Genomic DNA, 55,140 nt, shown 5'->3' with positions numbered 1-55,140 from the left:
CCAGGACCTCCCCCATCCGCTGCAGCCGTTCCGGATCGCTGTACCCGAGAGCGTCGTCGATGACGACCGGAACCCCCTGGGAGGGCTCCACCAACCGGGAGACGGCCAGACGTGCGAGGATCCCGAGCTGCTCCTTCGCGCCGCCGGAGAGCTCCTCGAAGGGCACGGTGGAACCGTGCAGGCTGCGGGCACGCAGCGAGAGCTCCTCGTCCACCGTGACGGCGAACGTCGTTCCGTAGACCCGCCGTCCAAGCCGCTCCAGCGCCTCGGTGAAGGGGCGCACATAGGCCCGGTGGGCCGCGTCCCGGTGGGCGTGCAGCGTCCCGCGCAGGTGCCGGACGGCTCGGGCGCGCCGGTCCAGGCCCGCCAACCGCCGCTCCGCCTCGTCCAGGGCCGCCTCGGCCAGCTCGTAGAGCTCCTGGCGCCCCTCGCTCGCGGCGAGCTCGACCTGGCCGGTCAGCGTGTGCAGCACCTCCCGGGCCCGTTCGGCCTCCCGGTGGAGGAGGGTCACCTGCCGTTCGGCCTCCGTGGCGCGCGCAGCGACCCCGCCGACGTCCGCCGCAGCCTCTGCCGCCGTGGCCCGTTCCAGCTCCCCCGCCGTGGCCGTCTCGTCCACCCGGGCCTGGTCCGCAGTTGCCACGAGGGCGTCGTCCTGGATGTCGGCCCGCGCCGCTCCCACGGACGCCTCCAGCTCGGCCAGGCGCGACCGGTCTCCCTCGAGCCGGTAGGCCAGGCGGTCGACCGCTGCACCGATGTCGTCGGCCTGCCGTCGGCACCGGTCCACGGTCGTCGTCGCCGCGTCCAGACGTCGCCGACAGGTACGCAGGCCCTCGGCGGCGGCGCGCTCAGCCTCCCTCGCCGCCTCCACGTCCTCGGGCACCGACAGGCCGTCCTGCTGCTGCGTCGCGCGCCGGGAGGCATCCTCCTGGAGGCGGGCACCCAGGGTGTCCAGCTCGTGCTGGAGCGGGGCGGGCAGGCCCCCACCGACGACCAGGTCGACGGTGCCCCCGCCGACCATCTCCTGCGCGGCAAGGAGGTCCTGCAGCTCCCGAGCCAGTGAGCGGGCCGCGGTACCGCTCTCCCGGGTCCTCGTCGCGACCTCCCGCGCCTCGTCGACGTCGGCGCAGCCGAGCCGGTCCAGCGCCGACAGCAGCGCAAGGCGCGCGGCCCCGATGTCCGCCTGCCGCCGCTGGGCGTCAGGACCCGTGCCCACCCGTACACGCACCGCTCCGGGAACCGTCACCTCGAGGTCGCGGGTGACCCTGAAGGTGCTCGTCGTGGCCGGGCCCAGCTGCTGCCGGTCGCCCTCACCCTCGCCCGTGCCGTCGACGAGCCCCACCTCGACGTCGATGTCGGCGCCGAGCGACTCGACGACGACGCTGGCACTGGCCTGCTCGTGCCGTGCGGTGAGCACGGCGAGGCGCTGCTCGTGACCTTCCAGCGCACGCAGCTCATCGGTGGACACGGGGGTCCGCGGCACCTCGCGGCGAGCCCGGGCGAGCGCGGACCCCAGGCGCAGCAGACGGTCGGCGAGGGCCTGACGTTCACCCAGCCGGGCCTGGTCGTGGCAGTGCTCCAGGTCGGCGCGCGAGGCCAGCAGGGCCTCCTCCGCCACGCCGGCGGCCTGCTCCGCGGCACCACGGAGATGCTCGGCCTCCGACAGGGCGGGGACGAGGAGACCCGCCCGGGCCTGCAGGCCCGCCAGGTCCTTCTCGTCCTCCTGCACCCGCGCGGTCAGGGCCTCCAGGTCGCCGACCAGCCGCCTTCTGGCACCCAGCTCACGGCGTGCCGCCCGGGGGCCGTTCCTGCGCGAGCCGGTGGGCCTCCGCCGCGCTGCGCCGGGCGGCTCGGACGCCCTCGAGCTCGGCGACGCGCTGCTGCGCGGCGGCCGCGTGCTCCTGAGCCTCCGCGAGCCCCTCCTGCGCACGGTCCACCTCGGTCCTGGCCGCCTGCTGCCGGTCCAGGAGAAGGGTGGCCTCCTGGAGGAGCCGGTGCGCCTCGGCCACCTCCTGCTGGGCAGTGTGATAGGCCTCGATGGCCGCCCGGTAGTCCCCGGTGGGGCGGCCCGCCCGGGCGGTGAAGTAGCGCTGGTACTCCGACTCGACCTTGTCCAGGAGCTGCTCGCCGTTCCCGTCGTGGGCGTAGGCCTCGGCGGCGGTGTCGAGGGCCTGCCTCAGCGCGCCGCTGCCGACGAGCGGTTCGACCGACCCGTCGCCCGACTGCGAGAGCCGCAGGGCCTGCCACAACGTCCGGTCCAGGGCACCGTCCAGCAGCTGGTCCAGCCGGGCCTGGGCGGCCGAGCCGGTCAGGTGCTCCGGGACGGGGGCCAGGACGTCGAGCTCGGTCATCGGTGAGCGGAGCCAGCGCTTGGCCAGCCGGACCCGGCGACCGGCCACCGTGAACTCGGCCTCGACGTAGGGGCCGACGTCGCGCCCCACCGGCTGCAGCGCGCGGACGCGGGCGCTCGTCGAGGTGCACCGCAGGTCCAGGAGCCGGTCGAAGGCCTCCAGCAGCGTGCTCTTGCCCACCTCGTTGGGGCCTTCGACGACCACCACGCCGCAGGAGGGCACCTCCACCGTGCGCTCGCCCACCCCCTTGACGTTCCGCAGGGTGATCCGGTGCAGTCTCATGCAGCCCCCCCGGTCAGCCGGTACAGCAGCGCCAACGCGTCCCGCGCGCTCTCCCCGTCGTCCGGACGGCCGGCGACGAAGGCGGAAGGCGTGGTGCCGTCGGCACCCGTCGCGCCCGGTGCCGCCGCTCCGGTGGCGACACCGGAGCCGGCGACGACCTGGATCTCGGCGGCGGCCGCGGCGACGAACCCACCGACGGCCAGACCGGCCCACGTCTCGTCCCCCTCGCCCACGACGACCACGTCCTGGTGGTGGTCCCGCTCGACCAGGGCTCCCAGCTGGTCACGGTGCCGTTCCCGCAGACCGTCGAGGCGGGCCAGCTGGGGCACCGTCAGGGTGCCCGCCAACGCCAGGTGCACGACGGTGCGGTCCTTGTCCGGCAGGTCGTGCAGCTCCTGCTCCAGCACCTCCAGGTCGGCGTCCCCGTCGACCCGGCGCTCGAGCACCCGGAAGGTCCACGTGGCCACGCGGTGGGGCGTCACGCGCGGCGGCGACCCGTGCGCGGGGTCCAGGTCCACCACGAGGACGTCGCCGGGCGCGACCTCGGTCTCCCGGGTCGGTTCCGGGGCTCCGGAGTACCAGATGTCGGGACGTCCGGCGACGGCCGTGCGCGAGTGCCGGTCCCCCAGCGCCACGTAGTGCACCCGTCCCTCCTGCAGCGCGGTCACGAGGGGAGCGGTACGGATCGAGCTGTCGCTGCGCCGGTCGGGGTCCAGCTCGTCGACCGCACCGTGGCCGACGACCACGCGGACCAGACCGTCGGGCGCAGGCCCCTCGGGGACGTGGGCCAGGGCGTCGGCGAGGAGGTCGCGGCCCGGGTGCTTGCTCTCCCACGGGGCGGCGACCAGCTCCAGACCGGGCGCCACCTCGTGGATCCCCGGACGGTCCAGCACGTGGACGTGGCCGGGAACCTCGGTGCGGAACAGCTCGCTGCGGTAGATCGAGGCGGCGTCCAGGGGGTCGTGGTTGCCGGGAAGCAGGTAGACGGGCACGGGCACGGCCCGGAGCGCGTCGAGCGCGCGGCGGACGGTCTGGGGGGTCAGGTGGTTGCTCTCGAAGACGTCTCCGCAGACGACGACGAGGTCGCACCCCTGGTCGCGGGCGACCCCACCCAGACGTCGCACGGCGTCGGCGCGCGCCGCGGTGAACCGCGCCTGCGCCTCGGGCTCCAGGAAGCGCCGGGTCATCCCGATCTGCCAGTCGGCGGTGTGCAGCAACCGGACCACCACCCTCACCTCCTTCGCTCGATCCTCGGTGCCCGTCCGGCGGTCGCCACCGACGCCCACCGTCACGACCACCGTAGGAGGTGCCACCGACAGACCCCCGCAGGACGGGTGCCGTGTCGGCCCCGGCCCTCACCCGCCCTGCCCGCCCGGCCGCCCCGTCCGGCGCGGCCGGCGCGCACGGGTCACCGCCTCAGGGACCACCAGGTCAGCAGGACGGCGGCCAGACCACCGCCCAGCGATCCCCCCAGCACCGCGAGCACGGCGCGCCACCGGCCCTGCACCGCGGCCCACCACACCTGTGCGACCAGGGTGCTCCAGGAGGTGAGCGCCCCGCACACCCCGGTCGCCAGGAGGAGCAGGAGGGCGGGCGGCCACGACCCGGCGCGCAGCACCAGCGCGGTCAGCGCGGCGGACCCGAGCACGTTCGCCAGAACGAGACCCCCTCCCTCCCCCAGCCACCGCGCCAGGACCCAGCGGGCGACCGCGCCGGCCGCGCCGCCGGCGGCGACCGCCAGGACCCCCACCCACGGCGTCATCGGGCCCCGCCGTGGGGTGGACGCACGGGTATGCCGAGCACGTGCCCCGTGAGCAGCGCACCGCAGGCCAGCGCGAGGAGGCAGAGCACGGGGGTCAGGCCCAGGTGCAGGGCAGCGTCCGCCCGGGCGGGGGACGGGAGCAGGCGGGCCCACACCGCATACCCCGAGAAGGTGGTGAAGCCCCCGAGGACCCCGGTGCCGAGCAGGGGCGGGGCCCAGGCGGGGACCGACGGCAGACGCCGCCAGGTGAGCAGCACCCCCATGAGCAGACAGCCCAGCACGTTGACGGCGAGGGTCCCCCAAGGGCTGCCCCCACCGGCGTCCACCCACCCCTCCAGGGCCCAGCGCAGCAGGGACCCGGCCGCCCCACCGAGGGCGACGAGGAGCACCACCGCACGGACGGGCACGCCGAGAACCCTAGTGCCCGCCGTACACTGGCGGGATGAACGACGCGTCATCCACCGACCACCCCGCTAGTACCGGGCCGGGCTCGCCCCGGCTGCACACCCCGGGGCAGGGGACCCCGTGCTGATCGCGACCGGAGTGGCGGTCGTGGTCGTCCTCACCTTCATGACCGGCTACTTCGTGGCCCAGGAGTTCGCCTACGTCAGCGTCGACCGCGGCCGGCTCCGTCAGCTCGCGGACGAGGGGGACGCCCCCGCCCAGCGGGCGCTGAAGGTCGCCTCCCGGTTGTCCTTCACCCTCTCAGGCGCCCAGTTCGGCATCACCGTCACCGCCCTGCTCGTCGGCTACCTCGGTGAGGAGCTGCTGGTCCGCGGCCTGTCGGACACCTTCGGCGACGCGGGGCCGCTGACCCGGGCGGCGATGATCTCGGCGTTCTCGGTCGGCGTCCTCGTGTTCTCGACCATCCTGCAGATGGTCATCGGCGAGCTCGGCCCCAAGAACTGGGCCATCGCGCGACCGGTTCCGCTGGCCCGCGCGCTGTCCCGGTCGACCCTGCTCTACCTCACGGTCCTGGGCCCGGTGATCCGGCTCTTCGACTCGGCCTCCAACGCCCTGCTGCGGTCCGTGGGCATCGAACCGGTCGAGGAGCTCCCGCAGGGCGCCACCCCTGAGGACCTGACACGCATCATCGCGGAGTCCCAGAGCGGCGGGACCCTCGACGAGGCGCTGTCCACCCTGCTCGAGCGCGGACTGGCCTTCCGCGACCGCGTGGCCGGCGAGGTCATGACCCCCCGACCCTCGGTGCTGACCATCCAGGCCGACGAGACCGTCTCCGTGGTCCTCGAGGCGCTGGAGTCGGGCCACGCCCGCTTCCCCGTCGTGGGGCGGGACATCGACGACGTCGTGGGGGTGATCGGGCTGCACGACCTGCTGGAGGTGGACCCCCGGGCGCGCGCCGGCACGTCGGTGCGCGACCTGGCGGACGAGGCCCTCATCGTGCCCGAGTCCCTCCCGCTGCCCCGGGTCCTGGAGGAGCTGCGCTCGGCCCACCAGCAGCTGGCGGTCGTGGTCGACGACGAGTACGGCGGCTTCGCCGGCGTGGTGACCTTCGAGGACGTCGCCGAGGAGGTCGTGGGCGAGATCTGGGACGAGGACGACGTGGAGGAGTCCACCAGCCAGGCCCGCGCCGACGGCATCTGGGACCTGTCCGCCCGCCTGCGGATCGACGAGGTGGCCCAGGTCACGGGCGTGGAGCTCCCGGAGGACGAGAACTACGACACGATCTCCGGCCTGGTCCTGGACCGGCTCGGCCGCACCGCCGAGGAGGGGGACAGCGTCCTCGTCCGGTGGACCGGTCGCAACGGCGACGGGGACGACGACGTGCACCAGACCCGCATCGACGTGGTCACCGTCCACCGCTACGTCCCCGACACCGTCGCCCTGCACCCCGTCGTCACGCGCAGCGTCGCCGACTGGTCCCGGCTGAGCGAGGATGAGAGGGGCGCGCGCTGTCCTCGGACACCTCGATCCTGATCGCCACCGACGAGACCGTCGACGAGAGCCTGGAGGTGGCCCGGTGAGCACCACCACCGCCATGCTCGTCAGCGTCCTGCTGCTGGTGGCCAACGCCTTCTTCGTCGCCGCCGAGTTCGCCATCGTGGCGGCCAAGCGGCACCGCCTGGAGGAGCGCGCCGAGGCCGGCAGCCGCGCGGCCAGGGCCGCCGTCGACGCCTCCCGCGAGCTCTCCCTCATGCTGGCCGGGGCGCAGCTGGGGATCACCCTGTGCACCCTCGCCCTCGGTGCCATCGCCAAGCCCGCGCTGGCCTACGCCCTGGACCCGCTCATCGCCTGGCTCGGCGTCCCCGAGGTCATGGTGCACGTGATCGCGGTCGTGATCGCCGTCTCGGTCGTGGTCTTCCTGCACATGGTCGTGGGCGAGATGGCCCCCAAGTCCTGGGCGATCTCCCACCCGGAGAGCTCGGCCGTGCTGCTGGCCCTGCCCTCCGGACCTTCACCTGGGTCATGCGACCCGTGCTGTGGGTCATGAACGAGCTGGCCAACCTCGTCCTGCGGGTCGTGGGGGTCGACCCGGTCGACGCGCTGGGCAACGCGCAGACGCCTGCCGACCTGCAGCTGCTGCTCGCGCAGTCCTACGAGCACGGGGTGCTGGAGGACGCCGACCACCAGATCCTCACCGGGGCGCTGCGGCTGGAGCAGGAGACGGTGGCCGCGGTGATGTTCCCGGCGGCGGCGGCCGTGACCGTCCCGCGCACCGCGACGGCCGCGGACGTGGAGCGGATCAGCAGGCAGAGCGGCCGCTCCCGCCTCTTCGTGGTCGAGCCGACCGGTCGGGCCGGCACGCGGCGCATCCGCGGCCTCGTCCACGTCCGCGACGCGATCCTGGCCACGGCCCGGGACCGGGCGGACCGCCCCCTGGGCGACTTCCTGCAGCCGGTGGCCTCCATCCAGGCCACGATGCCGCTGATCGACGCGGTCGCCGCCCTGCGCCAGCAGCGCGCCCAGCTGGCGCTGGTCCGGGACGAGCAGGGGCGGGTCGTGGGGATGACCTCGATGGAGGACATCCTCGAGCAGATCCTCGGCGAGTTCGACGACGAGTCGGACGAGGCGGGCGCGGAGGCGGCCACCCGGTGACCTCGATCTCTCGCTGAGCGCCCGCACGAGGGCCCCCGTCCGGATCGGACGGGGGCCCTCGTGCGGGCAGGGTGCCGGTCGGGTCAGCCGGTGGTGACGCGACCGAAGCCGGAGACTCCGTCGAACATCGGGCGGAGCGAGGAGAACTTCCCCGGCCGCGGCGAGTCGTACATCATCCCGTTCCCCGCGTAGATCCCCATGTGGTAGGCGGGGTAGCCGTAGAACACCAGGTCGCCGGCCCGCGGGTCGCTCACCGGGGTGGCGTAGGCCTGCTGCTGGGCCGCCGTGCGCGGCAGGGAGATGCCGACCTGGGCGAAGACGTACTGGGTGTAGCCCGAGCAGTCGAACCCCGGCCGGGGTGGTGCCGCCCCAGACGTAGGGGATGCCGGTGTAGGCGGCGGCGACGGAGAGGACCCCTCCTGTCGCGGCCGGAGCGGGCGCCGGCTCGGGGGCGGGTGCCGGCTCGGGGGCCGCGGCCGGCTGTGGAGCCGCGGTCGTCTGCGCCGGCGCGGCCTGCTGGGTGGCGACCTGCTCCTGGACCGGCGCGGCCTCGGCCGAGGACCCGGAGACCGGCGTCGCGGTGTCCTGGGCGACCGGCGCGGCCGGACGCTGACCGCTCCGGCTGGCGGCGCCGCGCTCGCGCTCGGCGACGGGCGGCGCGGCCTGGTCCGCGGTGGGGGTGGCGGCCACGACCCGGGCGGCGGAGAAGCCCGCCGTCCCGAAGGACGTCGCGGCCTCCACGACCTGCGGCGCCTTGGCGGCGACCGCCGGGCGCTCGGTGGCGGCGACGTGGTCGACGACGCGCAGCACCGCGTCCGCGGCGGCGACCCCGGTCGAGCGGTCCTGCGGAGTGGCCCCGGCGGTGACGGCGGCACCGGCGAGCAGACCGGTGGAGGTGGCGGCGACGGCGGCCGAGCGGGTGAGGGTGGCTCCGGCGACGGTCAGCCGGGTGGGCCGACGGTGGCGGCCGGGCATGGATCGGTGCATCACGGGTGTCCTCCAGTGCCTGCGGGGTGAGCTGTCGGGCTGGGGGTGGAAGTCCCCTGGTCCGGTGGGCGCCGGACCGTTCGCCCCGAGGGGCATCGCTGCCCCGGATGGGTGGGTCCCCCGCTCCTGTCGCGCGGTGCTCGTGCTGACCCCGGACACGCTGACAGGACTCGGCGGTGCGCGTCGGGTTCTCCTCCAGGGGAGAGGAGCGCAGCCGAGGCTACACAGCCCCCGGAGCCTATGTCACGTTTCGGTCACGACCCTGTGGACGAGGGGCCACCCCTCCGGGTGAGGGGGATCCGCTGACCTGCGGTGACCCCGGCCGACGTGACCGGACTCCCAGCCTGGGGGTGACCGATGTCACACCGCGGCGACGGAGCCGGGGACCGCGGGACCGACCTGCCGGCCGGACACGTGCGCCGGACCGGCTACCGGCAGAACACGTGCGCGGCCACGTCCGCCGGGAGCGAGACCGCCTCGCCGTCGAGCGCCTCCACGATCGTCCTCTCGTCCTCGACCCACACCCGCACGGGGGCACCCGGACGGATGCCGGAGTCCAGCAGCAGCCCGAGCACCTCCGGGTCGACCTGGACCGGCTCGCCGATCCGGGTGACCACGGCCTCCACCGGCTCGCCGGCGTCCCGTCCCCGGGCGATCTCCACGCTCGGACGTCCCTGTGCGGCGGGCGCCTCGGCCCGGCCCAGCTCGGCCAGCCCGGGCACCGGGTTGCCGTAGGGCGAGGTGGTGCCGTCCTCCAGCAGCGCGAGGATCCGCTGCTCGACCTGCTCGCTCATCACGTGCTCCCAGCGGCACGCCTCCTCGTGCACGAACGCCGGGTCGAGCCCGATGACGTCCACGAGCAGCCGCTCGGCCAGCCGGTGCTTGCGCATGACCCGGACCGCGGCGAGACGGCCCTCCTCGGTCAGCTCCAGCCGCCGGTCGGGCGCGAGGTGGAGCAGGCCGTCCCGCTCCATCCGGGCGACCGTCTGGGAGACGGTCGGGCCGGACTGCGCCAGCCGCTCGGCGATCCGGGCCCGCATCGGCACCACGCCGTCCTCCTCCAGCTCGAGGACGGTCTTGAGGTACATCTCGGTGGTGTCGATCAGCTCGCTCACGTCGCCATCCTACGAGCCGTCGCGACGCCGCTCAGGGCTGCAGCCGCAGGCGGTGCCACGCAGCGGGCTCGTCCAGGCCACCGGCCCCGACCCGCTCCCACACGATCCGGTCGTGCAGGCGGCTGCGCCGGCCCGCCCACAGCTCCACCCGGTCGGCCACGAGCCGGTAGCCGCCCCACCCCTCGGGCAGCGGGACGTCGTCGGCGGAGCCGGTGTCCGGGAAGCGCTCCGCGCTCTGCTGGTATGCCGCCTCCAGCGCCGCGCGGTCGGGCACCGGACTCGACTGGGCCGAGGCGTGCGCACCCACCCGGGCGCCCCACGGCCGGCTGCGGAAGTAGTTCTGGACCTGCTCGCGGGGCAGCGCCTCGGCATACCCGCGCATCCGCACGGCCCGGAACATCGCAGGCCAGGTCAGGGCGACCGCCATCCCCGGGTTGGCCGCGAGCTGCTCGCCCTTGGCCGATGAGGTGCAGGTGTAGAACGCCGGGCCCCGCCGGTCGAGGTCGCGCAGGAGCACGGTGCGCACGTCCGGGAGGCCGTCCGGGTCGCTGGTGGCCACCGACATGGCCAGCGGTTCGGGTACGTCTCCCCGCTCGCTCTGGCGGGCGACCGCCTCGGCGATCCAGTCCTGGACGATGGACCACGGGGCCCGGGGGCAGACCTCCTCGGAGAGCCCCTCCCCCTCGTAGTCCACGCGCACCGCCGAGAACGGCCCGGTGCTCACGGCTGCCGCCGGGTCCGGCGCGGCGACCGGGGCAGGGACACGGTCCGCCGCAGCTCCCCGGGACGGCGGCGCTTGGCCGGGTCGGTGTTGAGCAGGAGGGTCTCGTAGGGCAGGTTCGTGTGCGGGTGCACGCCGACCGGTTCGTTGCGCGAGAAGACGACCCAGTAGGCCTCGCCCGCGTGGAAGACCTGCTGCACCGTGCCGTCCACGACGCTGTCGGCGTGGGCCAGCGCGTGCCTCCGCGCTCCCGTGCCCAGCCGCTGACGCTGCTCGTCGACGAACTGCCGCGCGGGAGCGTCCCTGCGCAGGATCTGCTCGGCCACCTGGGGGCCGTAGCGCTGGGCGAGCGTGTAGACGACGGGGCCGTACTTCATGGCCAGCTTGGCGAGGTTCACGGGGGTGGGCACTGGTCCTCCTGCTCGGGTGGGGCGAGCCCCACGGTAGGTGATCTGCGGGGTCAACGCCCCACGGCATACCCCTGCATCCCCCGGGGGTTGGCGGCGGCGGACAGGATCCCGGTCCCCGGGTCGCGGGCCACGGCGCACAGCCGGCCCAGCGACCAGGGACCCGCGTCGACCACCTCGTGGCCGCGGGTCCGCAGGCCGGCGAGCAGCTGCGGGCCGAGGCGGGACTCGGCGACCACGACCCCGGGCTCGGTGGCGCGCGGGACGAAGCTGCCCGGGAAGCTGGTCGTGTGCAGCTGCGGCGCGTCGATCGCCTCCTGCAGGGACAGCCCGCCGACCAGGTGGCGCAGCAGGAAGACGCTCTGCCACTGGTCCTGCTGGTCGCCGCCGGGACTGCCGCAGGCCAGGACGGGTATGCCGTCGCGCAGCACGAGCGTGGGCGTGAGCGTCGTCCGGGGTCGGCGGCCGGGCACGAGCGAGCTGGGCAGTCCCTGCTCCAGCCAGGTCATCTGCAGGCGGCTGCCGAGCGCGAACCCGAGCTCGGGGATCGTCGGGGAGGACTGCAGCCAGCCGCCGCTGGGGGTCGCCGAGACGAGCATCCCCCACCGGTCGACGACGTCGACGTGGCAGGTGTCGCCACGGGTGGTGCCGTCGGCGTCCACGTCCGGGTCGCTGCTGCGGGCGCCAGGGACGGTGGGCTCACCGACCGTGGCGTCCGTGGCGCCGGCGCCCTCGACCGTGAGCGCCTGGGCGGCCAGGCGCGGGGTGCGGCCGCCCGGCGAGCCGGGCCGCACCGTCCGGTCGGCCGTCGTCCCGACGAGCGCGGCGCGGTCGGCGAGGTAGGCCTGCGAGAGCAGGTCCTCCAGCGGCACCTCGGTGCTGTCGCCGAGCCAGGCCTCGCGGTCGGCCATGGCCAGCTTCCAGGTCTCCACGAGCGCGTGCAGCCCCTCGACGGTGTCCAGGTCGGTGGCGGCGGGGTCCCCGGCGCCGAGGTGGTCCAGCATCCCCAGCACCTGCAGGAGGGCCGGACCCTGCCCCCAGGGGCCGGTCTTGGCGATCGTGTGGCCGTGCCACTCCGCGGTGACGGCGTCCTCCCAGGTGGCCTCGAAGTCGGCCATGTCCGCGCGCGGTGAGCACGCCGGGCAGCACGGGACCGCCGGGGTGACGGAAGGCGCGGCGGGCGAAGGCGTCCACGGCCTGCGCTACGAAGCCCTGCGACCAGGCGCGGCGCACGGCGTCGATCCCCTGCTCGCGGGTCCCGGTGGACGAGCGCTCCTCCGCGAGCAGCCGCTCGAGGGTGTCTGCCCAGGCGGGGTTGGCGAACAGCGTCCCCGGCCCGGGTGGCGCGCCACCGACGAGCCAGGTGTCGGCCGAGGTCGTCCAGTCCTCCTCGAAGAGGCCCTGCACCGAGGCGACGGTGGCGCTGACCCGCTCCAGGACCGGGTGGCCGTGCCGGGCGTAGTGCAGGGCCGGGGCCGCCACCTCGGCCAGGCTCATGGTGCCCAGGTCGCGCAGCAGGACGAGCCAGGCCTCGGTGGCGCCGGGCACCGCGGTGGCCAGCGGACCGGCTCCCGGCACGCGGTCCAGCCCCACGGCGGCGAAGTGCTCGGCGGTGGCGGCGGCAGGGGCCGGCCCCTGCCCGCAGAGCACCCGCGGGACCGGGTCGGCGGCGGAGGCGACGAGGAGCGGCAGGTCGCCACCGGGCCCGTTGAGGTGCGGCTCGACGACCTGGAGCACCAGTCCGGCGGCGACGGCGCCGTCGGCGGCGTTGCCGTCGAGCTCGAGCATCCGCATGGCGGCCTGGGACGCCAGCCAGTGGGTGCTGGAGACCATCCCGTGGGTGCCGGTCAGGGTCGGTCGGGTGGTGAAGGTCGCCATCAGGCGAGGGTCGCCAGCACGGGCACCAGCAGCAGCGCGGCCAGGGCCAGCAGGACGACGAGGCGTCGGGCTCGGGCGTTCATCAGGTCACCTTCTCGGGGAGGGGTTCGGTCAGCGCCGCGCCGCGCTCGAGGACGAGCGGACGGAGCCAGCTGGGACGCAGCCGGAGGCGCAGGTTGTCATGGTGCATCACGTAGATGGTCGCAAGGACCGCGGTGGCTCCGCACGCGATGGTGGCGATGAGGATGGTCCAGCGCGCACCCCAGTGCTCGCCGATCCACCCGATGAGCGGGGACCCCAGCGGGGTGCCGCCGAAGAAGACGGTCATGTAGAGGGCCATGACCCGGCCCCGGACGGCGGGGTCCACCGACAGCTGCACCATGGCGTTGGCGCTCACCATGACCGTCAGCGCGGTCAGCCCGGTGGGGATCAGCAGGACCGTGTAGACGAGGAAGGTGGGGGCGAGCGCGGCGAGGAAGGTGAACACGGCGAAGGCTGCGAGCGACCCCAGCAGGAGCCGCCAGCGCGGACGGTCGCGCCGGGCGGCCAGCAGCGCCCCCGCCAACGACCCGATCGCCATGACCGAGCCGGTGACGCCGTACTCCTGCACCCCCTTGCCGTAGATCTCGGTGGCCATGAGGGCGTTGGTGATCTGGAAGTTCATCCCGAAGGTGCCGTGCATGAACGCGATCACCATGATGAGGATGATGTCCGGGCGCCCCCGGACGTAGGCCACCCCCTCGCGCACCTTGGCCCGCCCCTTGCCGGTCCTGTCCGGGGGCGGGGTCAGCAGCGCGGGGTCGAGGAGGAGCAGCGCCAGGATGACCGCGGCGAAGGTGGCCGCGTTGACGAGCAGCGTGGGGCCGGTGCCGAGCCAGGCGATGAGGACGCCGGCCGTGGCCGGGCCCAGCAGCCGGCCGGAGTGGAAGGAGGCGCTGTTCAGACCTACCGCGTTGGTCAGCCGCTCCGGGGGCACCATCTCCGAGACGAAGGCCTGCCGGGCGGGGGCGTCGAAGGCCGCGGCCGCGCCGCTGAGGAAGGCCATGACGTACATGTGCCACAGCTCCATCTGGCCCGACAGCACCCACAGCCCCATGATCACGGCGAACAACCCCATGAGGGACTGGCTGATCATCATCACGCGGCGTTTGGGGAAGGCGTCGCTGACGGACCCCGCGATCGGGCTGAGCAGCACGATCGGCAGGAACTGCAGCCCGGTGACGATGCCCAGGGCCGAGGCGGAGTTCTCGGTGAGCTCGGTGAGCACGACCCAGTCCTGGGCGACGCGGCCCATCCAGGTGCCGGTGTTGGAGACGAGGGCGCCGGCGGCGTAGACGCGGTAGTTGCGCACCGACAGGGCGGCGAACATGGTGCTCACCGGTCCACCACCTCCCCGAGCAGGTCGGTGGCCTCGCGCAGCACCCGGCGCTGCTCCCCGGTGAGGCCCTCGAGCCGCTCGGTCATCCAGGCGTCGCGGTGGGCACGTTCCCGGCGCACGGTCTCCTCGCCCTCGCTGGACAGCGTGAGGCGCACCAGCCGGCCGTCGTGCTCGTCGGCCGACCGGGAGGCCCACCCCGCCTCGCAGACCTGCGCGACCGCCCGGCTCATGCTGGGGGCGCTGACCTGCTCGATCGCGGCCAGCTCACCGACGGTGCGGGGCTGCTCGGCCAGGCGGACCAGGACGCTGAACAGGTGCGGCGGGATCGTGTTGTCGGCGTCGTAGCGCACCCGGCGCGCGACCCGCATGCACGCGATGCGCAGGTCGTGCGCCAGCGCGGAGGTGTCGGGGTCGGGCGAAGGCACGATCCTTAGTCTAGGTCATTACCCGACCTAACGACTCTGCGCGCAGCCCGCCCCGGGAGCACGGCCGGTCGCGGGGCGGTCGCGGGCAGATCTGGGGGGGTCGGTCGGCGGACCTCAGACGCCGAGCCAGCCCTGGATGGGGTCGATCCCGAAGTAGACCAGGAAGAGCACCGCGACGATCCACATGAGCACGTGCACGCTGCCCGCCTTGCCGCGGACCACCTTCAGCAGCACGTAGGCCACGAAACCCGCGCCGATGCCCGCGGTGATCGAGTAGGTGAACGGCATGAGCACGATGGTGAGGAAGGCCGGCAGGGCGATCTCCAGGTCGTCCCAGTCGATGCCGGTCACCTGCTGCATCATGAGGAAGCCGACGATGACCAGGGCCGGGGTGGCGGCCTCGTGCGGCACGACCGCCACGAGCGGGGAGAGGAAGGTGGCCAGCAGGAAGAGGACCCCCGTGACGATGGAGGCCAGACCCGTGCGCGCCCCCTCGCCGACGCCGGCGGTGGACTCGATGTAGGAGGTGTTGCTGCTGACGCCGGCGGCACCGCCGGCGGCGGCCGCCAGGGAGTCGACGACGAGGATGCGGCGGGTGTTGGGCGGGTTGCCCTCCTCGTCGAGCAGGTCGGCCTCGGCGCCGACCGCGACCATGGTGCCCATCGTGTCGAAGAAGTCCGCGAGCATGAGCGTGAAGACGAGCAGCAGGACGGCCGTCGCCCCGATGGCCGAGAACGACCCGAGCAGGCTGAACTCGCCGAGCAGGCTGAAGTCGGGCGTGCGCACCAGCGACTCCGGCAGCGCCGGGACGTTCAGGCCCCAGCCCGTCGGGTTGCTCCCGTCCGGGGCCTGCGCACCGACCTGGACGACCGCCTCCACGACGATCGCCAGCACGGTGGCGGTGATGATGCCGTAGAGGATGGCGCCCTGGACCCGCAGGGTGAGCAGGGCCGCGATGAGGAAGAGCCCGACGAGGAAGACGAGGGTGGGCCAGCCGGCGAGGAACCCGCCCACGCCCAGCTCCACGGGGACGGGGCCTCCGACGGGCTTGCGGACCACCCCGGCGTCCACCAGGCCGATGATCGTGATGAACAGGCCGATGCCCACGCTGATCGCGACCTTCAGCTGGGCCGGGATGGCCCGGAAGACCGCCTCCCGGAAGCCGGTGAGGACCAAAACCAGGATGATGAGGCCCTCCAGGACCACCAGACCCATCGCGTCCGCCCAGGTCATCCCCTCCAGGCTGGCCACCCCGTAGGCGACGAACGCGTTCAGGCCCAGACCCGTCGCGAGGGCGAGCGGATAGTTGGCGACGGCGCCCATGAGGATGGTCATCACGCCGGCCACGAGCGCGGTCACCGCGGCGATGACCGCCAGGTCGCCGCCGGCGAGGAACTCACCGGTCCCGTCGGGAACGGTCCCGATGATGAGCGGGGTTGAGCACGATGATGTAGGCCATCGTGAAGAAGGTGGCCAGACCGCCGCGGATCTCGCGGGCCACCGTCGAGCCCCGCTCCGTGATATGGAAGTAGCGGTCGAGGGTCGATCCGGACTGGGCGGATCCGGGCACGCGGGTGCCGGCGGAGGTGTCGGGCATGCGCGCTAGCGTAGTGCCGTGGACCAGGCCCCCCGAACTCCGTCACCGGACGACATCACGGTCCCGCAGAGCCGGGTGCGCACCGTCGTGCTGGTCCGCTGGGGCCTGCTCCTCTGGGCCGTCGCCCTGCTGCTCCTGCTCCTCGTCCCCGCCCTGCGGTCCGACGGCCGGGAGTGGTGGGTGTGGATCCCGGTCGCGGGCCTGGTCGGTGGAGCGCTGGGGCACGTCTACCTGACGCGCGGACGCGGCAACGCCGAGATGGCCTGACGGGCCGGGTCAGCGCTCGAGGAACTCGATCTCGGACTCGTCGTCCAGCACCGGCGGGTCCACGCGCTCCGGAGGGCGCCGCTCGACGTCCACCTCGCTGTGCGCCCCGCACCCGAAGGTCAGCGCCACCACGGACCCGTCGGCGGGCGACCACTCGTTGGCGCACACGCCGAAGACCGAGCGCAGGGCGCCCGCCATCGGGACGAAGTAGCCGCAGGTGGAGCAGGGGGCCGGAGCCTTGCGCGCGGTGTCGCTCGTCGGTCCGTGCTCGCCCTCCCACCAGCGGGTGGCGGCGGCGTCCCTGCCCTCGGCGGAGAGCACCCGGGGTCGTCCCAGACCCAGCTCCCAGGTGGCGACCTGGTCCACGTCCTCCTCCCCGGTGGCCTCCCACCCGGGCTCCAACCGCGGGTCCTCCTCGACGTAGGGCGTGCGGTCCTGCGGCCCGATGTCCCCGGGGGCCAGGCGCTCGGCGTAGGGCACCCACTCCGGGGAGAGCAGCGCCCCCTCGCCGGGGAGCAGGTGGACCTCGGAGACCGTGGCCCGGCGGGCCCGCGAGGCGCGGGCGAGGGTGACTGCCCAGCGCCAGCCCGGGTAGGCCCGGGCGGTGCAGGCGAAGGAGTGGGTCGCGACCCGGTCGCTCTCCATGGCGACGCCGAGGTGCTCCCCCACCGTGCCGGGCTCGGCGATCTCCTCGGCGGCCAGCCGGGCGACCTCCACGGCGGAGGTGAGGACGGCGTCGGCCTTGGGGGCGGCCACCGGCGTCAGCTCCCGGCCTCGAACTGGTCGGCGACGGCCCGCAGGGCCTTGGCCAGCGTGGCACCGTGGGCGCGGTCGGGGTAGTGGCCCTTGCGCAGCGACGTCGAGGTCTGGTCCAGCAGGGTGATGAGGTCCTCGACGACGACCACCATCTCCTCGGCGGGCTTGCGGTCGCGCAGCGTCAGCCCGCGGGAGACCGAGGGCGGCGGGTCGAGCAGCCGCACGTGCAGCGCCTGGTCGCCCTTCCTACCGGCGACGATGTCGAACTCCACCCGGGTGCCGCGGGTGAGCGTCTCCGTGCCGGCGGGCAGCGCCGTGCGGGGGGGACGAAGACGTCGTCGCCCTCGTCGCTGGCGAGGAAGCCGAAGCCCTTGTCCTCGTCGTAGAACCTGACCTTGCCGGTGGGCACGGGACACCTCACGAAGTGGTTGGGGGGAAATGGTGCGTCCGCCGAGGATATCGCCCCGCGGCGGGCCTGGCGAACACCTTTCCCCGCCCACGCCCCCTCAGGCCGCCAGGCCCACGCGCCCGACCTGCGCGACCGGAGCTCCGTCCGGGGCGGGGCGAGCGCCGACCGTCCCGGCGGCGACGAGCGCGGCATACGCACCCTGTCGCCCGAGCAGCTCGGCGTGGGTTCCCTGCTCGACCACCCGGCCGGCGTCCAGGACGACGACGAGGTCGGCCTCGCGCACGGTGGAGAGCCGGTGGGCGATGGTCACCACCGTGCGCCCCCGGCCCACCCGGTCCAGGGCCGCCTGAACGGCCGCCTCGGTGCGGGTGTCCAGGGCGCTGGTGGCCTCGTCGAGGACCAGCACCTGGGGGTCGCGGAGCAGGGTGCGGGCCAGCGCGAGCCGCTGCTGCTCCCCGCCGGAGAAGCGGTGGCCGCGGGCCCCCACGACCGTGTCGTAGCCGTCGGGCAAGCCGGCCACGTGGTCGTGGATCTGGGCGTCCCGGGCCGCCTGCACGAGCTGCTCGTCGGTGGCCTCCGGCCGGGCCAGGCGCAGGTTCTCCCTGACGGAGGCGTGGATCAGGTAGGTCTCCTGGGACACGACCCCGACCACGGCGGCGCGCTCGGCCGAGGGCAGGTCCCGCAGGTCGATCCCGTCGAGGAGCACCCGCCCGCGGGTGGGGTCGTCCAGACGGGTCAGCAGGGAGGCGAGCGTGCTCTTGCCCGAGCCGGTCGCACCGACCAGGGCCACGGTGGCACCGGCCGGGACGACGAGGTCCACGTCGGCGAGCGCGTCGCGGACGGCGCCGGGGTGGCGGTAGGTGACCCCCTCCAGCCGCAGCTCGCCGCGCGCGTGCGTCGGGTCGAGGGTCCGGGCCGACGCCGGGTCGGGCTCGGCGACCTCGACCGGCAGGTCGAGGTACTCGAAGATCCGGCTGAAGAGCGCCATCGAGGCGGTCACCTGCACGCCGACCGAGAGCAGCCCCATCACCGGACGGAAGATCCCGGCCTGCAGGGCGGTGAACGCCACGAGCGTGCCGATGGAGATGCCGGCGCCGGTCACGGGAAGGCCGGCGACGAGGTAGAGCGCGGCCGGCACCACGGCGAAGACGATGCCCATCGTGGCGGTCCGCCACCGGCCGGCGATCTGTGCGGCGACCTCCAGGTCCAGCAGGCCGGCGCTGTGGTCGGAGAACCGGCGGGCGAGCCGCTCCCCCGCCCCCAGGGTCTTGCTGAGGCGGGCCCCGCTGACCGACAGCGACTCCTCGACCTGGGCGTGCAGCCCGGCGAGCGCCTTCTGCCGGCGGTCGGTGGCGTCGCGCCGCAGCCGGGCGACGGACCGGGTGACCAGGACCGCGGGCGGGATGACGACGAGGGACAGCAGCGCCAGCGCCGGGCTCAGGACGACCATCGCGACGAGCGTGCCGACGACGGTGGCCACGTTGCCGGCCAGCGAGGTGGCGGTCGAGGTCACCACGCCCTGCAGCCCCGACACGTCGTGGGTGAGCCTGGACTGCACCTCGCCCGAGCGGGTCCGGGTGAAGAAGGCCAGCGGCTGACGCTGCAGGGTGGTGAACAGGTCGGTCCGCAGGCGGTGCATGATCCGCTGGCCGACCGTGGTGCTGATCCAGGTCTGCAGGACCCCGAGCACGGCGGTCACGACCGCGGCCCCCACCATGAGGCCGACGAGCACGAGCAGCAGCCGCACGTCCTGCTCGGGGATCGCCACGTCGACGATCTCCTTGACCAGGAAGGGGGCGACCAGCCCGAGGGCCGAGCTGGTGACGATCAGGACGAGCACGGCGGCGACGGCGCGCCGGTGGGGGGCGAAGAGGGCCAGGACGCGGCGGCCGCTGACGGGGTGGGCGGCCTGCTGGGCGCGGTCGCGGGGGTCGGGGCGGGCTCCGGCGCCGGGGCCGCGTCCACCGCGTCCGCCGTCGCCGCGCTCCCCGGTGCCGGGGGCGAGGCTCGAGACGTCGGTCATCCGCGTCTCCTTTCCGTGGTGGCCGGTCGTCGGTGCCGGCCGCGCCGCACGGCGCAGTGGTGTCAACATAGTGAGGTTGCCTCTTTATTTCCCCCCGCCCCTAGGATCCGGGTATGCCGTCCTCGTCCGCCCCACCCTCCCCGGACCCCGGCGACGGCCACGCGCCCGGCGCCCCGCGGCATACCTGCGGGGTGCCCGATCCCGCCGACCTCAGCGAGGTGGACCTGCTTCTGCGGCTGGCCCGGCGCTGGCGGCGGGTCGGCGCGCAGGAGGCCGCCCACCACGGTCTGACGCCGCACCAGGAGCGGGGCCTGCTCGCGGTGGCCCGGCTCACCCGCCGGGGTGGGGAGGGCGGCAGCACCGCCGGCGCCCGCGTCTCCGCCCTGGACCGAGCCGAGCACCTGGGCATCGCCCCCCGGTCGGCCACGGAGGTCGCCGACGCCCTCGAGGCCGCCGGCCTCCTCGTCCGCGCCCCCGACCCCTCCGACCGGCGGGCGGTGCTGCTGACCCTCACCACCCGCGGCTCGGACCTGGTCGGGCGGGTGCGGGACGAGCGCCGGGCCGCGGGCGACGCCGCCGTGGGCGACCTCTCCCCGGACGACCGCACGGAGCTGCGGCGCCTCCTGCTGGCGCTCCTGGAGGCCGGGCGCACGGACGGGCGGGGCACCCCGACCGGAGGTGCCCCGCCCTGACCCGCGCGCGGTCCTGCTAGACGCGGGCCTCCTCGACGACGTCGGAGGCATCCCCGTCGCCGAAGGCGTAGGCGGACTCGCGGTGCTCGGAGAGGTCGACCCCGCGGGCCTCGTCCTCCGCGCTGACCCGGAACCCGATGGTCCGGGCGATCGCCAGCCCGATCAGGGCGGTGAGCACGCCGGTGTAGAGCACAGTGAAGACGGTGGCCGCGAGCTGGGCGACCAGCTGGTCGGCGCCGCCGCCGTAGAGGAGGCCGCCGCCCGCGCCGTCGACGGGCAGGGCCAGGAAGCCGATGGCCACGGTGCCGATGATGCCGGCGACCAGGTGGACCCCGACGACGTCGAGGGCGTCGTCGTAGCCGAAGCGGTACTTCAGGCCGACCGCCAGGGCGGACCCGACGCCGGCCAGCAGGCCGATGAGGACGGCGCCCAGCGGGGAGACGCTGGCGCAGGCCGGGGTGATCGCGACGAGCCCCGCGACCACGCCCGAGGCGGCACCGATGGAGGTGGGCCGGCCGTCGCGGACCCGCTCGGTGAGCATCCAGGCCAGCATCGCGGCGGCCGGGGCGACCATCGTGTTGACCCAGATCAGGCCGGCCTCCTCGACGGTGCCCGCGGCACCGCCGTTGAAGCCGAACCAGCCGAACCACAGCAGCGCGGTGCCGATCATCACCAGCGGGATGTTGTGCGGGCGGTGGAAGCCCTTGGTCCGGCCGAAGTCGGCCCGGGAGCCGATGATGTAGACGAGCACCAGCGCGGCCAGTCCGGCGTTGATGTGCACGACGGTGCCGCCGGCGAAGTCGATCGCCTCGCCGAAGACCCGCCCCACGGCTCCGTCGGCCGACAGCAGCCCGCCGCCCCAGACCATGAAGGCCAGCGGGCAGTACACGAGCGTCACCCACACCGGCACGAAGACCGACCAGGCGCCGAAGCGGGTCCGGTCGGCGACCGCCCCGGAGATGAGCGCCACGGTGATGATCGCGAAGGTCGCGCCGAAACCGATCCCGACGAGGTCGGCGGTGCCGACGTGCTGGGCCAGGCCCAGGTCGGCGAACGGGTCGCCCACGAGCCCGCCGAGCACCCCGGGGGCCGAGGTCATGCCGTAGCCCCAGAGCACCCAGACCACCCCGACCATGCCGATCGAGACGAAGCTCATCATCACCATGTTGAGGGCGGCCTTGGCGCGGGCCATGCCGCCGTAGAAGAACGCCAGACCCGGCGTCATGAGCAGCACGAGGGCCGCGGACACCATGACCCAGACGTCACCTGCGGTGAGTTCCATCTGTTGCCTCCTGAAGAGTTGCGGTGGACGGCCCGTCCGGCCACGCCCTCGGGGGCGGACGAACCGTGGTCCCGTCAGTCAAGGGCAGCGATGTTTCGGGAGCGGGCGCGTCGGCGTAACGGTTGCGTTACGCGCGTTTCGGGAAGGTAAAACCTTGCGGCCGAGGTGGGTCAGACCCCGCCGGTCCGGCGGTCCCGGCCACGGGTCCCGGCCAGGACCGCGTGCGCGCGCCCCAGCCGGTCGCGCCACCACCGCTCCCGCTCCGCGGGGGCCCGGTATGCCGCCAGCAGGGCGGGGTCGACGGCGCTGCGGGCCGTGTCGGCCCGGGCCGTCGTCAGCCGCCCACCCACCGGGAGCAGGGGCTCGGGCACGACGTCCGCGGCCAGGAGCGCGGCGGTCCCCAGCCCGCAGTCGTGGTCCAGCCGCGGCAGAGCGGCCGCCAGGGCCACGCCGGCCGCCAGCCCGACCGACGTGTCCAGCGCCGAGGACACCACGGCCGGCAGGCCGCACGCCTGCACGACGGCCAGCGCCCGGGCGACCCCGCCCAGCGGGGCCACCTTGACGACGACCAGGTCGGCGGCCTCCTCGCGGGCCACCCGCAGCGGGTCCTCGGCCCGGCGGACCGACTCGTCGGCGGCGACCGGCACGTCGGTGCCGTCCCGGGCCAGAGCCACCCGCAGGGCCGCCAGCTCCTCGACGGTCGCGCACGGCTGCTCGGCGTACTCCAGGTCGTGGCGGGCCAGCCGGCGCAGCGCCGCCCGCGCCTGCTCGACGTCCCAGGCACCGTTGGCGTCGACCCGCACCCGGGCGCCCGGCCCCGCCACCCGCCGCACCTCGGCCACCCGGGCCAGGTCGTCGGTCAGCTCCTCGCCGCCCTCGGCGACCTTGACCTTCACCGTCCGGCACCCGGGGAAGCGGGCCAGCACCCCGGCCACGTCCGCGGGCCCGACCGCCGGGACAGTGGCGTTGACCCCCACCTCGGTGCGCACCGGGTCCGGCAGCCCGCGCCAGCCCAGCTCGACCGCGGCCGCCAGCCAGCGGGCGGCGTCCCGGTCGTCGTACTCCACGAACGGGGCCCACTCGGCCCACCCGAGCGGGCCCCGCAGCAGGACCACCTCACGGCGCAGGACGCCACGGAAGCGCACGCGCATCGGCAGGTCCACCACGTGGGCGGCGGCGAGCAGGTCCTCCAGGGAGGGCAGGCCGTCGAGCTCGGGCCCCGGCTGCGGCGCGGGCGGCTGCGTCAACGTGGTCGCTCCTTCGACGGGCGGTCGGACCGGGCCAGCCTACGAGGACGGGGCGTTGACAGCGCGCACCGCCCGGAGCACACTGGACCTTGATTCGACATTCATCGATGCAACGACCAGGAGGTCGCCCATGAGCACCACCGCCACCCCTGCCGGCACCCCGGCGACCCCCGTCGAGGGTGACCGCGACGACGTCCGTGCGCTGGTCCGGGCCAGGTATGCCGCCTCGGCCCGGCACGCGCTCGCCCTCACCGACGTGAGCCGTCCGGCCGCCGAGGGGGACCCCGGCTGCTGCGGACCCTCGGGCGGCTGCTGCGAGGGGACCACCAAGGACCCGATGAGCGCGGACCTCTACGACCCCGCGCAGGCACCGTCGGCGGGAGCGCTGGCGGCCTCCCTGGGCTGCGGCAACCCGACGGCGCTGGCCGACCTGCGGCCGGGGCAGGACGTCTTGGACCTCGGCTCCGGGGGCGGCCTCGACGTGCTGCTCTCGGCCCGCCGCGTCGCTCCCGGCGGCACCGCCTACGGCGTCGACATGACACCCGAGATGCTCGAGCTCGCCCGACGCCACCAGGCCGAGGCGGGGGTGGACAACGCCACCTTCCTGAAGGGCGCGATCGAGGACGTGCCGCTGCCGGACGGCGCGGTCGACGTCGTCATCTCCAACTGCGTGGTCAACCTCTCCCCCGACAAGCCCGCGGTCGCCCGGGAGGCCCACCGGGTGCTGCGCCCCGGCGGCCGCCTGGCGGTCTCCGACATCGTCCTGCTGCGACCGGTGGCCGACGAGCTGGCACCGGTGGTGGCCCTGTGGACCGGCTGCATCTCCGGCGCGCTGCACGCCGACGAGTACGTCCAGATCCTCATGGCGGCCGGCTTCACCGACGTGGGCGTCGAGATCACCCGGCGCTACTCCCGGGCCGAGCTCGTCGAGCTGGCCGACCAGGTCGACCCCTCGGAGCTGCCGGCAGGACTGTCGCAGGAGGAGCTGGTCGACGCCCTCGACGGCACCTTCGCCAGCGCGTTCGTGCGCGCCCGCCGCCCCTGAGGGCAGGGCCGGGGCGCCCGGCGAGGACGGCCCGGTGGCCACCCCCGAGGAGCGGCTTCGGCGCGGGCCGGCCTCAGCGGTCGGCCGACCAGTGCGCCACGTGCTGCAGCGGCGCCAGGGCGTCCCGCACCGGGCGGTAGTAGACCCAGGTCCCGCGCCGCTCGCTCTCGATGAGCCCCGCCTCGCGCAGCTTGCGCAGGTGGTGGGACACGGTGGGCTGGGAGACCCCGACGTCCCCGAGGTCGCAGACGCAGGTCTCCCCGTCGCCGTCGGCGATCCGGGAGTAGAGCCGCAGCCGGACCGGGTCGGCGAGCGCCTTGAGCAGGCCGGCCAGCTCCTCGGCCTCCCCGACGGCCAGCCCGTCGGCCGGGCAGCAGGTGGGCGAGCAGACCGGGCCGTCGGCGGGGCGCAGACCCTCTCCCGGACCCCCGTCCACCTCGGGGTCGACGGCCCGCGCCGGCCTGGCGGGGTCGGGGGCGGCGAGGGTCGTCGGGCTCATCTGCATACTTTGACAAGGATCGAAGCCCTGGGCAAGACTGCGGGTGCGCGTTCTTCGACAGTCGTCGATACAACCGCAGCGCCGTCGCGACCGCAAGGACCTCCATGACCTCCCCTCCCCTCGCCCCGCCGCAGCCGACCGCGCAGCTGTCGACGACCGACCGCTACCTGCCGGTGTGGATCGGCGTGGCCATGGTCCTGGGCCTGCTGCTGGGCCGCCTCGTGCCCGGCCTGGACGCCTGGCTGGGCGCGGTCGAGATCGACGGCATCTCCTTGCCGATCGCCCTGGGCCTGCTGGTGATGATGTACCCGGTGCTGGCCAAGGTCCGCTACGACCGCCTCGACACCGTGGTCGCGGACCGCCGGATGCTGCTCAGCTCGCTGGCGCTCAACTGGCTGGTGGGGCCGGCGCTGATGTTCGCGCTGGCCTGGCTGTTCCTGCCCGACCTGCCGGAGTTCCGCACCGGGCTCATCATCGTCGGCCTGGCCCGCTGCATCGCCATGGTCGTCATCTGGAACGACCTGGCCTGCGGCGACCGCGAGGCCGCGGCCGTCCTCGTGGCGCTGAACTCGATCTTCCAGGTGTTCGCCTTCGCCGGCCTCGGCTGGTTCTACCTCACGGTGCTGCCGGGCTGGCTCGGTCTCGAGCAGGCGGCCCTGGACGTCAGCCCGTGGCAGATCGCGAAGTCGGTGCTCATCTTCCTGGGCATCCCGCTGCTGGCCGGGTGGCTGTCCCGGGTCTGGGGCGAGCGCGCCCACGGCCGGGAGTGGTACGAGGAGCGGTTCCTGCCGGTCGTAGGCCCCTGGGCGCTGCGCGGACTGCTGTTCACGATCGTGCTGCTCTTCGCGCTGCAGGGCGAGCGGATCACCTCCCAGCCGCTGGACGTGGCCCGGATGGCCGTGCCCCTCCTGCTCTACTTCGGGATCATGTGGGGTATGGGGTTCGCGCTCGGGTGGGTCCTCGGGATGACCTACGAGCGCACGACCACGCTGGCCTTCACCGCGGCGGGCAACAACTTCGAGCTGGCGATCGCCGTGGCCATCGCGACCTTCGGCGTCACCTCCGGCCAGGCCCTGGCCGGCGTCGTCGGTCCGCTCATCGAGGTGCCCGTCCTCGTCGGCCTGGTCTACGTGTCCCTGGCGCTGCGCCGCCGCTTCCCCGTCCGCACCCCCGTCCGTCAGGAGATTCCGTGAGCACCCCCAGCGTCCTGTTCGTCTGCGTCCACAACGCCGGCCGCTCCCAGATGGCGGCCGGCTGGCTGGAGCACCTCGCCGGCGACCGGGTGCAGGTCCGCTCCGCCGGCTCGGCCCCCGGGGACGCGGTGAACCCCGCCGCGGTCCGGGCCATGGCCGAGGTGGGCGTGGACATCTCCGGCGGCATCCCCAAGGTCCTGACCACCGAGGCGGTCGAGGCCTCCGACGTGGTGATCACGATGGGCTGCGGGGACACCTGCCCGATCTACCCGGGCACGCGCTACGAGGACTGGGAGCTGGACGACCCGGCCGGCCAGGGGGTGGACGCCGTGCGGCCCATCCGCGACGAGATCCGCCGGCGGGTCGTCGACCTCCTGCGGTCCCTCGGGATCGACCCGGTGGCTCCGTAGGCCGCGCCCGGCTCCCGCCGGAAGAGCCCTCCCCGCCCCGACTAGGGTGATCGGCGTGGACGAGCAGCGCACCCCCGACCCCTCGACGACGCCCGACGACGACGCTCACGACGTCGGTCACGAGAGCCTCGACACCCAGGACGGCGGTGCGGACGCCCGGTCCGTCTCGGAGACCTTCGACCCGCAGGCGTGGGAGGAGGTGCCGGGGTTCGAGCTGACCGACGTCACCTACCACCGGGCCCGCGACGTCGGCTGCGTCCGGATCGCCTTCGACCGCCCGGAGGTGCGCAACGCCTTCCGTCCGCACACCGTCGACGAGCTCTACCGGGTGCTCGACCACGCGCGCCGATCCCCCGACGTCGGGGTGGTGCTGCTCACCGGCAACGGCCCCTCTCCCAAGGACGGGGGGTGGGCCTTCTGCTCCGGCGGCGACCAGCGGATCCGGGGGCGGTCCGGCTACCAGTACGCCAGCGCCCCGGACGCGGACCCCACGGCGCAGGGGGTCGACGAGGCCCGGGTGAAGGCGGAGGGCGGCCGGCTGCACATCCTGGAGGTCCAGCGGCTCGTCCGGACCATGCCCAAGGTCGTGGTCGCCGTGGTCAACGGCTGGGCCGCCGGAGGCGGGCACAGCCTGCACGTGGTGTGCGACCTGACGATCGCCTCCCGCGAGCACGCGCGGTTCAAGCAGACCGACGCCGACGTCGGCAGCTTCGACGCCGGCTACGGCTCGGCCTACCTGGCCAGGATGGTCGGCCAGAAGTTCGCCCGTGAGATCTTCTTCCTGGGGCGGACCTACGACGCGGAGACGATGCAGCGCATGGGCGCGGTCAACATCGTGGCCGACCACGCCGACCTGGAGGCCGAGGCGCTGCAGGTGGCCCGCGAGATCATGGGCAAGAGCCCCACCGCCCAGCGGATGCTCAAGTTCGCCCTCAACCTCACCGACGACGGGCTCATGGGGCAGCAGGTCTTCGCCGGCGAGGCCACCCGGCTGGCCTACATGACCGACGAGGCGGTGGAGGGCCGGGACTCGTTCCTGCAGAAGCGCGACCCCGACTGGTCCGGCTTCCCCTGGTACTACTGAGAGCATCTGCGCCGCGCCCCGCGACCGTGGGAGACTGGAGAGCATCCGTCCGCAGTCCGGCCACCGGGGAGGAACGACCCGTGCGACGCGCACCGCTCATCGTCCTGACCGTGGCCGCGCTGACTCTGTCCGGCTGCAGCGGGGACGGGTCCCCGGAGGCACCACCGGCGCCGACGGGGGACGCCGCGCCGGAGGACCCGGCCACCACCGACGGTGGGACCGGCGCTGGGGACGACGCGGGCGGGTCGACCGCCGGCCCGGACGGGACCGACCCCGGCATCGACCCCGGCACCGACGGGGACGCCACCACCGACGGTGCCGACACCTCCCGGGCCACCGTGGACCCCGAGGAGGTCGAGGGCGGGGAGGACGGCCAGGCGGCCGCCGACGTGGCCCAGGCCTTCGTCGCCGCCATGGTGCGGGCCGACCCCGCCGCCTGCGACCACATGGTCTCCTTCAGCGACGTCCAGCGCCCGATGAGCGAGGTCGAGGAGGATCAGGAGCTCTGCGCGGAGCTGCTGCCCGTGGTGCTGGCCGAGGAGGTCGACGCCCAGGGCCTGGACGAGGAGGGGGCGACGATGCTGGCCGGGATGGAGATCGCCGGCGCCGAGGTGGACGGGGACACCGCGGTCGTGGACCGCGACAACGTCTCGCCGCTGTTCGCCGACTCCCTGGGCGAGGAGACGATCACGCTGACCCGCATCGAGGGTCGCTGGTACGTCGACCTCGACCGCTCGTTCGTGCCGCCGGACCCCCGCTGACGTGACCCGCCCGCCCTCGTCCGCCGGGGTGCTCCGCACCCACCCGGACGACCTCGTGGTGCCCGCCGGGGCCCGCTGGTCCGAGGTGTCCGCACGCCTGGAGCAGATCCTGGACCCGGCCGCTCCCGCGGACGGACCCGCCGTCGTCGTGGCCACGTCGGGCTCCTCGGGCCGCCCCAAGCGGGTCCGGCTCGGAGCACCGGCGCTGCGGGCCTCGGGGGAGGCCACCGCCGCGGTCCTGGGAGGACACGGCCGGTGGGTCCTGGCCCTGCCCACCCACCACGTCGCCGGGCTGCAGGTCCTCGCCCGGTCGGTCCTCGCCGGGACCGTCCCGGTGGCCCTGGCGCAGGGGAGGCCGTTCACCTGCGCCGCCTTCGTCCGCGCGGTGGACGAGGCGGCCGGGCGGGGCCGCCGCAGCAGCGCGCAGGGGCGGGTGCCCCTGTACGCCTCGCTGGTCCCGACGCAGCTGCACCGCGTGCTCGGCGAGGGACCCGGTGCGGCGGCGGCCGCCCGGCTGGACGCCGTCCTGCTGGGCGGTGCGGCGGCGGAGCCCGACCTCCTGGCCCGGGCGCAGGCCGCCGGCGTCCGGGTCGTGCGCACCTACGGCATGAGCGAGACCGCGGGCGGGTGCGTCTACGACGGCCGTCCCCTGCCCGGCGTCCTGGTCCGCACCGGTCCTCGGACGACCGCGTCCGGATCGCGGGGCCGGTGCTGGCCGACGGGTACCTGGACGACCCCGACCTGACCGCCGCCTCCTTCGTCGTCGAGGACGGTCGGCGGTGGTTCGTCACCGGTGACCGCGGACGCCTGCGGGAGGGGCGTCTGCAGATCCTCGGCCGGCTCGACGACCTGATCGTCACCGGGGGGCACAAGGTCGAGCCGCGGGACGTGGAGGCCGCGCTGCGGACGGTGCCGCAGGTCGAGGACGCGCTCGTCGTCGGCGTCCCCGACCCCGAGTGGGGGCAGGTCGTCGCCGCCCTGCTCGTCCTCACCGGCCCCGCGGCCGGGGGCGCGGGCACGGACCTGGGCCGGGTGCGCGAGGCGCTGACGTCCACCCTGCCCCGCCACGCACTGCCACGCCGGCTGCTGGTGGGCGACGCCATACCCCTGCTGCCCTCGGGGAAACCGGACCGCCTGCGGGTGGCCAGGCTGCTGCAGGAGGCCCCGACGTGACGGGAGCTGGCTCACGGATGGCAGAATGGAGGTTCGACGTCCGCACGGACGTCAGGGTCAGGGTCAGGAGGTGAGCGGTACGTGCTGAGAGTTGTCCTGTCCGTCGCGCTGATCGCGCTGACCATCTACTGCGTCGTCGACGCGGTGCAGACCGAGGACGACAAGGTCCGCGGCCTGCCCAAGCCCCTCTGGCTGGTCATGATCCTGCTCTTCCCCCTCGTCGGCGGGGCCGCCTGGCTCGTCGCCGGCCGGCCCGTGAGCATCCTGGAGTCCATCCTCGGGCCCCGCGGGGGCGGAGGCCCGCCCCGCGGCCCGCTGGGACCCGACGACGACCCGGACTTCCTGAAGGGACTGTAGAGCCGGCCCCATGGCTACCCTCGCCCAGTGGATCGAGGGGGCGCGCCCCCGCACGCTCCCGGCCGCCGTCGCCCCCGTCATGGTGGGCACCGCGGCCGCGCACGCCGCCGGCCGGGCCGACCTCGGGCTGGGACTGCTCGCCCTGGTCGTGGCCCTCGGCTTCCAGGTCGGGGTCAACTACGCCAACGACTACTCCGACGGGATCCGCGGCACCGACGCCGACCGGGTCGGCCCGCTGCGTCTGGTCGGCAGCGGGGTGGCCGACCCGCGCAACGTCAGGACCGCCGCGTTCGCCTGCTTCTTCGCGGCCAGCCTGGCCGGTCTGGCCCTCGTGGCGCTGTCCAACACGTTGTGGCTGGCGCTGGCCGGCGCCGCGGCGCTGTGGGCCGCCTGGCACTACACGGGCGGCCGCAACCCCTACGGCTACCGGGGGCTGGGCGAGGTCATGGTCTTCGTCTTCTTCGGGCTCTTCGCCGTGCTCGGCACCACCTACACGCAGGCCCACACCCTCGACCTCGGCGCGGTCGGCGGGGCGATCGGCTGCGGCCTGCTCCCCTCGGCGATCCTCGTCACCAACAACCTGCGCGACCTGGAGGGCGACCGGGCCGCGGGCAAGCGCACGCTGGCGGTGCGCCTGGGCTACCCGCGCACCCGCCGGCTCTACCTGTGGCTCGTGGTGGGTGCCTTCGTGGCCGTCCTCCTCGCCGCCGTCCAGCACCCCACCGCCCTGCTCGGGCTGCTCGCGGCGCCCCTGGCCCTCACCCCGGTGCGGCAGGTGCTCGGCGAGACCTACGGGCGTGAGCTGCTGCCCGCGCTCGGGCGGACCGGCCTGCTCCAGCTGGGGTATGCCGCCGCTCTCACCCTGGGGCTCGCGCTGGCCTGACCGGCCGGACCCCCGCGGGACTCAGACGTCCCGCGGGCGCCCGGGGCCGTCGATCTCGGCGTCCTCCTCGTCCTCGGCCGTGCGTCCCTCGTCGACCTTGCGCTCCCGCCGGGAGATGCGCTCCTCGACCGTGCGCTCCACGCCCCGGGCCAGGCGCTCCCGGTCGGGGGCGAGCAGGAAGTAGGACGTCACCATCGAGAACAGGGCGGCGAAGACCAGCGCCCAGATCTGGTCCAGCCCGACGAGGACGAACAGGGCCAGGAACCCGAAGAAGATCATCAGGCGCATGACGGTGTAGCGGACGGCGATCACGTGCTCACTCCGGAGTAGCTGTGCAGACCGGTCATGAGGAGGTTCACGACCGTGTAGTTGAGGATGACGCAGCCGAAGCCGGCCAGGGCCACGACCGTGGCCCGGCGGGTGCTCCACCCGGTGGTGGCGCGGGCGTGCAGGTAGGCCGCGTAGACGACCCAGATGACGAAGGTCCACGTCTCCTTGGGGTCCCAGCCCCAGTAGCGGCCCCAGGCCTGCTCGGCCCAGACCGCTCCGGAGACCAGCGCGAAGGTCCACAGCGGGAAGGCGAAGATGTGGATGCCGTAGGTCATCCGCTCCAGTGCCTGCGCCCCGGGCAGGGCCGCGAGCCAGCCGTCGGCTCCCCCGCGCCGCTCGGCCCGGTCCTTGAGCAGGTAGGCGGTGGCCAGCGCGGCGCCGATCGTGAAGAGCGCGATCGAGAGCGTGGCGATCGTGACGTGGATGACCAGCCAGATGTTGTCCAGGGCGGGCATGAGCTGGGAGGCCTCGGTGTACCACCACAGGCGGGCCGCCCCGAGGATCAGGAGCGCCGGCAGCACGATGAACGCGCCGAGCCACAGACGGTCGCGCCGCAGGCTCCAGCCCGAGTAGACGAGGAGGGCGAAGGACACCGTCACGAGCGCGAACTCGTACATGTTGCCCAGCGGCGCCCGGGAGACCGACAGCGCACGCAGCACGGTGCCGGCCACCACGGCGAAGGTGGCCAGCCAGGTCAGCTGCAGGCCGACCACCCCCCACCGGCGCGTCGGTGCGGGCGACCCGGCCGGGTGGCCGGGCGGGGTCGTGCCGCCGGTGGACTCCGTGACGTCGCTCCCGGCGCCGTCGGTGCGGGCGGTGCGGGCGGGGTCGAGGCCGTCGGCGTCGAGCCTCCCGGCGCCCTCACCGCTCCCGGCGACGCCGGCTCCGACGACCGCCGCCCGGGGGGCCCGGTCGTCGGCCGGTTCGGCACGGTCGGCGCGGCGGGTCCGGGCGGACCCGGTCACGGCCAGGTGCACCGAGAAGGCGAGCAGGGCCAGGGCGAGCACGACGACCGCGCCCCAGACGAGGTAGTCGGAGGCGAGCGCCTGCGTGGTGTTCGTCATACGGTTCCGTCCTTCTGCGTCGCGCGGCCACCGGCCGCGTCCAGGATCTGGTCGAGGACCTGCTCGACGAGGTCCTCCAGCCCGGGGTCCGTGCCCTTGGGGAGGGCCGCGACGGTGATCCCAGTATGCCGTCGCGCACCGTCGGGAGCGTCCACCCGCACGAACACCCGGCGCCGGCGGACCCCCAGCATGAGGATCATCCCCAGCATGGCGGCGACGGCCGAGGCGAGCGCCGGGATCCGGCCGGGGTCGTGGCGCACCAGCAGGCCCCCCCACCGCACGACCGTCTCCAGCTCCAGGGTGCCCCGGGCGCCGGGGAGGTCGACCACCTCGCCGGGGCGCACGAGCAGGCGGGTCGGCGTCCCGTCCTCCTGCATCACCTGCTCCATCGTGTCGGTCTCGATGCTGAACACCGACTGGGCGCGCCCCTGGGGGAACAGGTCGCCCTCGAAGACGGTCAGCACCAGGGCGGGGTCCACGAGCCCGGGGAAGGCCGAGGTGGGACCCAGCTCGGGATCGAAGGTCAGCGTCGGCAGGAAGCCCCCGACGAAGCCCATCCCCGGGTCGGCCGCGGGCACCTTGATCGCCCCGGTGGAGGAGTAGGTGTTGTCCTGGGGCAGGAAGGTGACCGCGTCGCTGAAGAGGATCTCACCGTCGGCGTCGCGGACGGTGACCACCGGGGCGTACCCGTTGCCGAGCAGGAAGACCGAGGTGCCCGAGACGCCGACCGGGGCGTTGACGGCCAGTTCCTGGGTGGAGGGGGCCTGCTGCGCCTCCTGCACCGTGACCTGCCCGGCGAAGACCCGCGGCTGGCCGAACTGGGCGCCCTCCGCCTCCGCCTCGAACTCGACGTCGAGCTCGTCCAGCGCAGCGAGAACACCGGCAGGTCGTCGGGGTCGACGAGGGGCCCCAGGTCGAGGGTGTCGAAGGCCGCAGGACCGGTCGTCACGGTCTCGCGCTCCTTGACGATGACCTCCGCCCGCCAGCCGAACAGGTCGCCCACGGCGACCGAGACGATCACACCGAGGATGGCCAGGTGGAAGACGAGGTTGCCGGTCTCCTTGAGGTAGCCCTTCTCGGCGGACACCTCCAGGGCACCGTCCTCCTGCGGCCGGATGCGGAACCGGCGGCCGGCCAGGACCTGCCGGGCGGCGGCGACCACCTCCTCGGGGGCCGCGCCGACCTGCGCCTCCCGGTGGGCCGGCAGCCGCTGCAGCCGTCGGGGCGTGCGTGGGGGCAGGGCCCGCAGTGCCCTCAGGTGCTGGGCCGACCGGGGCAGGATGCAGCCCACGAGGCTCACCATGAGCAGCAGGTAGATGGCGGCGAACCACGGCGAGGAGTAGACGTCGAACATCCCCAGGCGGTCCAGCCAGGGACCGGCGCCCGGGTTGTCCTCGAGGTAGCGGCGCACCCGGACGGGGTCCACCCCGCGCTGGGGGAAGATCGAGCCCGGGACCGCCGCGACGGCGAGCAGCAGCAGCAGCGCGAGCGCCGTGCGCATGCTCGTCAGCTGCCGCCAGGCCCACCGTGCCCAGCCGGCCGGACCCAGGCGCGGGCCGCCAAGCGTCGCGCGGTTCTTGGGGTAGGACGGCTCGATCCGCTGCGGCGCCTCCACGTCGACCCCGTCGGCCCGGGTGCCCCGGTCGGTGCCCATCGTCAGATCACCGTGGTGAAGTCGCTGGTCAGCCGGGCCTGGATCCAGGCGGTGACCTCGGCCCACACCCCGGTCACCATCAGCAGGCCCAGCAGCACGAGCAGACCGCCGCCGACGCGCTGGATGACCAGGTGGTGGTCGCGGAGCCAGGAGGACCCTCGGGAGACCCGGCCCATCCCGGCGGCGACGAGGAGGAAGGGGACACCGAGACCGGCGCAGTAGGCCACTGCCAGGACGACCGCTCTGCCGACCATCTCCGGCCCCGTCCCGGGCATGATCGAGGTGCCCAGCGTCTGGATCGCCGCGAGGGCCGGGCCGGTGCAGGCGGAGAAGCCCAGGCCGAAGACCACGCCGAGCAGCGGCGCGCCCGCCAGCCCGGCGGCGGGACGCCACCGCGGCTGCCAGGAGAACGACGGCTGCATCGCCATGACCAGCCCGAGGGCCACCACCACCGCCCCGCCGATCCGCAGCAGCAGACCCTGGTGCTCGATGAGGGCCAGCCCGAGCCCGGAGATGACCACGCTCATCGCGATGAACACCACCGAGAACCCCAGGACGAAGAGGGCCGCCCCCGCCACCGGGCGCCAGGTCCCCGCCCGGCCGACGGAACCGGCCGCCCGGTCCGCCCCGGCGACGGGGCCCGGCGCGCCGGGGGCCATCCCCCCGAGGTAGCCCAGGTAGCCGGGCACGAGCGGCAGCACGCAGGGGGAGGCGAAGGAGACCAGGCCGGCGAGCGCGGCGACCAGCACGGCGCCCAGGAGGGGGCCGGAGAGGACGAGCTCGCTCACCCTGCGGTCTCCCCCGCCAGCACGTCGTCCACGAGCCCGCGCAGGGTCGCCGCGTCGACCTGCCCGCTGACCCGTGCCGCCAGACGGCCCTGCCCGTCCACGACCAGGGTCGTGGGGGTGGCCACCGCGATGCTGCCCAGCTGCGCCCGGGTGCGGCCGCCGTCGTCCTGCAGCGAGGGGTAGGAGACGTCGTACTTCTCCTGGAAGGCCTGGGCGCTGGGGACCGAGTCCCGGGAGTTGACCCCGATGAACTGCACCGGCTCACCGGTCTCGCGCAGCCCGGTGGCGACCTCCTCCAGGTCGGGCGTCTCGGCGATGCAGGGGCCGCACCAGGAACCCCACACGTTGATGACGACGACCGTGCCGGACTGGTCCGCGAGCGCCCACGGCTCGTCCTCCAGGGTGGTCCCCTCCAGGGCGACCGGGTGCTGCGCTGCTCCGGCGTCAGGCTCTCGATGGACCCGTCGCCGGCGACGTAGCCCTTCTGGTCCCCCTCGCGCATCTGGGCGTTGATCGTGCTGCCCTCCGCGCTGCAGCCGGCGAGGAGCGCTCCGACGGCCAGCAGGGGCAGGAGGGCACCGGAGATCCTCCTCACGCCTCGATCACCGCCGTGGAGGTGCCGGTCACGTCCAGGGCCCCGGGCAGGAGGTGGGCGGCCGGCTCGTCGTAGAAGACGCGGACGGGGTGGATCCCGTGGAAGAGCACGCTCGTGACCGAGGCCAGGGAGCACTCCCGGTGACGGGGGTGGTGCCACAGGCGCCGTCCCTCGAGCGAGCGCCGCAGGATCCACACCGGCAGCTGGTGGCTGACCATGACCGCCTCGTGACCCTCGGCGCGCCGGCGCACGTCGTCGAGCACCTCGCGCATCCGGGCCGCCACCTCGCGGTAGGGCTCGCCCCACGAGGGGGTGAACGGGTCCACGAAGGCCGCCCAGTGACGCATCCGCCACAGGGCACCCTCCCCCCGGCCGACGGTGAGCCCCTCGAAGTGGTTGGTGGACTCCAGGAGCCGCTCGTCGGTCGAGACCTCCAGGCCGTGGGCGCTGGCGATCGGCGTGGCCGTCTCGCGGGCCCGCTCCAGCGGTGAGGCGAGGACGTGGGTGAGGTCCCGGTCGGAGAGCGCCTGCGCCGTGGCCAGGGCCATCTCCCGCCCGCGCTCGGAGAGGCGGTACCCCGGCAGCCGCCCGTAGAGGACCCCGGCGGGGTTCTCCACCTCCCCGTGCCGGACGACGTGGACGGTCGTGACCGGGGTGCCGTCGGGCAGGGCGCGGGGCTCGCGGGCGGCGGAGGGCATGGCGCGGATCGTCTCACGCCATCCTGGGACGGCACTGGACGATCAGGCCGTCTCGGCCGCCGCCCCCGCGATCGCCTCGACGACGTGCTCGACCGCCGCGTCGTCGTGACTGGCGGAGACGAACCACGACTCGTAGCAGCTCGGCGGCAGGTGCACGCCGCGGCGCAGCATGGCGTGGAAGAACCGGGCGAAGCGGACGGCGTCCTGGTCCCGTGCGTCGTCGTAGTCGCGCACCTCCCCCTCGCGCAGGAAGACGCTGAACATCGAGCCCGCCCGCTGGATCCGGTGGGGTATGCCGTGCCGCCCGAAGGAGTCGCTCACCGCCGCGGTGAGGGTGTCGGCGACCTCGTCGAGCCGGGCGTAGACCTGCGGCGTGCACGCCTGCAGGGTGGCCAGCCCGGCGGCGGAGGCGACCGGGTTCCCCGACAGCGTGCCCGCCTGGTAGACCGGCCCGGCCGGGGCCAGCATCGCCATGACGTCCGCCCGGCCGCCGAAGGCCGCGGCGGGGAAGCCGCCCCCCATGACCTTGCCGAAGGTGAACAGGTCGGGTGCGCCCTCCTCCGGGACACCCTCCAGGCCGAGCCAGCCGGAGGCCGAGCAGCGGAAGCCGGTCATCACCTCGTCGCTGACGAGCAGGGCCCCGTGCTGCTGGGTGATCCGCCGCAGGCCCGCGGTGAACCCGGGTGCAGGCGGCACGACGCCCATGTTGCCCGGTGCTGCCTCGGTGATCACGGCCGCGATCTGCCCGCCCTGCTCGGCGAAGACGGCCTCCACCGCGGCGAGGTCGTTGTAGGGCAGCACGACCGTCTCGGCCGCGCTGCTGGGCGGCACGCCCGGGGAGTCCGGCAGCGCGAACGTGGCCACCCCCGACCCGGCCGAGGCGAGCAGGGCGTCGACGGCGCCGTGGTAGCAGCCGGCGAACTTCACCACCACGGACCGGCCGGTGAAGGCCCTGGCCAGCCGGATCGCGCTCATCGTGGCCTCGGTGCCGGAGTTGACGAGCCGGACCGACTCGAGGGGTCCGACCCGGGCGACGATCTCCTCGGCCAGGGCCACCTCGCGCGCCGTCGGCGTGCCGAAGGAGAAGCCGTCCGCCGCCGCCTCCGTCACCGCCCGGAGCACGTCGGGGTGGGCGTGCCCCAGGATCATCGGGCCCCACGAGCAGACGAGGTCGACGTAGCGGCGACCGTCGGCGTCCACCAGCCAGGGGCCCTTGCCGGAGCTCATGAACCTCGGGGTGCCGCCCACGGAACCGAAGGCGCGCACCGGGGAGTTCACCCCCCCGGGGATGACCGCGCGGGCACGGTCGAGCAGCGCCTGGCTGGCGGGGGCCTCGTCGGGATGTGCGGTGCGACTCATGGGCCCAGCCTGCCACGGGTCAGACGGCGTCCCCCGCCTGGTGCTCGTGCGCGCGGTTGGCGCGCACGACGCGTCGCATCTGCTCGCCGTGCGCCAGCAGGTGGTCACGGTCGAGGTGGTCCAGGAACGCCCGGCGCACGCTGTCCACGTGCACGCGCGCCAGCTGCTGCACCGCTGCATACCCCTCGTCGGTGAGGGTGAGGACCACGCCGCGGCGGTCGTCCGGGGAGGGCAGCCGCCGCACCCAGCCGCGCCGTTCGAGCCGCGACGCGGTGTGTGGCTGACCCTGCTGCGGGACTGCACGACGAGGTCGGCGAGCTCGGCCATCCGCATCCGGCGCCCGGGTGACTCGGCGACCATCGAGAGCAGCTCGTACTCCCCCAGGCTCACCCCGTGCGGGGCCAGGGCCTCCTCCATCGCCAGCGACACCAGATGGGTGGCTCTCAGGATCGCCCGCCAGGCGTGCTGCTCCTCCTCGTCGAGCCAGCGCACCTCGACGGCACCCTCAGTCGTCTCTCCCATGGTCTGCCCCCTGCAGCAGTCGGGCCGCGTCCACCGCATGGTAGGTCAGGACCAGGGAGGCCCCCGCCCTGCGGATCGAGGTGAGCGTCTCCAGCACCATCCGGTCGCGGTCGATCCAGCCCCGGGCCGCCGCGGCCTCGATCATGGCATACTCCCCGCTCACCTGGTAGGCGGCCACGGGCACGTCCGCGGTGGCCGCGACGTCGCTCAGCACGTCCAGGTAGGGCAGGGCCGGCTTGACCATGACCATGTCCGCCCCCTCGGCGAGGTCCAGACGCAGCTCGCGCAGGCTCTCGGTGCGGTTGGGCGGGTCCTGCTGGTAGGTGGCCCGGTCGCCGCGCAGGCTGGAGCCGACGGCCTCGCGGAACGGCCCGTAGGCGGCCGAGGCGTACTTGGCGGTGTAGGCCAGCACGGCGACGTCCTCGTGGCCGGCGGCGTCCAGGGCCTCCCGCACGACGCGGACCTGGCCGTCCATCATCCCGCTGGGCGCCACCACGTGCGCCCCGGCGCGGGCCTGCTGGACGGCCATGTCGGCGTAGCGCTCCAGGGTGGCGTCGTTGTCGACCCGACCCCGGGCGTCCAGGACACCGCAGTGGCCGTGGTCGGTGAACTCGTCCAGGCACAGGTCGCTCATGAGCACCGTGCGGTCCCCCAGCGCCGAGCGCAGGGACCGCAGGGCACGGTTGAGGACGCCGTCGGGGTCGGTGCCGCAGGACCCGGTGGCGTCCTTGACCTCCTCGGCCGGGACGCCGAACACCATGATCCCGCCCACGCCCGCGCCCACCGCCTCCTCCGCCGCCCGCAGGAGGCTGTCCGGCGTGTGCTGGACGACCCCGGGCATGGAGCTCACGGGACGGGGCGCGTCGAGGTCGTCGCGGACGAAGACCGGCAGGACCAGGTCGGCCGGGTGGACCCGGGTCTCGGCCACGAGGCGGCGCACCGCCGGGGTCGTCCGCAGGCGACGGGGGCGTTCATACGGCCGCGATGGACCGCTCCGCCGGGCCGGCGAGGTCACCGGCGGGACCGGGAACGGCGCCCGGCGGTGCGACGCTGGCTGGGGCGCAGCACCGGCTGACCCTCCGCCCGGGCCCGGGCGGCCGTCTCCCGGGCGTGCTGGGCGAGGGCGTCGACGAGCACGGTCGCGCTGGGCTCCGGCGCCACGACGTCGACGCGCAGCCCGTGCTCCTCCGCCGTCCGCGCCGTGGCCGGGCCGATGCACGCCACCACGGTGCTGGGGTGCGGCTTGCCGGCGATGCCCACGAGGTTGCGCACGGTGGAGGAGGAGGTGAAGCAGACCGCGTCGAAGGCTCCCCCCTTGATCGACTCCCGCACGGGGGCGGGCGGCGGCGCGGCCCGCACGGTCCGGTAGGCGGTGACGTCGTCCACCTCCCAGCCGGCCTCCTGCAACCCCGCCACGAGGGTCTCGGTGGCGATGTCCGCACGGGGCAGGAACACCCGGTTGATCGGGTCCAGCACGTCGTCGTAGGGCGGCCACACCTCGAGCAGGCCGACCGCCGACTGCTCCTCCTCGGGCACCAGGTCCGGCTCCAGCCCCCACTCGCGCAGGGCGGCTGCGGTGACCCCGCCCACGGCGGCGATCTTGAGCCCGGCGAAGGCGCGGGCGTCCAGGCCCAGCGCCTCGAACTTCTCCCGCACCGCCCTGACCGCGTTGACGGAGGTGAACCCGATCCACTCGTAGCGGCCGGTCACCAGACCCTTGACCGCGCGGTCCATCTGCTGGGGGGTGCGCGCGGCGGCTCCACGCTGATCGTCGGCACCACCGCGGACGTGGCTCCGTAGGCGGCGATCCGTTCGGTCATCGACAGCGACTGCTCCTTGGTGCGCGGCACGAGGATCGACCAGCCGAACAGCGGCTTGGTCTCGTACCACGACAGCTCGGCGCGCAGCTCGACCTGGTGCCCGACGACCGCGACCGAGGCGTCGGGACAGTCCGGGCAGCCCTTCTCCAGGGCCTCGACGGCCTCGACGAGGGTGGTGACCTTGGTGTGCTGGGTGGTCGTCGTGCCGTGCTCGGTGAGGGCCACCGGGCTGTCCTGCGGACGACCGGCGTCGAGCAGACCCTGCAGGGCCTCGCGCAGCGGGTCTCCGGACCCGAGCACGACGACGGTGATGTCGTCCCGCGCGGACAGCGACCAGTCGACGCCGGGCTCGCCGGCGGTGATCATGTGCAGCTCGCCGCTGCCCTCGTGGGTGGTCAGCGGCACCCCGGCGTAGGCGGGCACCGACCAGGCGGTGCTCACCCCGGGGACGATCTCGAACGGCACGCCGGCGTCCCGGCAGGCGAGCGCCTCGGCCGCCAGCCCGCTGAAGGCGCTGGGGTCCCCGTCCATGAGGCGGACGACCAGGTGGGAGGGGCCGTCGAAGGCGCTGGCCGTGCGCACGAGCAGCGCGCACCGGGCCCCCTCGGTGGCCGCCGGGCCGTCCTCGCCGTCGGCGACGACGAGCTCCACGTCGTCCCGGGTCCAGGCGGCCAGCTGCTCCGCCTGCCGACCCGTGTCCAGGACCACGACGTCGGCGGCGGCCAGGTAGTCGCGGGCCCGCACGGTGAGCAGACCGGGGTCTCCCGGTCCGGCACCGACGAAGGCGACCCGGCCGCAGGCGGCTGGTCGCGTCTCGGCGGCGGTGTCGATCGGGGCGGCGTCGGTGCTCACTTCTCACGCTCCGGGAGGAGGGACCCCGTGGCGGCAGCGTCCTCGCTGCCGACGACCAGGGGGTCGGGACGGGACAACAGGCGGTCGGCCACCGCGTGGCCGAGGGCGACCGGGTCGGACCCGGTCTCTGCGTGGCGCTGCGGGTCCTCCCGCAGTGCCACGAAGGCGGTGAGGGCCAGCACGCCGTCGGCGTCGGCCCGGGCGAGGGCGCCGACCGGCGCGGTGCAGCCGGCCTCGAGGCGGGACAGGACCGCCCGTTCGGCGGTGACGGCGGCCCGGGTGGGCGCGTCCTCGAGGACGTCGCGGAGGAAGGCCACGAGGTGCGCGTCGTCCTCGCGGCACTCCACCGCGAGGGCGCCCTGCCCCGCGGCGGGGAGCATGACCTCGGGGTCCAGCCGGTCGGTCGCCTCGTCGAGGCGGCCCAGCCGGGAGAGGCCGGCGCAGGCCAGCACGACGGCGTCGAGCTCGCCGCTGCGGACGAGGTCGATCCGGGTCCCCACGTTGCCGCGGATGTCGCGCACGTCCAGGTCCGGGCGCACCAGCGCCAGCTGGGCGGCCCGCCGCGGGGACCCGGTCCCCACGGAGGCGCCGGCTGGCAGGTCCTCCAGGGAGAGCCCGTCGCGCGCCACCAGGGCGTCGCGCGGGTCCTCCCGCTCGGGGACGGCGGCCACGACCAGACCCTCTTCGGGCGCGGTGGGCAGGTCCTTCAGCGAGTGGACGGCCAGGTCGATCCTGTTCTCGCGCAGAGCCTCCCGCAGGGCGGACGCGAAGACTCCGGTCCCGCCGATCTGGCGCAGGCTGGCCCGTGAGACGTCGCCCTCGGTGCGCACGTGCACCAGCTCGACGGGCGCACCCGCGGCCCGCACCCGGTCGGCCACCCAGCCCGACTGGCTCGTGGCCAGGGCGCTGGCCCGGGTGCCCAGGCGCAGCGGGCGGGTCGGGGCGTCGGTGCCCGGTCCGGGGGAGGTCATGCGCCGGCGCCTCCCTCCGCGACCGGCCCCGCGGCCGGACGGACGGCGGTCGCGAGCATGCCCAGCGGAGCGCTGGCCACCTCCGGAGGAGCGGTGCGCACCGCGGCCGGCTCGGCCGGGTCGAGGTCGAACAGCTCGCGCAGCGCCTGGCCGTAGTCGGCCGGCTCGCCGTCGTGCTGCAGCTGCTTGACCCGCACCGACGGCGTGTGCAGAAGCTTGTCGACGACCCGTTCCACGGTGCGCCGGACCTCGACCCGCTCGTGGTCGGCCAGGTGGGGGACCCGCTGGTCCAGGCGCACCATCTCCTGGTCCACGACCCTGGCGGCCCGGGCGCGCAGGGCCGCCAGGGTCGGGCCGAGCCGGGCGGCCCGTCGTTCGGTCAGGTAGGCCGCCACCTCGGCGGTGACCAGGTCGCGCACCTCCTCCACGACGTCCTGGCCGTCGGCGCCGCGGCGGGGGCCTCCGGGCGGCGGACCGGCCGGATCGTCGTTCCGAGCGACGCTCCCCGCCCGGGACGGCGACGCGGCGGTCGCGGCGCTGCCGGCGGTCTCGACGCTCCCGGCGGTCGTGGCGCTGCCGGCGCTCCCGACGGTCTCGGCGGTCTCGGCGGTCTCGGCGACCATGGCCTCCTGGAGGTCGGCCAGACCCCACAGGTGCAGACCCGGCAGCGCGGCGACGGCCGGGTCGACGTCCCGCGGCAGGGCCAGGTCCAGCACCACCGTGGGGGCCGAGCCCCGGCCGGCCCGTTCCCGGGCCGGACCGAGGGTGGCGCCCTCGAGCACGTGGCCGACCGCTCCCGTGCAGGTCACCACGAGGTCGGCGCCGGCGGCCAGGCCGACGACGTCGACCCAGTCACCGGTCCCCGCCCCGTGCTCGTCGGCCAGGCGCGCGGCCCGCTCGGCCGTGCGGTTGACCACGGTCAGGTCGCGCACCCCCGCGCGGGCCAGGGTGGCCACGGCGAGACCGGACATGGCTCCGGCACCGACGACGACGGCGCGGGCCGCGGTCAGGTCGGGCAGGACCGACCCGGCCAGGTCCAGCCCGACGCCGACCAGGGAGCGCGACACCTCGTCGATGGCGGTCTCGGTGTGGGCGCGCTTGCCGACCCGCAGCGCCTGCTGCACGAGCGGGTTGAGGACCGGGCCCAGCCGTCCGTCCTGCTGGGCCAGGGCCAGCGCCTCCCGCAGCTGGCCCAGGATCTGGCTCTCCCCGACCGCCATCGAGTCCAGGCCGCAGGCGACCGCGAAGAGATGGCTGACCGCGCGTTCGTCGTAGTGGACGTAGAGATGGGGGTTGAGCTCCTCCCGGGGGATCCCGGTCAGGTCGCACAGGCGCTCACCGACCTCGGTGAGCGCCCCGTGGAAGGTCCCGGCCTCGACGACGACCTCGAGCCGGTTGCAGGTGGCGAGCACGAGGGTCTCCTCCACGTGCTCGCCGGAGCTCACCCGCGCGGCGAGGTCACGGGCCCCGTCGACCCCCACCGCCGCCCGCTCGAGCAGCTCCATGGGCGCCGTGCGGTGCGAGAGGCCGACGACGAGGACGCTCATCCTGCCGCCTCGCCGTCCGCGTGGGCCAGCGCCTGCTGGTGCTCGTGGAAGGCCAGGATCGCCAGCTCGGTGGCCAGGTCCACCGCGCGCACGTGGACCGTGGCGGGCACCCGCAGGACCACCGGGGCGAAGTTGAGGATCGAGCGCACCCCTCGCCCGACCAGCTCGTCGGCCACGCCCTGGGCGGCGGCCGCGGGGGTGGCGATCACCCCGACACCGGCCCGGGTCGAGTCCTCGTCCAGGTCGGCCATGGTGGTGACGACGAGTCCGTCGACCCGGAGCCCGAGCACGGCGGGGTCGGTGTCCACGAGCGCCGCCACGTGGAAGCCCCGCGTGGTCAGTCCACCGTAGGACGCCAGCGCCCGGCCGAGGTTGCCCATCCCCACGATGACGACGGGCCGGGTGCGGCTCAGGCCGAGCTCGGCCGCGATCTGGTCGGAGAGGCGGGTCACGTCGTAGCCCACGCCACGCACGCCGTAGGAGCCGAGGCTGGAGAGGTCCTTGCGCACCTGCGCCGACCGCACCCCGCTGCGACCGGCGAGCTCCTCGCTGGAGGCCGAGACCCGTCCCTCCTCGGCGAGGGCGGTGAGCGCCCGCAGGTAACCGGGCAGTCGCCCGACGGTGGCCTCCGGAACCCCACGTCGGGTGGACTCGGCCATCATGGGCGGACCGGCTCCTCTCGGATCAGCTGACGTCGAGCCGGGGCCTTATATCAGACCCACGCCGGCGCTCGACGAGGACCCCCTCACTCTAGGGTCGTCGCCACCGCTGGACCAAAACGCGGACCGACGGGACCCGCCCCGGCACCCGGAGGGCCGACCGGAGGGTGCGCTCGTCGACCCGCCACCGGGCCACCTCGGCGCCGTCCACCAGCAGGACCGGCACGAGGGTGGACCACCGCTCCCGCAGCTCAGCCGGGACGTCGTCGGCGTCCAGGTCGCGCACCTGGACGGGGACGTCCGCCCCGGCCACCCGCCGCACCAGCGCGACCATCTCCTCGCAGAGGTGGCAGCCCTCGCGGGAGACCACCTCCACACGCGGGACCCGGGTGCGCCCCCACGGCATACCTGCTCCTCTCGGCACAGCACGACGGCGCCACCCGGGGGCGGCGCCGTCGTCGGTCCCGAGGTCACGACCGCGGGGGTCGTGACCAGGGATCACTTCTTGTTGCGACGCTGGTGACGCGTCTTGCGCAGCAGCTTGCGGTGCTTCTTCTTCGCCATCCGCTTGCGGCGCTTCTTGATCACAGAGCCCATGGGCCGTCCTTCGTCTCGATGGTCAGGTCGTGCCTCGGCGTCGCGCGGGGCGACCGGTCAGGGACGCGGCACCGGCACCGGCCGGCGGCATTCCTGCCACGCTCACCCGCACGACGAACCGCCCCAGCCTATCGCGGCGTCGACGCCACCCCCAAAACGGAGGTCCGGCCCCAGGGTCTGCACGCTCCGCCCGGCCCTCGCGGCGACGGGGACTCAGGCGGTGCCGTGGTAGGACTCCCGCAGGTAGTCGTGCACCGCCTTCTCGGGGACCCGGAAGGACCGTCCCACCCGCACGGCGGGGAGTTCGCCGGAGTGCACCAGTCGGTACACCGTCATCTTCGACACGCGCATCACTGCGGCCACCTCGGCCACGGTCATGAACGTCATCTCGGCGAGCTGACGCTCTTCAGCCATAGGACGTATCCCTGTCTCTTCGGTATAGACGTGGGGAACGGTCGCGGCTTCCCCTCCGGCCCGCCTCCACGTGTGCTGTCGAAGACACCCTAGGGGCAGATGTGGGTGCAGGGGAAGTCCGGGGCCCACGGTGTCCAGCGCGACACGCGGGACGGGACGGATGACACGCGTGTGATGCGCGAGCTCAGTCGAAGTAGGGGTCCAGGCCCCAGCCGGGGAAGACGGCCCGGCGGGTCGCCATGATCGCCGAGTCGACGGGATCCTCGGGGTCGTAGCCGTCGGACCACTCACCGTAGCGGATGGGGCGCCCCCCTCGGTCGCCCATGAGGGCCGGTGCCTCGCGGCCGTAGACCTCGAGCACGTGCTGGCGCCAGGACTCGGGGACCGGTGTCGAGGGGTCCACCGGTCGCCCGGTCACCACCCCCACCAGGTGCGTCCACGCCCGCGGCACCACGTCGACGAGCTCGTACCCGCCCCCGCCCAGGGCCACCCACCGGCCCCCCGCGGCCTCCTCGGCCAGCTCGCGGACCCACCCCGCGGCCACCGCCATCGCGTCCACGGTCACGGTCAGGTGGGCCAGAGGGTCGGAGAAGTGCGCGTCGCAACCGTGCTGGCTCACGACGACGTCCGGTCCGAAGGCGGCCACCACCGGCGGGACCACCGCCCGGTAGGCGCGCAACCACCCCTCGTCGCCCGTGCCGGGCGGCAGGGCCACGTTGACCGCGGTGTCCTGGGCCTTCGCCCCGCCGGTGTCCCCGGGGAAGCCGGTGCCCGGGAACAGGGCCCGGCCGGTCTCGTGGACGGACAGGGTCATGACCCGGTCGTCGTTCCAGAAGCAGCGCTCGACGCCGTCGCCGTGGTGCACGTCGAGGTCGAGGTAGAGGACCCGGCGCGCGCCCAGGTCCAGCAGCCGGTGGATGCCGACGGCGATGTCGTTGTAGACGCAGAATCCGCTCGAGGCCTCCGGCATGGCGTGGTGCAGGCCCCCGGCGATGTTCACCGCGCGCCCGGCCCGGCCGTCCCAGACGGCCTCGCAGGCCTCGACCGTGCCCCCCACGGCCAGGCTCGAGGCCTCGTGCATGCCCCAAAAGGCAGGGGTGTCCTCGGTGCCCACGCCGTGCCGGCCGGTCGCCGACCCCGGGTCGGCCGAGGCGGCGCGCACCGCCTCGACGAGCTCGGGCGTGTGGACGCTGAGGAGCTCGGCCGCCGTCGCCTCACGGACCGGACGGACCTCCACGTCGGGGTGGTCCAGCAGGCCCAGGGCGGAGGAGAGCCGGTGGGTCAGGTCGAGACGGGAGGGGTGCATCGGGTGCCCCGGGCCGAAGTCGTAGGCGGTGTAGCGCTCGTCCCACATCACCCACGACCCGGTCATGGGGCCACGGTAGACCACCGCGCGAGGGGCGCCGCGGGCCCCCGGGTCACAGCGAGGTGGGCACCCCGCCGGTGTCGCTCAGGGGGTAGACCATCATCATCTCCTCGGACTCCGCGTCCTCGTCGTCGACGCCGCGGATGCGCATGGGCCGGCGGTCGTCGGTGGGACGGAAGCCGAAGCTGGAGGCGAAGGCCACGGCCCGGCCGTTGTCGGTGCCCACCCAGTAGACCAGCTGGCGCAGACCGACCTGCCGGCCGACGGTGGCCGCCTTCTCCATGAGCCTGCGGGCCACGCCGGAGCCCCGTCGGGGAGCCTCCACCCACAGGCCGAACAGCTCGCCCGCACCGGGGATGTTGGTGCGGTGGCCGGTGCCCACGCTCACCACGCCGATGACCTCGTCGCCGTCGACGGCGAGGATGCGGCGGGAGCGCTCCATCCGATCCATCCAGTACTGGTCCTCGAACGCCTCCTCCTCCTCGGCGGAGGCCACGAAGGCCTCGGGTGACTCACGCAGCGCTCGCAGACGGACGTCGCGGTAGGCGGCCCATTCGTCCTTGTCGAGGACGCGCACGTGGATGTCGTTCATGGCCCTACTCTGTCACACGCGCGGAACGCGGCGCCGGGGTGCCCGGTGAACTCCGGCCGGCCGCGCGGTGTCCGGAGGCCGCGCCCCAGCCGGTCAGGACGGGGGTGGGGACAGCTCGTGGGAACGCCGCGCGGCGGCCTCCATCGCTGTGAGGAAGGCCGCCCGCACCTTGTGGTCCTCCAGGGCGCGCAGCGCCGCGACGCTGGTCCCGCCGGGGCTGGAGACCTGCTCGCGCAGCACGGTCGGGTGGGTCCCGGTCTCGCGGATCATGGTCGCCGCACCGTAGAGGGTCTGGACGACGAGCTCGGTCGTGGTGTCCCGGGGCAGGCCCAGCAGGACGCCCGCCTCGATCATGGCCTCGACGACGTAGAAGATGTAGGCGGGTCCGCTGCCGCTGATGGCGGTGACGGCGTCCTGGTGGGACTCGTCGAGCACGATGACCCGGCCGACGCTCTCCAGCAGGACGCGGGCCTGGTCGAGCTGGGCCGTCGTGCAGTGCCTCCCCGGGCTCATCCCGGTCATGCCCTGGTCCACGAGGGCCGGGGTGTTCGGCATGGCCCGGACCACCGAGGTGCCCGCGGGCAGGTGGTGCTCGAGGAACTCGGTGGTGATCCCGGCCGCGATGGAGACCACCAGCGTGCCGGGGCGCACCTCGTCGTGGACCTGCTCGACCAGGGCCGCCATGTCCTGGGGCTTGACCGCGAGGACCACGACCTCGGCCTGACCGACCGCCTCGTCGGCCGCTGCGGTCCGGGTCCCGTGGTCCGCGGCCACCTGGGCGGCGCGCTCGGCCCACCGGTCGGCCACGACCAGGTCCTGCGGGTCGTGCCCGGAGCGCACGAGCGCCGCGATCAGCGTGCTGCCCATGACGCCCGCCCCGAGCAGCGCGACCGTGGTGCCCGTCGCCACCACCCTCAGCCCCGCGTCGCCAGGCCGCGCAGGAAGAAGCCCAGGTTGGCCGGGCGCTCGGCCATCCTCCGCATCAGGTACCCGTACCACTGCTCCCCGTAGGGCACGTAGACCCGCATCCGCGCGCCGGTGGCCGCCAGCCGCAGCTGCTCCTCCGGGCGGATGCCGAGCAGCATCTGGAACTCGTAGGTGTCCACCTCGCGCTGGGCCTTGTCGGCCAGGACGGTGGCGATCTCCACCAGCCGGGGGTCGTGCGAGGCGACCATCGGGTAGCCCTCGCCCTCCATGAGGATCTTCAGGCAACGGACGAACGAGCGGTCGACCTCGGCCTTGTCCTGGTAGGCCACGGTCTCGGGCTCCTTGTAGGTGCCCTTGCAGAGCCGGACCCGCGAGCCCTCGGTGGCCAGGTCCCGGCAGTCCTGCTCCGTGCGGTACAGGTAGCTCTGCAGGACGGCCCCCACCCAGGGCCAGTCCTGCCGCAGGTCGGACAGCACCGACAGGGTCAGGTCGGTGGTGGTGTGGTCCTCCGCGTCGAGCGTCACCGTCGTGCCCGCGTTGGCGGCGGCCTGGCAGATCACCCGGGCGTTCTCCAGGGCGATGGCGTTGCCGTCGCGCCCCAGCGCCTGCCCCAGCGCGCTGAGCTTGAGGCTGACCTCGACCGTGCCGCCCGCCGTGAGCCCGGCCTCGGACAGGACCTCCAGGAGCGCCACGTAGGAGTCCCGGGTGTGCTCGGCCATGGCAGGGTCGACCGTGTCCTCGCCGAGGTAGTCGATGGTGACCAGGCGGCGGGTGTCCACCAGCTCGGTGGCCACGCCCAGCACCTCCTCGTCGGTCACGCCGCCGACGAAGCGACGGACGACGTCGCGGCTCACGGGGGCCGACTCGATGACCGAGCGCAGCTGGTCGTTGCGGCTCATCCCGAGCAGGGTCTGGCGCATCAGCGCGGACGGGTTGAGGTCGGCGAGGTCCATGGGCACAGGCTACGCCGGGAGGGGGCGGGCACCGGGCAGGTGGTGCTGACCCAGGTGGTGGCGGGCGTAGGCGAGGGACTCGGCCAGCGCCTCCTCGCGGACGTCGGTGCGCATCTTGCGGGTGCTGACCTCGAGGCTGACGACCCCGTCGAAACCGGTGCGCACGAGGTGGTCGAGCACGTCGCCGCAGCGCTGGCTGCCCCGTCCGGGGACCAGGTGCTCGTCCTTGAACGAGCCGAAGGAGTCCCCCAGGTGCAGGTGGCTCACCCGGTCCCCCAGGTCCTGGGCGAGCGCCAGCGGGTCGATCCCGGACGTGGCGGCGTGGGAGATGTCCAGGGTGACGTCGCCGTAGGGAAAGTCCCGTGGGTCCGGTCCGGGCAGGTAGGCCTGCATGGCGTTGACGCCGGAGCGCCAGGGGAACATGTTCTCCACGGCCAGCTTCACGCCCCAGCTGGCCTGCCGCTGGGCCACCCCCTCGATGAAGCTCTCGGCGTACCCCCGCTGCCAGCGGAACGGCGGGTGGACCACCACGCACCCTGCCCCGACCTCGGCCGCCAGGTCCAGGGACCGCTCGATCTTGCCCCACGGATCCCAGCCCCAGAGCCGCTGCGAGAGCAGCAGGGTGGGCGCGTGGATCGCTCCGACCGTCAGCTCGTGCAGCTCCGCCAGGGAGCGCAGGGCACCGGCCTCCTGCGTCACGGGGTCGGTCCAGACCATGATCTCGACGCCGTCGTACCCCAGCCGCTGGGCCACGTCGAAGGCGTAGGCGGCGTTCTCCGGGTAGACCGAGGAGGTCGACAGGTGGACGGGGATCGGGGTCTCAGTCATCGGGCAGTCCGTCCAGGAATCGAAGGATCAGTCCCTCGCGCAGCGCCCACGGGCACACCGTGAGGGACTCGGTGCCGAGCAGCTCCATGGCCGACTCCACGACCAGCGCGCCGGCCAGCAGCTGGGGCGCCCTGGCCGCCGACACCCCCGGCAGCTGGGCCCGCTCGACGGCGGTGGTGCGGGCCAGCCGCGGGACCAGCTCGGAGAGGTCGGCCAGGGTGAGGGTCCGTGGGACGTAGGGGCCGTCGCCTCGGGGCGCCGCGCCGCACACTCGCGCGAGCGAGCGGACCGTCTTGCTGGTGCCGACCGTCAGCTGGGGGGCGCCGACGCGGTCCAGCTGCGGCTGCACGGTCGCGATGCGGCTGCGGACCCGCTTGCGCAGGGCCCGCACCCCCTCGGGCCCGGGCGGGTCCCCGGCGAGCTCACGGGTGAGCCGGCCGGCGCCCAGCGGGAGCGAGACGGCGACGTCGGGCTCCTCGTCCAGGCCCGCCGCCAGCTCCAGGGACCCGCCGCCGACGTCGATCATCAGCAGCCGCCCGGCCGACCACCCGAACCACCGGCGCACGGCGAGGAAGGTCACCCTGGCCTCGTCGCCGCCGTCGAGGACCTGCAGGTCCACCCCGGACTCGGACGCCACCCGGGCCAGCACGGCCTCGGTGTTGGCGGCGTCGCGGATCGCGCTCGTGGCGAAGGCCATGACCTGCGAGACGCCGCGGCTCTCGGGACCTCCACGCAGTCGACGACGAGTCGCGACAGGGTCGCGGAGCCCTCCTCGGAGATCAGACCGTCATCCGTGAGGTGCTCGGCCAGGCGCAGCGGCACGCTGTGGGACCAGTCCGGCCTCGGGTGGGCCCCGGGGTGCGCGTCCACCACGAGCAGGTGGACGGTGTTGGAGCCGACGTCGATGACTCCGAGGCGCATGAGCGCCATTATTGCCCCCTACCCTGGTCTGGTGACGCAGACCCCGCTCGACGCTCCCCGGGCCTGGGCCGAGTTCCAGGACCCGGCCGAGCCGGGCCAGCGGGTGCGGGCCGACCTGACCTGGCTCACCTCGCGCTGGAACTGCATCTTCGGCCGCGGCTGCCCGGGGATCGAGGCCGACCGGCCGGACGCCGGCTGCTGCACCCTGGGCGCCCACCTCACCGACGACGACGACCTCGCGCGGGTGGGGAGGGCCGTCGACCGGCTCGGACCGTCGCGCTGGGAGCGGCACGCGACCGGCACGAGGAGGGCTGGCACGTGCGGGACGGAGGGTCCGCGACCACCCGGGTGGTCGACGGTGCCTGCGTCTTCCTCAACGGGCCGGACTTTCCCGGCGGACCGGGCTGCGCCCTGCACGGGCTGGCCCTGGCGGAAGGGGTGGAGCCGCTGACGACCAAGCCGGACGTGTGCTGGCAGCTCCCCGTGCGCCGCTCCTACCGCGACGTCGAGCTGCCCGACGGCGAGGCCTACCTGGAGGTCACGATCGGCGAGTTCGACCGGCGCGCCTGGGGCCCGGGGGGCCACGACCTGGACTGGTACTGCACCGGTTCCCCCGAGGCGCACACGGCGGCCGAGCCGGTCTGGCTCACGCTGCGGGCGGAGCTGGAGGAGCTCCTGGGGACGGCGGCCTACGACGTCCTGGCCCGGCTGTGCACGGAGCACGACCGGCGTCGCCTGCCCCTGCTCGTGCACCCGGCCACCGCCGGGGCCACCGCCGCGGCGGCCGCCGGACGCCTCCCCGCTGACCGCCGGCCGGCTGACCGACCGGGACGGCCGGGCCGGGCCTGTCGGTGCCGCCCCCTACCCTGGCCGGGTGGCGAGCAGGAGCGGGAGCAGACCGACGTACCGGTGCACGGAGTGCGGCTGGACGGCGGTGAAGTGGGTCGGCCGGTGCGGGGAGTGCCAGGCGTGGGGGACGGTGGTCGAGCAGGGCGCGCCCGCCGCGGTGCGCACCTCCGCCCAGCCCCCGCCGCGCCCGGCGCGCCCGATCGCCGACGTGGACGCCCGCACGGCCCGGGCACGGCCTACCGGGGTGGGCGAGTTCGACCGGGTCCTCGGCGGCGGCCTGGTCCCCGGGGCGGTGGTGCTCATGGCCGGCGAGCCGGGGATCGGCAAGTCCACCCTGGCCCTCGACGTCGCCGCCCGGGCGGCCCGGGACGGCCGGCGGGTGCTCTACGTCTCCGGCGAGGAGTCCGCGGCCCAGGTCAAGCTGCGGGCCGAGCGGATCGGAGCGCTGGCCGACACGCTCTTCCTGGCCGCCGAGACCGACCTGGCGACCGTGCTGGGGCAGGTCGAGCAGACCGGCCCCGAGCTCCTCGTCGTCGACTCGGTGCAGACGGTGGCCTCGGCCGAGGTCGACGGCGCCCCCGGCAACGTGGGCCAGGTCCGGGAGGTGGCCTCTGCCCTGATCCAGGTCGCCAAGGCCCGCAGCATCGCGGCCGTCCTCATCGGCCACGTGACCAAGGACGGTTCCATCGCCGGCCCGCGGGTGCTGGAGCACCTCGTCGACGTCGTGGTCCAGTTCGAGGGCGAGCGCCACTCCCGCCTGCGGCTGGTACGGGCCGTGAAGAACCGGTTCGGTCCCACCGACGAGGTCGGCTGCTTCGACCTGGGCGACTCGGGGATCGTCGGGCTCCCCGACCCCAGCGGGCTGTTCCTCACCAGTCGCGACCGGCCGGTCCCGGGCACGTGCGTGACCGTCACCCTGGAGGGGCGCCGGCCCCTCGTCGCCGAGCTCCAGGCCCTCGTCAGCGAGGCCGCCGCCGGTTCGCCGAGACGGACCACCAGCGGGCTGGACGCCTCCCGGCTGGCCATGGTGCTCGCGGTGCTCGGTCAGCGGGCGGGGGTGCCCCTGGGACGGCACGACTGCTACGCGGCCACCGTCGGCGGGGTACGGCTCACCGAACCCTCGGCGGACCTGGCGCTGGCGCTCGCGCTGACGGGCGCGCTCGTGGACCTGCCCCTGCCCGTCGGCACCATCGCCGTCGGCGAGGTCGGGCTGGCCGGTGACCTGCGGCCGGTGACCGGGCTCCCCCGCCGGCTCGCGGAGGCCGCCCGCATCGGGTTCACCGAGGCGGTCGTCCCCACCGGGTCGCTCACCGAGGGCAGCCCGCCCCCCGGCATGCGGGTCCACGAGGTCGCCACGCTCGCCGAGGCCGTCGCCCTCGTGGACCGGGCGGCCCGCGCGGTCGACGGCACGGGGGTTCCGCCGGGGCGGGTCCCGGTGTCGGCGCGCGGGGGCTGACGGCTCGCGGGGCCCGCGTGGACGCGACGCCCCTGCCCCACGGCGCATAGGATCGGGCCGGGGATCAACAGGCGGGCCCCCGGCCAGACCCGCCGGAAGGTGAGGGACGGTGGCTGAACGCACCGACGAGGAGATGCTGCGGGCCACGCTCGCCGCCGTCGCCCCGGGCACCGACCTGCACGACGGTCTGGAGCGGATCCTGCGCGGCAGCACGGGAGCGCTCATCGTGCTCGGCAGCGACCGGACGGTGGAGTCGATCAGCAGCGGCGGGTTCGAGCTGGACGTGGAGTTCTCGGCCACCCGCCTGCGCGAGCTGGCCAAGATGGACGGTGCCATCGTGCTCAACCGGGACGCGAGCCGGGTCCTGCGGGCGGCCACCCAGCTGGTGCCCGACCCCTCGATCGAGACGCGCGAGAGCGGCACGCGTCACCGGACCGCCGAGCGCGTGGCCAAGCAGACCCAGCTGCCGGTGATCTCGGTCAGCCAGTCGATGTCGATCATCATCGCCCTCTACGTCGGGTCGACCCGCCACGTGCTGGAGCCGCGCGCCCAGATCCTGGCGCAGGCCAACCAGGCCCTGCAGACCCTGGAGCGCTACCGCTCCCGGCTCGACGAGGTGACCGCCAACCTCTCCGCCCTGGAGATCGAGGACCTGGTCACCATCCGGGAGGTCGCCTCGGTCCTGCAGCGGCTGGAGATGGTGCGCCGGATCAGCGCCGAGATCGAGCAGTACGTCGTCGAGCTCGGGGTGGACGGGCGCCTCGTGGGTCTGCAGCTGGAGGAGCTCACCGGCGGCATCGGCCGGGACCGGGAGCTGGTGATCCGCGACTACGCCGCGGCGGCCGAGGCGATCCGCGACCCCGCCGACGTGCTGGACTCCCTCTCCCGGCTCGACCCCGCAGAGCTGCTCGACCTGACCGCGGTCGCCCGCTGCATGGGCATCACCGTCATCGGGGACGGCATGGACCACCACAGCCTCAGCCCCCTCGGCTACCGCCTCCTGCACCGCATACCCCGCCTGCCCGGGGCCATCGTCGAACGCCTCGTCGACCACTTCGGCAGCTTCCAGGCGCTGCTCAGCGCCGGCCTGGAGGACCTGCAGCGGGTCGAGGGCGTCGGCGAGGCACGGGCCCGCGCCGTGCGCGAGGGTCTCTCCCGGCTGGCCGAGTCCTCGATCCTGGAGCGCTACTCCTGACCCCCGCCGGCTCACCTCCCGGGGCCGGGCAGGCGGAGCAGCTCGGTGCCGCCCCTGCGGCCGGCACCCGCACCGTCGCAGGGGCCGGACCGCAGGCGGGCGGCCTGCCACCGGGCACAGACGTCGACCGGCTGCACGAACGCACCCTGGACTGGTTCGCCGCGCACCGCCGGGACCTGCCGTGGCGGCGTCCGGGCTGCACCCCCTGGGGGATCCTCGTGTCGGAGGTCATGCTGCAGCAGACCCCGGTGGCCAGGGTCGAGCCCGTGTGGCACCGGTGGATGGAGCGCTGGCCCACCCCCGCGGACCTGGCCACCGCCGCCCCGGGGGACGCGGTGCGGGCGTGGGACCGGCTGGGCTACCCACGCCGGGCGCTGCGGCTGCACGCCGCGGCCGCGGCGGTGGTCGAGCGGCACGGGGGGCGGGTGCCCGAGCAGGAGGACGCGCTGCGCGCCCTGCCCGGTGTCGGGGCGTACACGGCGGCGGCCGTCGCCGCCTTCGCCTTCGGCCGGCGGACCGCTGTCGTCGACACCAACGTCCGGCGCGTGCACGCCCGTGCGGTCACGGGCAGGGCGCTGCCCGCCCCCGCCCTCACCGCGGCCGAGACGGCGCTGGCCGTCGACCTGCTCCCTGCCGACGCACCGACGGCCGCGGCCTGGAGCGTGGCGGCCATGGAGCTGGGGGCGCTGGTGTGCACGGCCCGGTCGCCCCGGTGCCCGCGCTGCCCCCTTCTCGACCGGTGCGCCTGGGTGGCCGCCGGATCTCCTCCCCACGACGGACCGCCCCGGCGGGGCCAGGCGTGGTGGGGGCACCGACCGGCAGTGCCGGGGCCGGCTGCTCCAGGTGCTGCGCGAGAGCGACGGGCCGGTGGCGGGGCCCAGGCTGCGGACGGCGTGGCCGGACGAGCTCCAGCGCGAGCGCTGCCTCGACGGCCTGGTCGCCGACGGGCTCGTGGAACCGCTGCCGCAGGACCGCTACCGGCTCCCCGCCTGATCCGCCGTCCGGTCCTCCGTCAGGACCCTCGCCCGGCCCCCGTCGCCGGCGACCTCTGGCGGCCGCGCCCTGCGGGCGGCCAGGGCCGTGCGGGCCCGCGACAGCCGGCCGGCGAGCTCGCGGCGGCCACGCTGCACGCGCGGCACCGCCGAGGCGAGCAGGCGGTAGAGCGCGGGCCGGTGGACCACGTCCACCTCGCCGACGTACTCGGTGGCCCCGCCGTCACCCTTGCAGAATCCCCGCTTGAAGAGGTACAGCCCGTCGGTCTCGGAGAGCTCGAACACCCCGCCCATGTCGTAGGACTCCGCGCCGGTGGCCAGTCCCCGCACCATGATGTCGTGGTTCATCACCTGGTTGGGCCCGGTGCTGCGCCGGATGTCGTTGGACCCGGCGTAGAGGTAGTACAGCTTGCCCCAGTAGTCGACGGTCACCGAGGCCGCCAGCACGTCGCCCTCGTGCTCGGCCAGCACCACGTGCATCCGGTCCTCGAAGGCCCGGCGCATCCGGTGGAAGTAGGGCAGCTCCCGGGCGGTGATCCCGTTGCGCTGGGCCATGTGGCGGTAGATCTCGTGGAAGGTGACCAGGTCGGCCATCTCCGTGGCCTCCCGCGTGGTCACCCCCTTGCGCCTCCCGCTGCGCACCTTGTTCCGGGTCTTCCCGTCGTACTTGGCCAACAGCTCGTCCTCGGAGAGCTGACGTCCGTCCTCGTCCTGGAGGCGGACGACCATCGTGAACCGGGGCTGGACGATGTCGTCCTTGTCCGCCCCCACGTTCTTGACCCGCCAGCCGGGCTGCGACCGCATCCAGGCGTCCACCCCCTCGTCGAACCGGACCTCGGGGTCGAAACGGGTCATCACCGCCCGGTGGCGCTCGACGAGCGGCTGCGCCTCGGCCAGGATCCGCAGGACCAGGTCCTTGTCGTTCCAGTCGACGAGCGGCCCGCGGGGGGCGTAGAGGACCGAGAAGCCTCCGGGCAGCCGCCGCACGAGCAGCGTCATCGCGGCGACGATGCGGCCGTCCTCCTCGACGTAGACGGCCTCCTGGCCCCACTCGTCCTTGACGATCCCCCACCGCAGGTCCTGGGTCACGGACCGGTGGGGGTGGGAGCGCACGAAGGCGCTGTAGCGGTCGACGGCCGCGGGGTCGGCGAGA

General features: G+C 74.6%; 53 protein-coding genes and 7 pseudogenes (2 of these 60 cut by a window edge). 18 read left to right on the top strand and 42 right to left on the bottom strand.

What is annotated here, in order from left to right; genetic code table 11:
• The 5 genes from ACQ95T_RS02895 to ACQ95T_RS02875 form a co-directional block, all read right to left on the bottom strand.
• Positions 1-1,726, bottom strand: the 5' portion of a protein-coding gene (locus ACQ95T_RS02895; RefSeq protein WP_431473509.1) for a hypothetical protein. It extends 179 nt beyond the left edge of the window; 1,726 of the gene's 1,905 nt are visible here — the first part of the coding sequence; its start codon is at positions 1,724-1,726; the stop codon falls past the left edge of the window.
• A 52-nt stretch (positions 1,727-1,778) separates the two neighbouring features.
• A complete protein-coding gene (locus ACQ95T_RS02890; RefSeq protein WP_431473508.1) occupies positions 1,779-2,630 on the bottom strand; it encodes an AAA family ATPase in 852 nt (283 codons plus the stop codon).
• Positions 2,627-3,859 (bottom strand): metallophosphoesterase family protein, encoded by a 1,233-nt coding sequence (locus ACQ95T_RS02885; RefSeq protein ID WP_425939218.1) that lies wholly within the window; start codon positions 3,857-3,859, stop codon positions 2,627-2,629. Before ACQ95T_RS02885 ends, ACQ95T_RS02890 begins: the two co-directional genes overlap by 4 nt.
• A 179-nt stretch (positions 3,860-4,038) precedes the next feature.
• Entirely contained in the window at positions 4,039-4,392 is a 354-nt protein-coding gene (locus ACQ95T_RS02880; protein ID WP_425939216.1) for a CrcB family protein, read from the bottom strand.
• Entirely contained in the window at positions 4,389-4,799 is a 411-nt protein-coding gene (locus ACQ95T_RS02875; RefSeq protein WP_425939214.1) for a fluoride efflux transporter FluC, read from the bottom strand. The genes ACQ95T_RS02880 and ACQ95T_RS02875 overlap by 4 nt, the downstream gene beginning before the upstream one ends.
• Before the next feature lie 118 nt (positions 4,800-4,917).
• Here ACQ95T_RS02875 and ACQ95T_RS02870 point away from each other — a divergent pair, with 118 nt between their 5' ends.
• The 3 genes and pseudogenes from ACQ95T_RS02870 to ACQ95T_RS02860 all read left to right on the top strand — a co-directional run bounded on the left by ACQ95T_RS02870 (position 4,918) and on the right by ACQ95T_RS02860 (position 7,449).
• Positions 4,918-6,330 (top strand): hemolysin family protein, encoded by a 1,413-nt coding sequence (locus ACQ95T_RS02870; RefSeq protein ID WP_431473507.1) that lies wholly within the window; start codon positions 4,918-4,920, stop codon positions 6,328-6,330.
• A pseudogene (locus ACQ95T_RS02865) lies at positions 6,290-6,912 on the top strand (CNNM domain-containing protein); the annotation flags it as partial. The gene ACQ95T_RS02870 and the pseudogene ACQ95T_RS02865, both read left to right, overlap by 41 nt.
• A gap of 120 nt (positions 6,913-7,032) precedes the next feature.
• Positions 7,033-7,449, top strand: a complete 417-nt coding sequence (locus ACQ95T_RS02860; RefSeq protein WP_431473898.1) for a CBS domain-containing protein — start codon at positions 7,033-7,035, stop codon at positions 7,447-7,449.
• Between the two features lie 83 nt (positions 7,450-7,532).
• On the opposite strand, the gene ACQ95T_RS02855 is transcribed toward ACQ95T_RS02860, so the two are convergent.
• The 8 genes and pseudogenes from ACQ95T_RS02855 to ACQ95T_RS02820 all read right to left on the bottom strand — a co-directional run bounded on the left by ACQ95T_RS02855 (position 7,533) and on the right by ACQ95T_RS02820 (position 15,957).
• The gene (locus ACQ95T_RS02855; protein WP_431473506.1) at positions 7,533-8,324 is read right to left on the bottom strand and encodes a C40 family peptidase; all 792 of its coding nucleotides are present in this window, start codon (positions 8,322-8,324) and stop codon (positions 7,533-7,535) included.
• Between the two features lie 540 nt (positions 8,325-8,864).
• Positions 8,865-9,551 (bottom strand): iron dependent repressor, metal binding and dimerization domain protein, encoded by a 687-nt coding sequence (locus ACQ95T_RS02850; protein WP_425939206.1) that lies wholly within the window; start codon positions 9,549-9,551, stop codon positions 8,865-8,867.
• 31 nt (positions 9,552-9,582) lie between these two features.
• On the bottom strand, positions 9,583-10,275 hold the full coding sequence (pdxH, locus tag ACQ95T_RS02845) for a pyridoxamine 5'-phosphate oxidase (protein ID WP_425939204.1): 693 nt from the start codon (positions 10,273-10,275) through the stop codon (positions 9,583-9,585).
• Positions 10,272-10,682 carry a hypothetical protein gene (locus ACQ95T_RS02840; RefSeq protein WP_425939202.1) on the bottom strand — a complete coding sequence of 137 codons (411 nt, stop codon included), beginning with the start codon at positions 10,680-10,682 and terminating at the stop codon, positions 10,272-10,274. The genes pdxH and ACQ95T_RS02840 overlap by 4 nt, the downstream gene beginning before the upstream one ends.
• Before the next feature lie 50 nt (positions 10,683-10,732).
• Positions 10,733-12,557: pseudogene (locus ACQ95T_RS02835) on the bottom strand (gamma-glutamyltransferase family protein).
• 82 nt (positions 12,558-12,639) lie between these two features.
• Positions 12,640-13,926, bottom strand: a complete 1,287-nt coding sequence (locus tag ACQ95T_RS02830; protein WP_425940015.1) for an MFS transporter — start codon at positions 13,924-13,926, stop codon at positions 12,640-12,642.
• A gap of 5 nt (positions 13,927-13,931) precedes the next feature.
• Positions 13,932-14,360 carry a MarR family winged helix-turn-helix transcriptional regulator gene (locus tag ACQ95T_RS02825; RefSeq protein ID WP_425939198.1) on the bottom strand — a complete coding sequence of 143 codons (429 nt, stop codon included), beginning with the start codon at positions 14,358-14,360 and terminating at the stop codon, positions 13,932-13,934.
• Between the two features lie 114 nt (positions 14,361-14,474).
• Positions 14,475-15,957 (bottom strand): annotated as a pseudogene (locus tag ACQ95T_RS02820) (NCS2 family permease).
• An 18-nt stretch (positions 15,958-15,975) separates the two neighbouring features.
• Here ACQ95T_RS02820 and ACQ95T_RS02815 point away from each other — a divergent pair.
• A complete protein-coding gene (locus ACQ95T_RS02815) occupies positions 15,976-16,224 on the top strand; it encodes a DUF2530 domain-containing protein (protein ID WP_425939194.1) in 249 nt (82 codons plus the stop codon).
• Positions 16,225-16,233: 9 nt separating this feature from the next.
• Here ACQ95T_RS02815 and ACQ95T_RS02810 read toward each other — a convergent pair whose 3' ends face one another.
• The 3 genes and pseudogenes from ACQ95T_RS02810 to ACQ95T_RS02800 form a co-directional block, all read right to left on the bottom strand.
• On the bottom strand, positions 16,234-16,980 hold the full coding sequence (locus tag ACQ95T_RS02810) for a DUF3027 domain-containing protein (protein WP_425939192.1): 747 nt from the start codon (positions 16,978-16,980) through the stop codon (positions 16,234-16,236).
• A 5-nt stretch (positions 16,981-16,985) separates the two neighbouring features.
• Positions 16,986-17,389 (bottom strand): annotated as a pseudogene (locus ACQ95T_RS02805) (cold-shock protein).
• A gap of 97 nt (positions 17,390-17,486) precedes the next feature.
• Positions 17,487-19,412: an ABC transporter ATP-binding protein gene (locus tag ACQ95T_RS02800; protein WP_431473505.1), complete on the bottom strand. Its 1,926-nt coding sequence runs from the start codon at positions 19,410-19,412 to the stop codon at positions 17,487-17,489.
• Positions 19,413-19,525: 113 nt separating this feature from the next.
• Between ACQ95T_RS02800 and ACQ95T_RS02795 the strand changes: the two genes are divergently transcribed.
• Positions 19,526-20,104: a MarR family winged helix-turn-helix transcriptional regulator gene (locus tag ACQ95T_RS02795; protein ID WP_431473504.1), complete on the top strand. Its 579-nt coding sequence runs from the start codon at positions 19,526-19,528 to the stop codon at positions 20,102-20,104.
• Positions 20,105-20,120: 16 nt separating this feature from the next.
• Here ACQ95T_RS02795 and ACQ95T_RS02790 read toward each other — a convergent pair whose 3' ends face one another.
• Together ACQ95T_RS02790 and ACQ95T_RS02785 are read right to left on the bottom strand one after the other, a co-directional pair.
• Positions 20,121-21,386, bottom strand: a complete 1,266-nt coding sequence (locus tag ACQ95T_RS02790; RefSeq protein ID WP_425939185.1) for an ammonium transporter — start codon at positions 21,384-21,386, stop codon at positions 20,121-20,123.
• Positions 21,387-21,556: 170 nt separating this feature from the next.
• The gene (locus ACQ95T_RS02785) at positions 21,557-22,537 is read right to left on the bottom strand and encodes an o-succinylbenzoate synthase (RefSeq protein ID WP_431473897.1); all 981 of its coding nucleotides are present in this window, start codon (positions 22,535-22,537) and stop codon (positions 21,557-21,559) included.
• 226 nt (positions 22,538-22,763) lie between these two features.
• On the opposite strand from ACQ95T_RS02785, the gene arsM reads away from it, so the two are divergent.
• Complete coding sequence (gene arsM / locus ACQ95T_RS02780) at positions 22,764-23,678, top strand: arsenite methyltransferase (RefSeq protein ID WP_425939181.1); 915 nt, start codon at positions 22,764-22,766, stop codon at positions 23,676-23,678.
• A gap of 73 nt (positions 23,679-23,751) precedes the next feature.
• Here arsM and ACQ95T_RS02775 read toward each other — a convergent pair whose 3' ends face one another.
• Complete coding sequence (locus tag ACQ95T_RS02775; RefSeq protein ID WP_425939179.1) at positions 23,752-24,177, bottom strand: ArsR/SmtB family transcription factor; 426 nt, start codon at positions 24,175-24,177, stop codon at positions 23,752-23,754.
• 104 nt (positions 24,178-24,281) lie between these two features.
• Here ACQ95T_RS02775 and arsB point away from each other — a divergent pair, with 104 nt between their 5' ends.
• The 8 genes from arsB (at position 24,282) to ACQ95T_RS02735 (ending at position 30,038) form a co-directional block, all read left to right on the top strand.
• Positions 24,282-25,370 (top strand): ACR3 family arsenite efflux transporter, encoded by a 1,089-nt coding sequence (arsB, locus tag ACQ95T_RS02770; protein ID WP_425939178.1) that lies wholly within the window; start codon positions 24,282-24,284, stop codon positions 25,368-25,370.
• A gap of 50 nt (positions 25,371-25,420) precedes the next feature.
• Positions 25,421-25,780, top strand: a complete 360-nt coding sequence (locus tag ACQ95T_RS02765; RefSeq protein WP_431473896.1) for an arsenate reductase ArsC — start codon at positions 25,421-25,423, stop codon at positions 25,778-25,780.
• A gap of 199 nt (positions 25,781-25,979) precedes the next feature.
• Positions 25,980-26,864 carry a 1,4-dihydroxy-2-naphthoyl-CoA synthase gene (locus ACQ95T_RS02760; protein WP_431473895.1) on the top strand — a complete coding sequence of 295 codons (885 nt, stop codon included), beginning with the start codon at positions 25,980-25,982 and terminating at the stop codon, positions 26,862-26,864.
• Between the two features lie 80 nt (positions 26,865-26,944).
• Positions 26,945-27,625, top strand: coding sequence for a hypothetical protein (locus ACQ95T_RS02755; RefSeq protein ID WP_425939172.1), 681 nt, complete (start codon positions 26,945-26,947; stop codon positions 27,623-27,625).
• Position 27,626: 1 nt separating this feature from the next.
• A complete protein-coding gene (locus tag ACQ95T_RS02750; RefSeq protein WP_431473503.1) occupies positions 27,627-28,370 on the top strand; it encodes an AMP-binding protein in 744 nt (247 codons plus the stop codon).
• Positions 28,334-28,798 carry an AMP-binding enzyme gene (locus ACQ95T_RS02745; protein ID WP_431473502.1) on the top strand — a complete coding sequence of 155 codons (465 nt, stop codon included), beginning with the start codon at positions 28,334-28,336 and terminating at the stop codon, positions 28,796-28,798. The genes ACQ95T_RS02750 and ACQ95T_RS02745 overlap by 37 nt, the downstream gene beginning before the upstream one ends.
• 81 nt (positions 28,799-28,879) lie before the next feature.
• Complete coding sequence (locus tag ACQ95T_RS02740; RefSeq protein ID WP_425939168.1) at positions 28,880-29,155, top strand: PLDc N-terminal domain-containing protein; 276 nt, start codon at positions 28,880-28,882, stop codon at positions 29,153-29,155.
• A gap of 10 nt (positions 29,156-29,165) precedes the next feature.
• Positions 29,166-30,038: a 1,4-dihydroxy-2-naphthoate polyprenyltransferase gene (locus ACQ95T_RS02735; RefSeq protein WP_425939166.1), complete on the top strand. Its 873-nt coding sequence runs from the start codon at positions 29,166-29,168 to the stop codon at positions 30,036-30,038.
• A 21-nt stretch (positions 30,039-30,059) separates the two neighbouring features.
• Here the strand turns inward: ACQ95T_RS02735 and ACQ95T_RS02730 are convergent, their stop codons facing one another.
• The 22 genes and pseudogenes from ACQ95T_RS02730 to ACQ95T_RS02625 all read right to left on the bottom strand — a co-directional run bounded on the left by ACQ95T_RS02730 (position 30,060) and on the right by ACQ95T_RS02625 (position 49,271).
• Complete coding sequence (locus ACQ95T_RS02730; RefSeq protein ID WP_425939165.1) at positions 30,060-30,350, bottom strand: DUF4229 domain-containing protein; 291 nt, start codon at positions 30,348-30,350, stop codon at positions 30,060-30,062.
• Positions 30,347-31,432 carry a c-type cytochrome biogenesis protein CcsB gene (ccsB, locus tag ACQ95T_RS02725; RefSeq protein ID WP_425939164.1) on the bottom strand — a complete coding sequence of 362 codons (1,086 nt, stop codon included), beginning with the start codon at positions 31,430-31,432 and terminating at the stop codon, positions 30,347-30,349. Before ccsB ends, ACQ95T_RS02730 begins: the two co-directional genes overlap by 4 nt.
• Positions 31,429-32,933, bottom strand: a pseudogene (gene resB / locus ACQ95T_RS02720) (cytochrome c biogenesis protein ResB). The gene ccsB and the pseudogene resB overlap by 4 nt, the downstream one beginning before the upstream one ends.
• A 155-nt stretch (positions 32,934-33,088) precedes the next feature.
• Positions 33,089-33,874, bottom strand: a complete 786-nt coding sequence (locus ACQ95T_RS02715) for a cytochrome c biogenesis CcdA family protein (protein WP_425939160.1) — start codon at positions 33,872-33,874, stop codon at positions 33,089-33,091.
• Positions 33,871-34,275, bottom strand: coding sequence for a TlpA family protein disulfide reductase (locus ACQ95T_RS02710; protein ID WP_431473894.1), 405 nt, complete (start codon positions 34,273-34,275; stop codon positions 33,871-33,873). Before ACQ95T_RS02710 ends, ACQ95T_RS02715 begins: the two co-directional genes overlap by 4 nt.
• Positions 34,276-34,465: 190 nt before the next feature.
• Entirely contained in the window at positions 34,466-35,167 is a 702-nt protein-coding gene (locus ACQ95T_RS02705; RefSeq protein WP_425939156.1) for a histidine phosphatase family protein, read from the bottom strand.
• A gap of 42 nt (positions 35,168-35,209) precedes the next feature.
• The gene (hemL, locus tag ACQ95T_RS02700; protein WP_425939154.1) at positions 35,210-36,526 is read right to left on the bottom strand and encodes a glutamate-1-semialdehyde 2,1-aminomutase; all 1,317 of its coding nucleotides are present in this window, start codon (positions 36,524-36,526) and stop codon (positions 35,210-35,212) included.
• Between the two features lie 19 nt (positions 36,527-36,545).
• Complete coding sequence (locus ACQ95T_RS02695) at positions 36,546-36,770, bottom strand: hypothetical protein (protein WP_431473501.1); 225 nt, start codon at positions 36,768-36,770, stop codon at positions 36,546-36,548.
• 261 nt (positions 36,771-37,031) lie between these two features.
• The gene (gene hemB / locus ACQ95T_RS02690) at positions 37,032-37,988 is read right to left on the bottom strand and encodes a porphobilinogen synthase (protein WP_431473500.1); all 957 of its coding nucleotides are present in this window, start codon (positions 37,986-37,988) and stop codon (positions 37,032-37,034) included.
• A 71-nt stretch (positions 37,989-38,059) separates the two neighbouring features.
• Positions 38,060-39,720 (bottom strand): annotated as a pseudogene (locus tag ACQ95T_RS02685) (uroporphyrinogen-III synthase).
• Positions 39,717-40,691: a hydroxymethylbilane synthase gene (gene hemC, locus ACQ95T_RS02680; protein WP_425939146.1), complete on the bottom strand. Its 975-nt coding sequence runs from the start codon at positions 40,689-40,691 to the stop codon at positions 39,717-39,719. Before hemC ends, ACQ95T_RS02685 begins: the two are co-directional and overlap by 4 nt.
• Positions 40,688-42,238: a glutamyl-tRNA reductase gene (gene hemA, locus ACQ95T_RS02675; RefSeq protein WP_425939144.1), complete on the bottom strand. Its 1,551-nt coding sequence runs from the start codon at positions 42,236-42,238 to the stop codon at positions 40,688-40,690. The genes hemC and hemA overlap by 4 nt, the downstream gene beginning before the upstream one ends.
• Positions 42,235-42,897: a redox-sensing transcriptional repressor Rex gene (locus tag ACQ95T_RS02670; protein WP_425940014.1), complete on the bottom strand. Its 663-nt coding sequence runs from the start codon at positions 42,895-42,897 to the stop codon at positions 42,235-42,237. The genes hemA and ACQ95T_RS02670 overlap by 4 nt, the downstream gene beginning before the upstream one ends.
• A 91-nt stretch (positions 42,898-42,988) precedes the next feature.
• Positions 42,989-43,303: a glutaredoxin family protein gene (locus ACQ95T_RS02665; RefSeq protein ID WP_425939142.1), complete on the bottom strand. Its 315-nt coding sequence runs from the start codon at positions 43,301-43,303 to the stop codon at positions 42,989-42,991.
• Between the two features lie 92 nt (positions 43,304-43,395).
• Positions 43,396-43,494, bottom strand: a complete 99-nt coding sequence (locus ACQ95T_RS02660) for a 30S ribosomal protein bS22 (RefSeq protein WP_003792170.1) — start codon at positions 43,492-43,494, stop codon at positions 43,396-43,398.
• Positions 43,495-43,707: 213 nt separating this feature from the next.
• Positions 43,708-43,908 carry a helix-turn-helix domain-containing protein gene (locus ACQ95T_RS02655; protein WP_425939139.1) on the bottom strand — a complete coding sequence of 67 codons (201 nt, stop codon included), beginning with the start codon at positions 43,906-43,908 and terminating at the stop codon, positions 43,708-43,710.
• Between the two features lie 184 nt (positions 43,909-44,092).
• Positions 44,093-45,280 carry an acetoin utilization protein AcuC gene (locus ACQ95T_RS02650; RefSeq protein WP_425939137.1) on the bottom strand — a complete coding sequence of 396 codons (1,188 nt, stop codon included), beginning with the start codon at positions 45,278-45,280 and terminating at the stop codon, positions 44,093-44,095.
• 46 nt (positions 45,281-45,326) lie between these two features.
• Entirely contained in the window at positions 45,327-45,866 is a 540-nt protein-coding gene (locus tag ACQ95T_RS02645) for a GNAT family N-acetyltransferase (protein ID WP_425939135.1), read from the bottom strand.
• 93 nt (positions 45,867-45,959) lie between these two features.
• Positions 45,960-46,733, bottom strand: coding sequence for a pyrroline-5-carboxylate reductase (gene proC / locus ACQ95T_RS02640; protein ID WP_431473893.1), 774 nt, complete (start codon positions 46,731-46,733; stop codon positions 45,960-45,962).
• Between the two features lie 47 nt (positions 46,734-46,780).
• The gene (locus ACQ95T_RS02635; protein ID WP_425939132.1) at positions 46,781-47,746 is read right to left on the bottom strand and encodes a proline dehydrogenase family protein; all 966 of its coding nucleotides are present in this window, start codon (positions 47,744-47,746) and stop codon (positions 46,781-46,783) included.
• 9 nt (positions 47,747-47,755) lie between these two features.
• Complete coding sequence (locus ACQ95T_RS02630) at positions 47,756-48,574, bottom strand: sugar phosphate isomerase/epimerase family protein (RefSeq protein WP_425939130.1); 819 nt, start codon at positions 48,572-48,574, stop codon at positions 47,756-47,758.
• Positions 48,567-49,271, bottom strand: a complete 705-nt coding sequence (locus ACQ95T_RS02625) for a Ppx/GppA phosphatase family protein (protein ID WP_431473499.1) — start codon at positions 49,269-49,271, stop codon at positions 48,567-48,569. The genes ACQ95T_RS02630 and ACQ95T_RS02625 overlap by 8 nt, the downstream gene beginning before the upstream one ends.
• A gap of 255 nt (positions 49,272-49,526) precedes the next feature.
• Here ACQ95T_RS02625 and ACQ95T_RS02620 point away from each other — a divergent pair, with 255 nt between their 5' ends.
• The 4 genes and pseudogenes from ACQ95T_RS02620 (at position 49,527) to ACQ95T_RS02605 (ending at position 53,988) form a co-directional block, all read left to right on the top strand.
• Positions 49,527-49,946, top strand: a complete 420-nt coding sequence (locus ACQ95T_RS02620; RefSeq protein WP_431473498.1) for a hypothetical protein — start codon at positions 49,527-49,529, stop codon at positions 49,944-49,946.
• 423 nt (positions 49,947-50,369) lie between these two features.
• Entirely contained in the window at positions 50,370-51,800 is a 1,431-nt protein-coding gene (gene radA / locus ACQ95T_RS02615) for a DNA repair protein RadA (RefSeq protein WP_425939127.1), read from the top strand.
• A gap of 133 nt (positions 51,801-51,933) precedes the next feature.
• Positions 51,934-52,995, top strand: a complete 1,062-nt coding sequence (gene disA / locus ACQ95T_RS02610) for a DNA integrity scanning diadenylate cyclase DisA (RefSeq protein WP_431473892.1) — start codon at positions 51,934-51,936, stop codon at positions 52,993-52,995.
• 104 nt (positions 52,996-53,099) lie between these two features.
• Positions 53,100-53,988: pseudogene (locus tag ACQ95T_RS02605) on the top strand (A/G-specific adenine glycosylase).
• Here ACQ95T_RS02605 and ACQ95T_RS02600 read toward each other — a convergent pair.
• On the bottom strand, positions 53,970-55,140 hold the 3' end of the coding sequence (locus tag ACQ95T_RS02600; protein ID WP_431473891.1) for a peptidoglycan bridge formation glycyltransferase FemA/FemB family protein. Its footprint extends 1,253 nt past the window's final position; only the last 1,171 of its 2,424 coding nucleotides appear in the window; its start codon lies off the right edge, out of view — the gene reads right to left on this strand; the stop codon is at positions 53,970-53,972. The pseudogene ACQ95T_RS02605 and the gene ACQ95T_RS02600 overlap by 19 nt on opposite strands.

The sequence above is a fragment of the Ornithinimicrobium carbonis genome, assembly GCF_050703245.1.
Taxonomy (GTDB): Bacteria; Actinomycetota; Actinomycetes; order Actinomycetales; family Dermatophilaceae; genus Ornithinicoccus.
The sequence above is the reverse complement of the archived record's forward strand: the minus strand, read 5'-3'. Positions and strand labels throughout refer to the sequence as shown.

Excerpts from the sequence above, each read along its gene's own strand:
- ACQ95T_RS02880 (WP_425939216.1), bottom strand. The coding sequence starts at position 4,392 with ATGACGCCGTGGGTGGGGGTCCTGGCGGTCGCCGCCGGCGGCGCGGCC.
- hemL (WP_425939154.1), bottom strand. The coding sequence starts at position 36,526 with ATGAGTCGCACCGCACATCCCGACGAGGCCCCCGCCAGCCAGGCGCTG.
- ACQ95T_RS02635 (WP_425939132.1), bottom strand. The coding sequence starts at position 47,746 with ATGGACCTCGCCGACCTCAACCCGTCCGCGCTGATGCGCCAGACCCTG.
- arsB (WP_425939178.1), top strand. The coding sequence starts at position 24,282 with ATGACCTCCCCTCCCCTCGCCCCGCCGCAGCCGACCGCGCAGCTGTCG.
- ACQ95T_RS02795 (WP_431473504.1), top strand. The coding sequence starts at position 19,526 with ATGCCGTCCTCGTCCGCCCCACCCTCCCCGGACCCCGGCGACGGCCAC.
- ACQ95T_RS02860 (WP_431473898.1), top strand. The coding sequence starts at position 7,033 with ATGTTCCCGGCGGCGGCGGCCGTGACCGTCCCGCGCACCGCGACGGCC.
- ACQ95T_RS02830 (WP_425940015.1), bottom strand. The coding sequence starts at position 13,926 with ATGTTCGCCGCCCTGTCGGTGCGCAACTACCGCGTCTACGCCGCCGGC.
- ACQ95T_RS02735 (WP_425939166.1), top strand. The coding sequence starts at position 29,166 with ATGGCTACCCTCGCCCAGTGGATCGAGGGGGCGCGCCCCCGCACGCTC.
- ACQ95T_RS02800 (WP_431473505.1), bottom strand. The coding sequence starts at position 19,412 with ATGACCGACGTCTCGAGCCTCGCCCCCGGCACCGGGGAGCGCGGCGAC.
- ACQ95T_RS02890 (WP_431473508.1), bottom strand. The coding sequence starts at position 2,630 with ATGAGACTGCACCGGATCACCCTGCGGAACGTCAAGGGGGTGGGCGAG.
- ACQ95T_RS02670 (WP_425940014.1), bottom strand. The coding sequence starts at position 42,897 with ATGGCCGAGTCCACCCGACGTGGGGTTCCGGAGGCCACCGTCGGGCGA.
- ACQ95T_RS02630 (WP_425939130.1), bottom strand. The coding sequence starts at position 48,574 with ATGACTGAGACCCCGATCCCCGTCCACCTGTCGACCTCCTCGGTCTAC.
- ACQ95T_RS02705 (WP_425939156.1), bottom strand. The coding sequence starts at position 35,167 with ATGCCCTCCGCCGCCCGCGAGCCCCGCGCCCTGCCCGACGGCACCCCG.
- ACQ95T_RS02625 (WP_431473499.1), bottom strand. The coding sequence starts at position 49,271 with ATGGCCTTCGCCACGAGCGCGATCCGCGACGCCGCCAACACCGAGGCC.
- hemA (WP_425939144.1), bottom strand. The coding sequence starts at position 42,238 with ATGAGCGTCCTCGTCGTCGGCCTCTCGCACCGCACGGCGCCCATGGAG.
- hemC (WP_425939146.1), bottom strand. The coding sequence starts at position 40,691 with ATGACCTCCCCCGGACCGGGCACCGACGCCCCGACCCGCCCGCTGCGC.
- ccsB (WP_425939164.1), bottom strand. The coding sequence starts at position 31,432 with ATGACGAACACCACGCAGGCGCTCGCCTCCGACTACCTCGTCTGGGGC.
- ACQ95T_RS02660 (WP_003792170.1), bottom strand. The coding sequence starts at position 43,494 with ATGGGCTCTGTGATCAAGAAGCGCCGCAAGCGGATGGCGAAGAAGAAG.
- disA (WP_431473892.1), top strand. The coding sequence starts at position 51,934 with ATGCTGCGGGCCACGCTCGCCGCCGTCGCCCCGGGCACCGACCTGCAC.
- ACQ95T_RS02790 (WP_425939185.1), bottom strand. The coding sequence starts at position 21,386 with ATGGAACTCACCGCAGGTGACGTCTGGGTCATGGTGTCCGCGGCCCTC.
- ACQ95T_RS02665 (WP_425939142.1), bottom strand. The coding sequence starts at position 43,303 with ATGCCGTGGGGGCGCACCCGGGTCCCGCGTGTGGAGGTGGTCTCCCGC.
- ACQ95T_RS02775 (WP_425939179.1), bottom strand. The coding sequence starts at position 24,177 with ATGAGCCCGACGACCCTCGCCGCCCCCGACCCCGCCAGGCCGGCGCGG.
- arsM (WP_425939181.1), top strand. The coding sequence starts at position 22,764 with ATGAGCACCACCGCCACCCCTGCCGGCACCCCGGCGACCCCCGTCGAG.
- ACQ95T_RS02785 (WP_431473897.1), bottom strand. The coding sequence starts at position 22,537 with ATGCGCGTGCGCTTCCGTGGCGTCCTGCGCCGTGAGGTGGTCCTGCTG.
- ACQ95T_RS02765 (WP_431473896.1), top strand. The coding sequence starts at position 25,421 with ATGGCGGCCGGCTGGCTGGAGCACCTCGCCGGCGACCGGGTGCAGGTC.
- ACQ95T_RS02655 (WP_425939139.1), bottom strand. The coding sequence starts at position 43,908 with ATGGCTGAAGAGCGTCAGCTCGCCGAGATGACGTTCATGACCGTGGCC.
- ACQ95T_RS02645 (WP_425939135.1), bottom strand. The coding sequence starts at position 45,866 with ATGAACGACATCCACGTGCGCGTCCTCGACAAGGACGAATGGGCCGCC.
- proC (WP_431473893.1), bottom strand. The coding sequence starts at position 46,733 with ATGGGCAGCACGCTGATCGCGGCGCTCGTGCGCTCCGGGCACGACCCG.
- ACQ95T_RS02650 (WP_425939137.1), bottom strand. The coding sequence starts at position 45,280 with ATGACCGGGTCGTGGGTGATGTGGGACGAGCGCTACACCGCCTACGAC.